A 55080-nucleotide genomic window follows, 5' to 3' on the forward strand; every position below is an offset into this window, starting at 1 on the left:
TGAGGCTCAGGTCTACGAAGGCCAATCCGCAGTCGATGTTGGCTTCGCTAACGAAGTCGTCAACGGTCTTGATGCGGTTCAGATCATGGCTGAACAGTTCAAGAAAAAACTAACCACTTTTGATATGGGAGCCGCTATGACGGTGCAAGCAGAACAACAACCAGTCGCAACGGGAGAGCAAGGTGGCCAGCAGCAAGCTGCTGCTCCAGCGACTCCACAAAACCAAGCTGAAGAACAGCAACCAACTCAAGAACACCCTCAAGCCAGTGCGCAAAGTGATGAGTCCACGGACCCAGCAACGAAAGAACGTGAGCGCTGCATGGGCATCATTGGCCTAGAAGAAGCGAAAGGGCGAGAAGCCTTAGCGCATCAGCTTGCCAGCAACCCAAAAATTAGCGTCGATGAAGCCAAAGCCATGCTTGCTTCAGTCCCTGTTAGTGCCGCTGCAACCAATGATTCGGCATTGATGGCTCTGGCAGAAGAACATGGTGACCCGCTTGGTGATGATGTCGGTTCCGGTGATGTCACCGAAGAACAAAAGAACATCAAAGCGCTAGCTTCTTCATTCACACGTACCTAACAAGGAAACGAGCATGTTTGAACAAACAGAATACACACCCGATGAGCTATTGATTAGCGCACCGGTAACGGCGCGAGCCACCATCAAAACGGGCGTATCTTTTCCAGCCCGAACGCCATTAATGGTGGATGCAACCGACACGGCCACATTAGTGGCGTGGGACGGTACCGCTGGCAAAGCCATCGCCATTTCGGCTCGTGATGTTGCCAACACAGGCAGTGACCAAGAATCGACGGTTTACCTGCAAGGTGGCTTCCGCATCGGTTTTGTTCTCTGGCCAGAGACCGTGACAACCAACAAGCAAAAACGCGCTGCTTTCCTTGGCAGTCCTATTTTCGTAGACGACGAATACTAATTCGTCGTTTTCTTTGAATTCAGTAAAAAGAGCTTCTTATGTCTGATAATTACACCACTCGCGAACTGCTTGGAGCCATTCAAGAAGCAGGGATTCGCCGCGATAACTTCTTCATGCGCTTCTTCTTCCGTGAGATGTACACCTTCGCCACGGAAAAAGTCGACCTAGACATGATCCCGAATAAAACCAAGATTGCCGCTTTCTGCTCACCGATGATTGGTGCAGCCGTGGATCGCAACCAAGGTTTTAAAACCTCAAGCTTCAAACCTGCATACGTGAAGTCCAAGCATGCAGTTACCGCTAACCAAAGCGTAAAACGTCGCCCAGGTGAGCCAATCACAGGCGCGATGTCTGCAGGCGAACGTCAAAACGCGATTGTGATGCAAAACCTGGACATCGAAGAGCAAGCGGTTCGTGATCGTGAAGAACTGATGTGTGCTGAGATGATCTACGACGGTAAAACCGTGATCGACAGCCCTTACATTGAAACGCCTTACGAAATTGATGCAGGCCGAAATGCGGACAACATGGTCACACTTCTCTCGGCAGCTCAGTGGGCGAATCAAGACTTCGACACTTACGACATTGTTGGTGACATTGAGACGTGGTCGGCGCTTTCTGAAGGTCTGACTAACGCCATTATTACCGACCCTAAAACGTGGGCGTTGATGCGCAAGTTCAAGAAGTTCAATGATGCGCTGGAAACACGTCGTGGTTCTAACTCTCAGCTTGAAACGGCACTAAAAGATCTAGGTAAAACGGTCAGCGTCAAAGGCAACCTGGGTGATGTCACCATCATCGTGGTGGATGAAGAGTACATCGACCGTGACGGTACAACCAAGAAAGTCCAACGCGACTTCACGTTGATTCTGGCTCATACCGAACTGCGCGGTGCGCGTCTGTACGGTCAGATTCAAGATCTATCCGCTCAGCGTGAAGGATTTGATGAAGCAGAGCGTTACGTCAAAGACTGGACCGAAAATGGTGACCCAGAAATTCGCTACACCAAAACCGAAGCTGCACCTGCTATGTATCTCATCGACGTCAACAAAGTGGTTGTCGTTAAAGTCGGTTAATCCTGATCATCACTAACTAAAAGCAAAATGGGTCCACGGACCCATTTTTACTTTGGAGCCAATCATGAGCAAGAAAGAGAACCTGCAAAAGCAAATTGATGACCTATGTAAAGAACTGGGCATCACTGAGTCTCATTACACCAGTAAAACCACGGAAGCTCAGTTAAACAACATCATTGATGAACTCGAAGCCAAGCTTCCTGGTGGGGATGAATCTGAAGATGAAGAACTGTCGCAAACGCAAGGAAATGACACTGACGATACTGCCGGTGATCAAATCGCAAAAGCCTCGATTCAAACTGCCGAAAAATCGGAAGTGCTTGTCGGTGCCGCCATTGAGCTGCCAGACGGTGCCACTGTCCTAGAAGATGGTGAGCCGCCAGAAGTTATCTCGGATGAAAAAGACAATGTACAAGTTTTTGTTCACAAGCCGTTTCAGTGTGTGCAAGGCAACAAGACCGTACTTCTAAAAAAAGGCGAGAAACCGTTTTTAGATGAAGAAACCGCGATGGAAGCGGTAGATGCAGGTCTGGCTCACTTCATCGCAACGATGTAAGGCCATTTATGTTTGATAACGAATTCGACCAGTTAATGGAAGAGGTTGATAACACGGTTTCTGAAGCGTTTGGTGTCTGGGTGAAAGTCAATGGTGGAGAACCTATCAAAGCCATTTATGACGAATCCCTAAACCAGTTTGACGCTATGGCAGGCATCGCTCGCAAGCTGACATTTAAGAAAGCAGATAATGTCAGACCGAAGAAGGGAACGACAATCGAGTTCGTTTCCTCGGGTAGAACGCTTACTGTCACCAGTGGCCCCTATCCAGAAGACGGAAATATTGTGGTGATTCTATGAGTAATCTTGATCGGGAGTTAGCGCAGGCAGTAAAGAACCTTTCTGCGCTACAAACCAGTGCCGTCCCCAAAGCCAGTGCCATGGCCATCAACCGCGTTGCGACTCGTGCTGTCTCTCGGTCAGTCAAAGACACCGCGAAAGCTGTTCGAATCAAGCAGAAAGTTATTCGCCCTCGTGCGTCGGTAAAAAAAGCCACCGGAAAAATGCCAGTGGCGTATGTTCGAGTTCGCCGATTTGATGTGCCTGCAATCTCAATCGACACGGCTAGAACCCAAATTCGGCGTAAGCGAGGGCAACTCCAAATCAGTCGAGTCAACCGAGGCCGTAATGGGCGCTACCAAAAGCGAGAGATTGCAGGAAACACAGCCATCGTCGTGGGTAGACATCGCTTTGACAACGCCTTCTTGCAGAAGTTGAAGAATGGTCGCTGGCACATCATGCAGCGAACCTCCGACGCGAGATACCCAATCAAGGTGTGCAAAGTGCCGATAGTGAACGAAATCACTAAGGCATTCAAAAAGCACAGTGATGAGTTGATCAGAACCGATATGAAAAAGGAACTGGCTAGCGCGATGCAGCAGCAAGTGCGATTAGTTATACGCAGAGAGGTTGGTCGTGGAAATTAACAACATCATTAGAGAGCAAATCTGCTCTGATCTAAAAGCAGGCTTAGTTGATGAAGCTGGTGGCCCAATGGTCGCCACTTTTTTTAATGGCCAGCCAACGTTTATCAGCGTCCCTGAATTTGAAAATGATGAATCTGATATCCCCGCTGTTTCTGTCTCTGTTTCTGAAGGCCAAAGCGTTGATGAAGATTTCGAAGAGATTACATGGCGCTCCATCCTGACCATCAGAATCTACCTGGTTGCAGATAACAACACCGATAAAGAGCTTGATGCACTAGGCGAAAAGGTTCTTTCGGTCATCACCAAACACTACACCGCCAACGGACTTCTTGACCTTTGTAATCGTCACTCGTTTGAGTATGCGCGAGACGAAGAGCAGCCATGGGGAACGCTGGATTTAGCATTTAACATTGAATACACCGAAGAGGTTTAATCATGTCAGACCCAACTTTACCAATCAAAGGAGCTGGTACCTCGTTCTGGCGTTTGAAAGACACGGCTGAACTCCTGACTTCAGCCGATTATCTTGACGACACCAAATGGGACAAGATAGGCGGCATCCGAGAAATTCAACCGGGTGAAATCACCGTCGAAGATGAAGAAGACAATTACCTGGACGATCCTGATGCAGATTGGGCGAAAACATCGCCTGGTCAAAAATCAGCGGGTGAAACCAATGTGACTTTGGTTTGGAAGCCAGGTGAAACTGGTCAGCAACAACTTGTTGATGATGTGGAAAACGGCACGATTACCGAGTACCGCACCAAGTTCCCTAATGGCACAGTCGATGCCTATTCTGGTTACATCAACTCACTGGGTAAAGCGGTGACGATTAAAGAGAAGATCACTCGCACCGTTAAAATCAAAAATGTTGGCAAGCCGAAACTAGCCGAAATGATTTTGGCTGAGCAAGCAGGAGCTTAATGATGACACTGAGTTTTTTGAAAACGAAAGATGTTCCAATTGACGATTTAAATGTCACCATCACGCAACTGTCTGGCTTAGAACGGCTGGATTTTATGGACTACTGCTCAGAAATTCCTGAACCAGACCGACCAGCGAAACCTGAAGAAACTGCCAGCGAGACTGAGCAAGAAAACTACCTGATTGAGTTGAACAAGTACACGCAGAAGTGGTTCCGCATTAACTTTCTTGTTCAAGCCCGTTTGGTGGCGTATGGCTATCGCGAAGGTGTTCAAGACATCGACGAGCGACATAACCAGATCATGTCTATGATGACGCCAGCACAGGTAGAAACGCTTCATCATGCCATTGCATCGTTCTCAGGCCTGCCAGTACCAGAACCAGAGCAGGACGAAACTACAACGGAAGGCTCTGATACTTCGACCACTTCTACCGAAGACACCACCACTCAGGAACCGGTTGACCCAAAAGTTTAATTCGGGCTGAGATTGAGTTTGCCATGGACCTTGCCCGAGAGTTCGGGCAAGTCTGTTGGCGAACCCTGCTGGCTTCCATTAGTGGCCAAGCAGTCGTGGAGTGGCGTAAATATTTCTCTAAACATGGATTTAAGCACCAGATGGACAATTGGCGCTTTGCCGTGTCCTGTTCATCAAACTGGAATGTCACGGCCATGGCCGCAGGGTGTAAGGACGAGAGTATTTACAAAAGCTACCAAGACTTCATGCCAACCTCAAAACCACCCGAAGAATCCAAAGAATACACCGACGAAGAGCTGATGGCGTTAAGCGAATCGGCAGGAGGAGTTCGCCTTGAGTGCCCAGATAGCTGATTTTAATATTCGCTTCAATACTGAAACCGCCAAGTTTCAGAAAGATGTGGATTACGCCAAAAAAATGCTGCGCGGCTACACCAAAGAAGCCAAAGCGGCCAATGATTCAAACGTTTCCTTAGGACGCTCACTTGAACAAACGGCAGACCGCGCTAAAAGTGCAGGGCGTGTCGTACTGGATGCAGCCGGTTACGTGTCTGCGGGTATTGGTGCCGTCACAGGTGCCACCGCTTATCTCATTACCCAGCAAGCGCAGCAAGCGCGTGAAATTGAGAAGATGGCCACCGTTGCTCAGGTATCGGTCCAGCAAATACAAGCCTTGGCGTATGCCTCTGAGCAATACAATATCAGCGGCGAAAGCATGGCTGATATTCTCAAGGATGTGAACGATAAGCTCGGTGACTTTACTGAAAATGAAGGCGGAGAATTTGCCGACTTCATGACGAACATTGCTCCGACTGTCGGCCTAACCATCGATCAACTGCAGAAGCTTTCTGGTCCTGAAGCGTTAGTCGCGGTAAAAGCGGCAATGGACGAAGCTAACGTTCCAATGAAGAGCCAGATATTCTATCTGGAGAGTATTGCCAACGATGCCTCGGCATTAATGCCTCTGCTGGATAACCAAGGCAAAAAGCTCTACGAGTTAACCAAAAAGTACGACGATTTGAACGTCTCCATGTCGGAATACGACATCGAGAAATTCAAAGAGATGGACCAGAAGCTCACAGATGTTGGCCTTAAGATCCAACGCTCTTTTGCAAACGGCGTACTAGGTGCCAGTGAGCAAATTGATTGGGTTACTAAAAAGTTAACCATAGCTATCGACTTTTGGAGTACCAAATTAGATAGCATGAGTGACGACCCAAAAACCGCTAGTGGTATTCTTAAGAAAAAGCATGATGCTCAGGATGATGCACGAACTGTAAGAATTGAGTTAGAAAGAGCACAAAAAGCTTTAGAGAACTTGCAGGCAACAGAAAAGAGCGCCGAGGGAAACATAGAAGTTAAAGCTCATTTGGCTAACTCGCGATTTAGCGAAAAAGTAGAAAAAGCTGAAACTAAAGTAAAAAGACTTAAGCAAGAATATGCGGCGTTATTGGAAACGGTAGATAAATACCATCGCCAATATGAAGATGACGTTCTAGGTTTCAATAGAGATGGTAAAAGTGACAAGCCAAAATACCCAGAACAACCTCCAATTCGACCGTTAAAAGACGATCCTAGCGTCGGCAAAGCGCAAGACTCTGGTGCTGCTCGCCTTGCATCGCTCGATATGCAGTATGCCGATGAACGAGGAAAACTCCTACTGGCGCATCAGCAACGCTTGGTTGACATCGAAGAAATGCAGGTATCCGAACAAGAACTGCAGCGTCGTGGCTTTGATACTTTAGAGGCGTTAAAAACAGAGTACCGCGAGCGAGAAAAAGAGTTTTATAAAACGGCTGAAATAGAGCGTAAAACTCAAGAAGATGACGCTTTAGAGGCTTCAATCGAGTCGTTTGCTCGCAGTGAAGAAGCGAAGACTGAAAAAGCAAAAATAGAAGCGGAGAAACGCGCTTACCGTGAAGAGCGTTTGATGCAAGAGCGTGTCAGAGGCGTCAGCAATTTCATGGGGCAAATTTCTCAGTTGCAAAACAGTGAGAACAAAAATGCGGCTCGAATCGGTAAAACCGCTGCCCGTTTCCAAATCATGCTTAACGCATACGAATCCGCATCATCGGCCTATAAAGCATTAGTTGGTATCCCTTATGTTGGTCCGGGTCTTGCCGCTGCCGCTGCAGGCACGGCTATGGGTTTTGGTATTTCTATGGCCAGCAAGGTCGATTCAATGTCGAACATGGCGCACAACGGTATCTCCGAAGTGCCAATGCTGGGTGGTCGAACGGAATCTGATTGGACGCTAAAAGCAGGTGAGCGTGTTTATACCAATCAGTCCGCGAATCAAATTGACCAAATGTATAACGCCATTATGGCCATGCATCAACAACCTTTTGCCGCTAATGACCCAAGTCGTGCTATCTCGAAAGCCGCCATGGTTGGTGGTGGTCGCAACATCGTAAACATTTACGGTGCGCCAGAAGGTACCAAGGTACAAGAGCGACAAGGTGAAAACGGCGAAAACTTCACGGATGTCTTTTTGGAAGATCTCGATTCAGACGGGCCAATGTCTCAGGGCATTACTCAATACTTTGATGCAAAACGAGTGGGGGTGTAACGGGTTATGATGATGTATCCAAGTAATCTGCCTTACCCTCAGTTTCCAGAGCAGGGCATTAAGCAACAGCCGAACCGCATCTCAAGTGAAATGTCCACCGGACGGACTCGTGACCGAAGGCGGCATATCACCGTCCCTGCCGAAGAAACGCTGGTATTTCGGATGCCAAAGGACAAAGCCGCCGCCTTTTTAGGCTGGGTAGAACATGCTCTGAATGGCGGTATTCGCTGGTTTCAATTAAACCAGAGAACCGAGCTGGGCGTGGTCCCCATCCAAATAAAAATGAAGTCCCACCCATTAGAAAACGCCAAATCCAAAGGAGGGCGTTTTTTTTATTCCGTCAAATGTGAAATTCGCCAGTACCCAATTCAGAGCGAAGCAATCACCGTCGGCCAAATGTTAGCCCCACATACCCTTGTGGAGTTCGTGGAAGGTGCTGACATGAGCCGCTATTACACAGAGAGCTGGAAGCAATGACAGAGAGCAATAACTTTTTTGAGCTGATTGAATGGCTGCAGAAGAACATCGATTGGTTGAACCTCGTTCTCATTGGTGGTGAAGCCGACAGTGCCCTAATTGATGGGGTAGAAAAGCCATCGATAGACAAGCGATTTGCTGACCGATTTGCGGCTTTGCAGGCCATGGTTCAAGGACGAAGCGCTTTTGAAACAAGATCGGCTTTAGATGCGTCTGGAGCACCACCACCGGAAAAGCCACTGGCAGAGGTTTGGAACGACCCGTCCGTTACCAATAACGGTTTGTATGGCTATACAGGTGGCGTTTGGATAAAAAGTCCTTACGATTCACTGACTGCCATTACCCAAGCGTTATCTGCTGTGGAAGGTTTTTTGGATGGTCATATTTCACGCTGGGAATATATCGATGCTGAGACCGTAAAAATATTCCTAGATGAACCCGTATATTTTAAAGTTAAGGGCTCCAAAACAGGTCGATTACCTTACCCGTTGGCATTTGAATTACCTCGCCTGTCAGTCGCCTATGTGGACGATAATATTCGTGACCCAGACACCAATTATTTATTGTTGCAGATTGTCAGTCATGCTGATTGGGCCGCGCTTACGCCGTCAGTGACACGCCGAGTGGTCGCTTCCAATGAATACAATGGCGTGTGGAGCTCTGAGCTTAATATAAGCACATTTGACGAGGCGATGAGCGAAGCGATTCAAATGGGTATCAACCTAACTGACGTAAAGCTAGCCAGTGGCGGTGCCTTGGATTTTTATTTCGGTGATGGAAAAACGGACATCGATTTTGCTGCATTCAAAGGCGCGCAGGGAACTACCGCAAACATCCCTGCCTTTACCACAAATGGTAAATACACGCTTGAACCTAATTACGGCTTATATTTTGACTTTGGGAAAGCGATAGGAACCGACTCGTTTACCATAGAAAAAACACAGAATGTCATATACAGCGGTATCAATGGACCTCGTGCATTTGTTCGCGGCACGAAGGTGCTTTTGCTTGCAGGTACCACCGTTGAAAATGGAACTGTTCCGAGGTTTTACGGCAAGCTGGCCGATCAAGCGTATGCAATTTGGGCATCAAAGGCGAAGATTAATCCTATCAAATCGCATGCATTAACCGCTGAATTGCCTTTAACGGCAGGCATTAAAACAAAATTTATCGGTCCACATGATGTTGAATTTACGGTACCTGCTTTTTGTTATGCTAGTTTCCCTGTAAACCCAGATGACCCAGAATCTGGACATTCTGTATCTCGAACCAACCAGGAACACAAGGTAACCGCAGGTGAAAACCAAATTGTCTTCTTTGACTCTCGCCAAAAGGATGCTGAAACCAATACGTATTTAGTGCCGCAGGTCATGGCCGCTTCGGATTATTCAAGACAACCCGATGAAATGGTTTATCGAAAAGTGTTGGGTTGGACGCGATCTAGTGGCTGGCATGGTGTCACAGGCAACATGACCGAAGACTTAGAAAAGAAAATTTGTTTATCTCATGATGTATCACTGGCAGATGTAAAAACAGGCACATCTCGTGATGGTTTAACAACTTACGCCCTTTTTATTCAACCTTCTCCAGGTAGTCTTTGGCATGCTTACACTGGCTATTCGATGGAATACGTTGAGTGGTCGGATACCATCAAGGCAGAAATCGCGTCTGCAGGATATATTGAACTTAAAGAAAACCAAGGCATTATTTGTGATTTTGCAAATAAAAATGCCTCTGGTCGCGTCGTTGCTTATAAGGTTGATGAATTTTCAACAGGATCTTTAGGCCGTAATGATGGTGGCTGGTTGTTGCTTGGTTATCGCCGAACCAACAGTCGAGATGTGTTTTACGGACAACTGAAAGATACGCCGCGTCAATTTTTAAATGAAAACGTTCGTCCCTACTATGCGCAAATGGATCGCGTGGCATTCTCTCAGGGGAACACTCTGCCAACGTGGAACAAAGACGCACTGGAGTTAACATGGCCAGACCCTTTGTTGCTCCTGTCGCCGTGGCGTGATGAAACAGGGTATCGACGCCATCGCGTTAGAATTGCTCCTGGTACGATTTCGTTTCCTTCAGACAACTATTATGTTGCCTGGATTAATAAAGAGGATTTAACGGCTGCCGACGATCCAGAAGGCGCGCCAGCTTCAAAGATTAAAATCGGCCGTTACTACGAAGCGGACGGATGGCAAGGCGCAGCGAACGTGGTTGTTCTGGGTTATTGTTCCTATGGCAATTTTACCCGAGTCGCTTTCCCGCCGACATTGGGCACGTTGGAGTATCCAGAGCTCGGTGGCAGTGCGTCAAACACGCTGCCAGACGTAGTCATTGATGTTCAAGAGCCAACCAGCGACTTAAAGCGTGTGCTTGTTAATATTCGTGATGATGCGAGTGATAAGGGACGTTATGTCTGCTGGCGCTTCGAGCGTCTGACGAGTATTGACGCTGAAGCAGGCCATAACTCTGATGTGTGGCATATACAACGCGCTTATGTTGTTGGTGCTGATTTATCCACGACAATCAAAGAGGTCATCACAGGCGGTGAAAATGAAACGGCCATTAAAGAATCGGGCAAGGCCGATTTTGTTGGCGGTACCGCACATGGCGATGAAATTGCACAATGGATAAACATGCAGCTCGATGGTACCGAAATTGACCCAACGGTTGCGGGGCGACACATCGGAAAAGTGTTCCGTGTTCAGCAGCATTCTCAAGGTTATGAAGAAGGTACGCAGGCGCAAACGGAATGGTTTAAGGCTTGGAAAACTTGGGAGTTTTCCATTGATGGCGTTGAAATCACTCAGCATCTTGAATTCCAGCGTGATGCGATTGTGTCAGACTGGTACAACTGTTTTTTGTGTATCGCTCGCAATGAGGATGAAAACGATCTGGCGACCACGGCACAATTTGGTGCTGTCGAACCTTACTACCAAAAAGAGGACTTAAGGTCACGAACTAGGGCGCGTGTGGAATACCCAAGCCCACGAAAGGCCATTTCATATGGTGGTGGCGTGAGTTTTTCCGTTGAATTTTTGGAAGGGTACGGGCCGCAAGACCCTGACAACATCACGTTCGACCCAACGGAAAATTACATGTTTTTCCAAGTAGGCGGCGGGAACTATAACAAAATGTATTTCAAGCAGGGTTTTACCAATGTATTAACGGGAGCCAAAACATTCACCCGTTACCGCTATAAAGTGAACTCGGATTTATAATTATGGAATCAATAGAGGTCTACTATGCCTCTGCTCCTGTCGATAAAATCCCCATCCACACCATCGAACTCAAAAATGAAGACGCATATCAAAGAGGCGAGCCGGATTCGGTGATTCGTCTGGCTGATGGTTTCTATCAACTTGAAGTCAACGGTGTCGAGGGGATTTACCTTGGACTCGAAGATGGAGCAGAAACCTTTTTCCGCGCTTCGGCGTTTGGTGTGTCGTTGCCGGGTAAAAGCGTCAAAGGGAAACAGAACCTGCAATTCCAAATTGATAATGTGACGGGTGAGGCCCGTCACTTTATTGATAAAGCATTGGAAGATGGCAGCAAAGTTACCATCACTTACCGTTTCTACCTTCACCCACACCTGTCCGCACCTGCTGAACCACCACTTACGCTGACCGCCGTCAGTGAGAAAGACAACATCCAAACCGTGGGTGTGGTGGCGTCGTTTCATGATTTGGTCAACCGAGCGTGGCCAAAACGTCGCTATACACCAAGCATCACCAAAGGACTCAAATATCAGGGAAGCTAATGATACTCAATGACTTAATGAACGTGCCATACCTTGACTATGGCCGAGATGAGAACGGTGCGGATTGTTGGGGCTGGCTGCGTTTGGTCCGACACCATCACCATGGTTTACCGCTTCTTAAAAGTTTTGGGACCGTGGACCCAGACGATAAAGCTGGCATGACCAACGCCTATCATCAGCTGCTCGATAACTATGTGGAAACCAAACCGATGGATGGCGCGATTGCCTGTCATTTGATTGGCGACACGCTGGTTCATGTGGGCGTGGTGGTTAATGAAGGTGGTTTAAAAGTCGCTCAGACAGGACGAAAGGCAGGGAGGCCATGGCTCTCTCGGCTGTCTGATTTTGAACGTATGTCGCTAATAACGAGGTATTACATCGAACATGAGTATGTTAGTGGTTTACCCCAACAAGCTAGATCGCAGTAAGCGTGAATTCACTCCGGTCCCATCTGGAAAAACGCTTAATGACTGGATGTCGGAGCACATCAAAGGTTACTACGTATCGAACACGCCACCCTTTTCCTACTTTGTGAACGGCGAGCAGAAAACACCGTCAGACTGGTTTAGTTATGCCTGGCAAGACGGTGACTATGTAGAACTGGTGGCAGAGCCTAAAGACCCGATTAATATTGGTTTGGCTATTATTGCAGTGGTGGCTGCTGGCGCTGCTGTTTATGCGATGAGCCAAATTCCAGACAACCTGCAGAATACGACGCCTGAAGGCAGCCCGATCTATGATGCGAATGCGCAGGGAAACCGAGCCCGTTTGATGGGGATCATCCCTGAACTGTTTGGCCGTCACAAAACGTTTCCTGACATCATTAGTGAGCAGCACTGGTATTACTCGGAAGATGAAGAATACCTGTTGATGATGACTTCTCTTGGGAATGGTGAATATGACTTTACTGCTAATGAAGTTTTCATCAGTGATACGCCTGTCTCGAAATACGCAGGTGATATCAGTTTTGAAGCTTTCCCACCAGGTGCCGATGTTACTGGCCATCCCGCGCATGAAAATATTTACACCTCACGTGAGGTTGGGGCGACGTCTTCAACATCTGGCATCGAGCTTGAGGGCGCGGTTAACTCCATCACGCCAGTTCAGGTTAACGTAGAAAACGATACGTTAGGCGTTGTGACGGATGTGGATGGGCTGCTGACTGAGTATTGGCCTGTGGAGTGGGAGAAGGACGACATCATCAATATCACCGGCTCATTGGGTGCAAGAGAGGTAACGCATGTTGGCTTCTATGGTGGCTGGCGTAATGAAAACGGCGTAGACAAACTTCAATTCTGGTCAACGGACGCGGATATTCACAATTGTAAGACCGGTGATTATATTGAGTATCCGATTTCTTACTACGAACCTTCTTCGGGTGGTGACCCCATCGTTGAATATGACGTTGGAATGATTTATTTAAAGTACACGTTTGAAGAGAGCGGGGAGACGTACTATGCGCTGACCATCATCGACAAGTTAGGCGCAGTGGTACCCGTTAGTTCTGTACCCTTAGAAGCCCGTAGTTATCCGATTAAGTTTCACGGAGCGGATGATGGGCGCTACATCATTTTGGATGTCACCGATACAAAGGCTCAAGTCGAACGTCTATATCCAGGGAATGATTTTGTGCAGACATGGTGGTCGGCTTTTACGCATCAAGATGTCAACGAGAACTGGACGCTTGAAGCGGAAATGTCACTTCCCGGCAAGCCAGCTGGTCCTCACTTTGCTTGTCCTGCCTCTGAAGTCACAGACAAAATCTTTATCGATTTAAAACTGCCCGATGGCCTTGGTTACGTCAACAAGAAGGGTGGCATTGACCAACGCACTATCCAAGTCATGATCGAATGGCGTGGTGATGGGGAAACTGAATGGAATCAAGTCCCTTACGAACGAACAGGCAGAACCCGAGATCAGTTAGCGGATACGATCCCCATTGAACTGGGCAGAATGGTAAGGCCAGAGGTTCGGGTCTATCGTATTACCGAGGATAAAAAGGACTTTAAGTACCTGGATAGAATCGAGTATCGAAGACTCAAATGCCGACTGGAAAGCAACGCCAGTTATGAGGGGATGACAACCGTCGCGTTTAAAATTCGCGGCAGTAACGCCTTATCGCGCAGTTCGGAAAACAAGCTGGGTGTTATTCCAACGCGCAAACTGCAGATCCCTGATGGTTTTGGAGGCTGGACCGAAGAGCTTTACCCTACTCGGGACATTGCGCCAGCGGTGAGGCACATCATCTTAGATAGTGGATTAACCGACGTTCAGATAGGCCACTATGAGCTGCTTCGCTTACACGAGGTATGGAAAGCTCGGGGTGATACGTTTGATGCGGTATTGACGGAAAGCAGCACTTTGTTTGAAGTGCTCAAGAAAGTGCTCGCTATCGGCTATTCAGAGCCAACATTGTACTACGGTCAAATCGTACCTGTGCGAGATGAGCCGAGAACCACGTTTGATTTTCAGTACCAGCCAGACAACATGCTCGGTAAGGGCTTGGAACGCTCAGGCAGCTTTATCCGTGAGGAAGAACCCGACGGTGTTGAAGTGGAGTACTTCTCGACGAAAACATGGAAGCCAGAAACCTTGCTTTGTTTGCTGCCAGGTGATCTTGGTCTTAAGCCAGAAAAGGTTCGTGCGCTTGGCATCACCGACCCGAAAAAAGCGTGGCAGTTTGGCATACGGGTTCGACGTAAAAAGCGTTACCGCCGCTTTCAGTACACCTTCCGAACCGAAATGGATGCCTTCAATTCTAACTATCTCGATTATGTAGCGCTGGCCGACGATGTACCTGGCTATGCGCAAAGTGGACGGTTAGAAGGGTTTAACATTAAAAATGGCAACACGCATCTGTGGTTAGACTTGCCATTGGAATGGGGCGAAGGGGTTCACCACATCGCACTGCGGAAGCCGGATGGAAGAACATCGGGGCCGCACATTGCCACCAAAGGTGGTTCCCCTTATGAGGTGGTCATTACCACTGGCTTAGGCTTTAAGCCGTCTTTGGATGGTGAGATGGAGCCACCGCTTTGGTTATTTGGTGAAGCGGATAACTGGTGCTATCCAGCACTCATTAGCGATGTGACACCGCAAGGAACGGAGAAGTGCAGCGTTAAGGCATTTAACTATGACGTGCGAGTGTACGAAGACGATGACAACGAACCCGATGAAAACGGGTACCCGAAAGTGGCTTAGGTGAAAACCTAAGCTTTTTTATATCTATAAAAGGAAATGATATGAAGCGAATTTGGTCGCTGTTCATGCGCTTTCTGTTGGCGCTGAACATGTTTGTGCTGCACTTGCTGACTGGTCGGCCTGATCTTACGATTAGCGGATGGAGCTACATTCGTGCGCAGCAAGGCAAGCGCTCGCCCATTAAGTTTATTGATTGGCTGTTCTTAAAGCTTAACAAGCAGGAGGACCATTGCCGCAAGGCGTTTGAATGGGAACTCAGCGAATCACGCAAGTTTTACTATGAACACCGACCCTACCTATAGCCTTGTATGGGCCGCTATGTGTCCATGGACCCAAAGCCATTAGGTAGCAACAATACGAACAAAGAAGGGCCACTGCATTGCGCAGTGGCCCTTTTTTTATTTCCTCTCCAATCACTTATCCCCAACACCACTCACCGCTTATAAATAATCCCGATCACTCAGAACTGTAGTCCTCTTTGGGGAACCGCTTTGTTGTAGGATGTCGAGCCATGCTAATCGCTCAAGGATTATGCAATCAAATCAAGTTATTACATACAATATTAGAACCATATGCAATAATGCGCGCTCATAATTAATAACAATAAGGTTTAATATGAAAAAGGTACTATTGTCTATTGCAATTGCAGGTTCTTTGCTATCTACGGGCTGTGCGCAGCGTGTTGCCGATTTTACATTAGCTTCGACAAAGAACGTCGATCTGAATGGTGGTAATTTTGTTAAAGGGCCTCGCGTAAGTGGTGAAGACTCAAAGCCAGTAGTTATATTTCCTCTAGGGGTTCCTAGTGTGAAAGAAGCTGCTGATAATGCTATCGAGCACGATAAGTGCGCTGTTGGCTTGACTGATGTTACAGCTGATTCAAAGGTTTTCTCGTTCCTGTTTGGGTTTATCGCTTATGAGGTCGAAGGTGACTTAATTATCGATAAGTCTAAACCTGGCTGTGAAAGCTGGCACGGATAATAAGTTGATGGATGGGGAGTATCGAAATGGTACTCCTTGTCTGGACTTATTTAAATTAGTTAGAGCTTAATTCTTTTGATCCAAAGCTACGATTCTATTAAATCTTACAGGTTACTCTAATCCAGTTTATGTCTAAAAATGTGTCGCGAAGATCATTTGAGCTTCTGTCGCTCCACCACACCCGATCTGACTCTTTCTTGTTGCAATAAATGGGGCAGATTTGGGGCAATCATGGGGCAAATTAAGCATGCAATTTTGAAGATTTAGGGGTTGCTGTGATCATTCAAGAATTGAAGGTGAGTAATTAGATGTGATGCGTTATGCTTTAACTTTTTGATTTTAAATTGTTTATTATAATTCCACCAATTGCGGTACACTTTTGTGGTTGACATGGTGAACTGAAGTATAGATTTGCGTGGTTTTTACATCGGTGTGACCAAGCTGCTCTTGTACTGTTCTAATGTCAGCACCAGACTCCAATAAATGTGTGGCAAAGCTGTGCCTGAGTGTATGGCATGTTACTGTTTTCTCGATACACGCATCCGTTGCAGCGCGCTTTACCGCTCTTTGTATTGCACTTTCATTGATATGATGCCTTCTGAGCTCTCCGGTGTCCCGATCTGTACTTAACTTTGTTGATGGGAATAAAAAGTGCCAGTTAAAATCTAGCTCCGCTTTTGGGTATTTACGTCGTAAACCTTCAGAGATGTATACACCCGCATAACCAGGCATGTGTCTATCTTTAAAATAGTAATCTCTTGCTAAATTAACCTGAGCTTTAAGCGGCTCATGTAGCTCTTTTGCTAACGTTACGGTACGATTTTTACCTCCTTTTCCTTGCCAAACACGAACTGCGCCATAATCATAATCGATGTCCTGAACTCTTAAGCGCAAACACTCCATGACTCGAAGCCCTGAGCCATAAAGCAACTGAATATGGAGTTTATACCTCGGGTCGATATGTTGAACGAATCGTCGGATCTCCTCCCTAGTTAATACAACGGGAAGTTTCTTTTCGGTCAGGGATTTCTGAAATCTCATATCAAGTGATAGTGGAGTTTTGAAATAATCACGATATAAAAATGATATTGAGTTTAGTGCCAAAGCTTGCGTTTTTACCGCAACTTTTTCTTTTACCGCTAAGTAACTCAGGAACTGAACGACATCATCTTCTGCTAGTGTCGAAGGGTGGGCAAGCTGGTGGAAAGTGATAAAGCGTTTTATCCAAAATAGATAACTTTCGATGGTTTTATTCGCATAATGACGAGTAAGCATGTGCTCTTTTACACTAAGTAAAAACTGACTTTTCATGATAAAAAATGACCTGTTTATTTATACAGCTCCCTTAATCTATCACCTCTTTTGTAATTAGCGTGTATTGCGCCGTCTAATTGCGCGCGCGACCACACATATTCATACTGTTTTTCTATTTGTTTCATGCATATAGGTGCTACGATTCATAGCGCTTTTGATCAGAAAGAAGGCGGTAGCCTGCTAGAAAGGAGGCAAATTGCCGTATAGAAAGCGTTATGTTTACTTGTATTTCAATGGCTTAAAGGTCTTAGGCTTTAGTTCTTTGTCCCTCTGGCGATTCGTCCCTAGTAGACTCAGCAAATCCACATTTTCGGTCTAAGTTCTTGAATTTCTCAGCCCGTAAAGCATGCCAATGTTCGCGGGTTGCTTCATTGTCAGGTCGAGCAGGCTAGCTTCTAGTTTCTCTGGCTTAAAGCTGCTTTGAGGCTCTTTCCCAAGTAACATCCTACTTTGGCAGTAGTCTCGGCAACTAACCATTGTTTGGCGCTGTTGTGAGAAGAGACTAGGGTGTTTGTTGGTGCTTTGTCGGGTTGCCTCATTGGGCAGGGAAGTGTTCATACTTGTTTTGGGTTGGTCGCCTTTGGTAGCCGAGCTGGTTCTTACCTTGTGGTTTGGTTCAGGAAAATGGTCTTAATCATCAGTTCTTTCTCAAGTAAGTCAGTAACTTGTGGTAAAACATAACAAACAATTTAAGAGTGATTCAGCACGCTCGGCAATTTTGGTTTGGGTCGGGTTTCGTGTTTACGGTGTTCCAGTTGAGTGTCGTGGTAGCGTGCTTCACACCTTAATTGGGCGTTAGGCGAAAAGAGGTATTAAATTGGATCACGAGAAATTTCAAAGCCTAGTTAAAGGCTTGTACCAGACTGTATCAGAACTAGAAAATATGTTTCCTGGTAGACACTTTACTCCTGACGGTCACATGGTTGGTAGTCTGGGAGAATGTCTGGTAGCTGACGCTTATAGGCTTGAACTATTGACTGCTTCTAATAAAGGTTTTGACGCACTCAGTCCATCAGGAGCTAAGGTTGAAATCAAGGCAACTCAATCTACTCGTGTCGCTTTTAGAAGTTGTCCAGAGCATGCAATAGTAATTAAGATCCTCCCAGACGGGACATTTGAAGAATTCTATAACGGCAGTGGCTCACGTATTTGGGAGATGTTTTCAGGCAAACCTCTACCCAGCAACGGGCAATATCAAATTGCATTGTCGAAGTTGGCTACCTTGAACAAACAAGTGCCAGAATCCGAAAAACTTGAGCAATTCGCCTAACAAACAATTTAAGAGGGATTCCCAACGCTTGGCACTTTTGCTTCTACTTCAATTTTAGTGTTTACGGTACAATGCTTTAGGTTGGGTGGTAGCGTTGCTCACCCCTTAATTGGGCGTTATGCAACAGAGGGCTTCATGGAATTTTTAGATAGACCTGTAGGCGCAAATCAGGAAGAAATACACAAGTTAGAAACTATATTTCAAATAACTCTTCCTGAAAGTATGTTGAATTGGTGGATTGTTAGCGATGGCCCTATAGTCTATTTTGGGTTCAAAGAGTTACAGTTCTTTTCTTTGTCGGAGATATACGGCGAAGATATTTATTGGGTAAAGCACGATATGCCTGGTGCAATGCCAATTTGCTTAGATGGTAATGGAAATATTTGCGTGGCCAGAATTGAAGGTGGTGTTATATCTGGCTTTTATGTCGTTGATTCTAGTGATTTAGGTTGGGAACAAGCGAAAATTATAAGCTGTGAATTCTTAAAGTTTGTGAACGATAGCTTTTCACCTGAAGAACGACTAAATGCATAACAAAGCATTTAAGAGTGATTCTCAACGCTTGACACCTTCAGTTCAAGGTTAGGTTATGTGTTTACGGTGCAATGGCTTGGGTTAGGTGGTAGCGTTGCTCACACCTTAATGCGGCGTTATGCGATATGAGGAAGTTGATAGTATGGAAAGCAATGTAGTTAAAGAAATAATTGAAGCAGAGGAGAAGTTAAAAATTTCAATGCTCAATTCAGATATGATTGCCTTGCAAGACTTATTGTCTGATGACTTGGTGTTTGTTAATCACCTTGGTCATCGAACTTCCAAACAAGACGATATAGCACTGCATGGCTCTGGCTTACTAGCTATTAAGTCAATTCAATTCCATGATCTTCACGTAGTACCTCAGAAGAATGTCGTTTTGGTTTACGTAAACGCGGAAATCAAAGGCAGTTATAATGGGGCTGTAGCAAACGGTGAGTTTGCATTTTCTCGTGTTTGGACAAAGCAAAAGGGTAACTGGCAGGTTATCTCTGCGCACTCAACAGTTATCGCATAACAAACTGTTCAAGAGGGATTCGCAACGCGTGGCATTTTCACTATGCGTTGATTTTAGTGATTAAGGTGGTTTGTGGCTGCTTTTGTATTGCGTTGCTCACCCCTTAACAGGGCGTTATGTGTCAATGGGTTTTTAAACAGAGTGAGAAAGATAAAAATGCAGTTTATTTGGGAAGTCTCGGACGTAGAAATAGATACCTTGTTACCTCAGTGGAAATGGTTGCTTAATCCTACAGGGAAACCTTTGTATCTAACCATCATGGGTGACTGGCTATTTGGTGAAGTGGATGGCTCAATTTCATTGTTATCGGTTTTAGATGGTACCTATGAAACAATTGCTTCGGACTTTCATGAGTACAATAAAATGAATAAATCACAAGATTGGTGTGATAATGTCTTTTTAACTAGTTGGTACGACTTGGCGCTCGAACACGGGCTACAACCAAAACAAGACGAATGCTTAGGTTGGAATCTGCATCCAATTATTGGTGGTGAGTTTTGTATGGAAAATTTGCAAGTATTTACTATGAAAGTATATCAATCACTAATGTCTCAGTTGCATTTTCAACTTCAGCACGCAAACACATAACAAACTGTTTAAGAGTGATTCGCAACGCGTGGCATTTTTGCTATGCGTTGCGTCTAGTGTTTAAGGTGGCATGCGGGAGCATCGGTATTGCGTTGCTCACACCTTAACAGGGCGTTATAAGCTATCCGTAGTTGTAGGTTTGGAGAGTTAGGTGTACGAAACCCGTAAAGCTGAAAATAGTGACTATGAGTTCCTATTCGAACTTAAGAAATCAGCAGAATTTGAACCAATCAAAGCTGTATTTGGTTGGGACGAAAGTGTTCAAAGAGAAATCCATCAGAATGAATGGGACGAAGAAAAGCCCACCATAATTGAAGTTGACGGAGTCGCAGTTGGTAGTTATTTAGTACAGCCTCATTCTGAACATCTGTATTTTGGCCGTTTTTTCCTGTTACCAGAATATCAAGGTAAAGGAATTGGTAGCAAAGTATTGAAATCTGTCATCAAACTTGCTGAACAAAAGTCGTTACCAATCAAGCTTTGCTACTTACAAGGAAACCGAGTTGGGCAACTTTACAAGAGGTTAGGCTTTGAAGTTGTAGGACAGGACGAACAGTTCGTACACATGCTCAAACCACGCTTATAACAAGCAATTTAAGAGGGATTCACAACGCTTGGCACTTTTGCTTCTACTTCAAATTAAGTGTTTATGGCGCAATGCTTTAGGTTTGGGTGGAGGCGTCGTTCACCCCTTAATTGGGCGTTATTTTGCTTATTTTAATTATGGAGGATAAGGGTAAGTGATATTCCCACAAGCTTTAAAAGTTGGTGATAAAATTGGCTTTTTCTCACCCTCATCACCAGCAACGGCTTTTGCGCCAAATCGCTTCAGGCGAGCAAAATCTTGTCTGGAGTCTCAAGGCTTTGAGCTAGTGGAGGGTCATCTTACTGGCTGTTCTGACTCATATCGCTCAGGCTCAATTCTAGAACGTGCAGAAGAGTTTAACCGATTAATCCGTGATCCTAATGTACGGTGTATCATGTCTACAATTGGTGGTAGCAATAGTAATTCTCTATTGCCCTACATCGACTATGAAGCACTCAGAAACGATCCCAAGATTATCATTGGTTACTCTGATGTAACAGCTTTGCTACTGGGTATCTATGCTCAAACAGGGCTTATTACTTTTTATGGTCCTGCACTGGTTGCATCATTTGGTGAGTTTCCTCCCTTAGTTGAAGAAACACTTAAGTCCTTTCTGGAAATCTTATGCTCGGAGTCTGACTCATACCAGTACACAATGCCTTCGTCGTGGACAGATGTTAAGCACGACTGGGAAACTCAAGACTCTCCAAAAACTAGTTACGTAAATGAATGGCAATTTTTAGGTAATGGCCAAGTTAGTGGTCGTATAATTGGGGGCAATCTGAATACCATGGCAGGCATATGGGGTAGCCAATATATGCCTAAGATAGAGCCAGGCGATATCCTTCTGCTTGAAGACTCTCTCAAAGGTATAGAAACAGTCGAACGCTCTTTTGCCCATTTAATGGCTTGCGGTGTGTTTGAAAAGGTTGGTGCAATTGTATTAGGCAAGCATGAACTGTTTAATGACAAAGGGACGGGGCGCACGCCGCTTGACGTTTTGCTTGAAGTGTTAAATGGTAAAAACGTTCCTATACTTTACGGTTTCGATAGTTGTCATACGCATCCAATGCTGGTTACACCTCTGGGTGTTCATGCTTCAATTGATTTTGACAGCCACACTATTGGGCTTGAAAGCCAGTGGGTAACAGCAAAATAACAAAGCATTTAAGAGTGATTCGCAACGCTTGGCGTTTTCGCTTCGCTCAAAGTATAGCCAAGCGTTGCTCACACCTTAATGCGGCGTTAGGCGATGGGCAGGAAAGTTCTTTGTTCTCATCTTCTTAGTTTTCTTTGAGCATTCGTTTTTCTAAGTCGGCAATTTAGAATTGTCGGCTCAACTTCTTGAATCTCTCCAACCGTAAAACATGCCAAAATTCGTGGGTTGCCTCATTGGTTTTCAGTGTTGGATAGTGGTGAGTTTGACTTGCTCAAAATGTGACAAGGGCAAGTCAATTGAGGCTTTCGATTTCGCTGCTAGTTTGTCGCTTTGGCATTTTCGGGTTCAAAACCTGCATTGTTGTTGAAGGTCAGCATTTCGTGGTTGTCGAAATTTCGGCTGAAACATAGTGGCTTTTCTGGTTCTTGAATCACAAAAAGTCAGTGGGTGTTTGGTTGCTTATTTGGTTTCGGGTAATTTGCTTTCAAAACCACTTAAACATTGGTGGGAAACTTCGCCTAACAAGGCGTTTAAGGCGGATTCACAACGCGTGGCGATTTCAGTTCAAGTTAGCTTAAGTGTTTAAGGCACAATGGTTTAGGTTTGGTGGTTGGCGTTGTTCACCACTTAACGCGGCGTTATTTCCGCAACGGATCTCTCAGGCTGAATGTACGTGATTGTAGCCTAAGAGTGAAAGTGGCGGGGTAATAGGGTGGAAAAGCGGCGAAAAGGGCGAATATTGGTCATTTCCATGCTAGCCTTAAAGCGCTTTAAGCGCACCTTAATATGGCGCAGCAATTAAAGAGTGACGCTAAAGCGATTTAAGGTAGTGAGCTGCCAAATACTTCGGCTTCGACTTTTGCCTGCATACCGAAAATTTCTCGTCATATCAAAAGATTAGGCGTAAACATAGCCGACTTTAGTTGCGGAATAACAAGACGTTCAAGGCGATTCGAAACGCATTGGGGTTTTAGTGCCCAAATAGGCACGGATTTATCAGAGTTTATTTTAGGTTAGGGTGCATGTGCGTCTCTCACACCTTAACTGCGCGTTAGGCACCTAATTATAGTGTACCGCTAAAGAGAGGCGTACATGGCACCTCTCCTGAATTTAGTAATTATTTTGCTGCTGCATAATATTTGAGAAGTGCGTTCGCAAGTATTACGCCTGCCATTATTAATGCACCAGCTGCCCTAGTCTTATGTTCAGCTTCATATTGTGCAATAAGGTTTTCCACGAACTCATCAGTAATTATTACTGGAACTGGTAGTGTCATAACCAGTTGTAGCCAACTGTCAGTAAGTTCTGAGCGTACAACATCATTAGATTCTTGATATTTGTCACGTAGCAAAGCAAGGCTTGCTATAAGTTCTTTAGTGGTGAAATCGACTTTAGTTGTAGTTGTCATATATCCTCCTTTGAAACATTATTACGCGTCCTTGTTAATGTTAGCTTGGTGAGCGTAAAACGAGTTTTTATATGCAATGTTGTTGATACGTGTCAATTATTGAGTGATTTGGTAGTTGGATCCAAGATGCCTAACAAACTGTTCAAGAGGGATTCGCAACGCGTGGCATTTTCACTATGCGTTGGTTTTAGTGTTTAAGGTGGTATGCGGCGGCTTTGGTATTGCGTTGCTCACCCCTTAACAGGGCGTTAGGCGCTTGGTTTACAACGTCAGATCAAGCTCTTGGAAGTTATGTCTTAAATCATTGATAATGTGTCCAAACTATCTAGTAACTGAGTTTGTATATGGAAACCTCAAAAAAAGAACTTCTAGCCTTATTAACTAAAGAGTGCGAATTGTACTCGTCTATTCCTGCAAGTGAGCAACAGCAAAAGCAGGATAAAAAGCACTTTATAAATGGTTTGATGACTGCTTGCCGAGTTGTCGGTATCAGTTTTGAAGAACTGAACGCGATAATAGAATTGATGCCTCAACAGCCAAAGTTCAAAGATATAGATGAGCAGTTGTCTATCCCTACATATGTACGGAACAAAGTTGAGATTCAGTTATAAAACGTGGCTACGCGCCTAACAAACTGTTCAAGAGGGATTCGCAACGCGTGGCATTTTTACTATGCGTTGGTTTAAGTGATTAAGGTGGTGTGCGGTGACTTCGGTATTGCGTTGCTCACCCCTTAACAGGGCGTTATATTTTCACAACACTTATCAAATTCATTAATGTTTATTTAATAATCAAATTAATAAGGAGAACTTCATGGCTTTAGCTATCGACACCAATATTCTGAATAGTTTCTATGAATCAGTTTTGAACCGAGTTGCAACTAAACTAAAAATTCAAGATGCAGAGTGGAAGTCGCCACATGAACTCTATAACGAAATAGCTCAAGTAGATGGCTCTATGTATAAGCTTCTGGTTGATTTCTTTGCAGCTTACAATGCTTGGCATAGTGTCCATCAGATTATCGACAATGCAGGCACTCAAGGTCAGTTAACAAACCAACAACAAACAGACTTGGACAAAGCTTGTAATAACAGAGATGTTGCACGTAAAGCTTTGATGAACGCTTACCATCAATTGTAGTAAGCAATACTCAGCGACCTGACTAAGTTTTGTAATTACAAATATAACAATCTGTTTAAGAGTGATTCGCAACGCTTGGCATTTTTGCTATGCGTTGCGTTTTGTGTTTATGGTGGTCTGCGGGAACTTCGGTATTGCGTTGCTCACACCTTAACAGGGCGTTATGTTTACTTGTATTTCAATGGATTAAAAGTCTTAGTCTCTAGTTCTTTGTCCCTAGTAGGCTCAGCAAATTAGTATTGTCGGCCTAAGTTCTTGAATCTCTCAGCCCGTAAAACATGCCAAGATTCGTGGGTTGCTTCATTGTCAGGTCGAGCTGGCTAGGTTTCAGTTACTCTGGTTTAAAGTCGCTTTGAGGTTCTTTCCCACGCAGCATCCTACCTTGGCAGTTGTCTCGGCAACTAACCATTGTTTGGCGCTGTTGTGAGAAGAGACTAGGGTACTTGTTGAATGTTTGTCGTGTTGCCTCATTGGGCAGGGAAGTGTTCATACTTGTTGTTGGTTGGTCGCCTTTGGTGGCCAAGCGTGTATCTGCCTTGTGGTTTAGTTCAGAAAAACAGTCTGAATCATCAGTTCTTTCTCAAGTAAGTCAGTAACTTGTGGTAAAACATAACAAACAATTTAAGAGTGATTCAGCACGCTCGGCAATTTTGGTTTGGGTCGGGTTTCGTGTTTACAGTGTTCCAATTGAGTGTCGTGGCTGCGTGCTTCACACCTTAATTGGGCGTTAGGTGCTTGGAGAAAATCATGAACTCAAAGGAAGTCGTCCTAGCTTTTTGGGATGCGATGAAAACAAATGACTTTGCCAAAGCAAGCGAGTGGCTTAGCCCAGACTTTGAGGGTTTCTGGCCGCAGTCTGGTGAACTTATTATTGGCCGAGATAACTTTACGGCTATCAATTCCTATTACCCAGCGAATGGTGTTTGGGAGTTTACAATTCACTCTGTAGTTTGCGATGGTGAAACAGTTGTCACTGATGTATCAATTACAGATAGTGTCCAAAAAGCACGAGCTATAACTTTCATACCGTTGAAAATGGCTTAATAAGTAAGCAAAAAGAGTTCTGGCCAGACCCAATGGAAGCACAGGCATGGCGGGCAAAATGGGTCAGATTAGTGCAAGATTAAGCTACGCACCTAACAAACAATTTAAGAGTGATTCGGCACGCGCGGCATTTTTCGTATGCATTGGCTTTAGTGGTTAAGGTGGTATGCGACAACATCGGTATTGCGTGCCTCACACCTTAATTGGGCGTTAGCCGTCATGGAGCTTGCTATACTTAAAGTGATAGAATAGTATCACTTTAGTATTCCTTTGGAGCAGCTTTCATGAAAGTAGAACTAGTTACATCACTTAAACGTCAAGCAACCAAGATCCTCGCTGATCTCCACGACACTAAAGAACCAGTATTAATTACTGAGCATGGTAAGCCATCAGCGTATCTAGTTGATGTTGATGATTACGAGTTTATGCAAAATCGTTTGGTTATTCTGGAGGGCATTGCACGAGGCGAGCGTGCACTAGCTGACGGTAAAGTGGTAAGTCATGATGAAGCCAAGGAAAAAATGTCAAAATGGCTGAAATAATCTGGACTGAGCCAGCGCTATCTGACCTCAACGATATCGCTGAATACATAGCACTTGAAAATATCGTAGCTGCAAAGCAGTTGGTACAAACGATCTTCTCTAAAGTTGAACGCCTAGAAACTTTCCCAGAATCAGGTCGTATTCCGCCCGAACTAGAACATTTAAGTTATCGTGAAGTTGTCGTTAATCCGTGCCGTGTTTTCTATAAACAAGACGGTGACAAGGTCTTTATTCTGTTTGTTATGCGAGCTGAAAGAGATTTGCGTAAGTTCCTGTTGAGTAAGCAATAACCTTTGGGAATGAACGGCTAACAAACGCTTCAAGACGGATTCGCAACGCGTGGCATTTTTACTATGCGTTGATTTTAGTGATTAAGGTGGTATGCGGAAACACCGTATTGCGTTGCTCACCACTTAAGCGGGCGTTAGCAATATAAGGAAATATCACACATGTCGGGAATTACAGATTTAGATGAACTCCTGAGCTCCATGAGTCCAAAGTTGGTTGACGCTGAGTTCGTTTTTTGTACGGTTTCAGGCTCGCTCAGAGATTACATTGAGTCAAACCCAGTCGCTACGTTCATCGAATCCGAAGGTTTAACCTTAGTTATCGAAAAAGCAGTTGCAGAGAAGGCTGGTTTATCGTTTGAAGGTTCGTATAGCCAAATTACGTTAACAGTTCATTCTAGTTTGGAAGCTGTTGGTCTTACGGCAGCAGTGGCTAACAAGTTGGCTTCAAAGGATATTAGCGCAAATGTGATTGCAGCTTATTATCACGATCATATCTTTGTTCAAACAAGTGAAGCAGAAGCAGCAGTGTCAGCGTTAAAAGAGTTCAGCGCATGACGTTGGGTCATATTGCTAACAAACAATTTAAGAGTGATTCGGCACGCGTGGCATTTTTAGTATGCGTTGGTTTTAGTGGTTAAGGTGGCATGCGGAAGCATTTGTATTGCGTGCCTCACACCTTAATTGGGCGTTAGTTGCCAACGAGGAAAACGCAGCTAAAGTAGAATGTTTAGGGCTAATGTTCGTGCATTTTTGGCTCGGTTTTGTATTCCAAATTTAGTCTTTTAGGTTTGAGCAAATCAGGCTTTGGTTTTTTGTGGTCGGACTTTCTGTTTCAGAAGCCGATTCGCTTGTTGAGAGTCAGCTCTGTGATATTTTCTTTTCAAATGAGCGTTTTGGTGTTGTTAGGCTGTATTCTACGGCGCTGTTTGTTCCAAGTGGTTTCAGTGACAGGCGCTTTGAAACTGCGCCTGATTTAGGTTCTTTTGAACACGAAAAATGGGCGTTGGCAAAGTGGTAATAAACTTCAAGTCAAAGCTTTAGGTCTGGCAACTAACAAAGCATTCAAGAGGGATTCACAACGCTTGGCAGTTTTGGTTTGAATTGGCTTAAGTGTTTACGGCACAATAGGTTAAGTTCGGTGGTGGCGTTGTTCACCCCTTAATGCGGCGTTATACCGCAATCAGTCATCTAACCTTTTCATGGCTTTACGGTAAACATCGCTACGTTCGCGCTTTCCAACTGCTAGGACGGTTACAATGATGACATCGTCTTCAACTTTGTAGACGAGACGGTAGCCCGATTGACGCAACTTAATTTTATACATGTTGTCAGCTCCAGATAGTTTTGAAGCCGGAACATGTGGGTTATCTAAGCGCTCGATTAGCTTTTTCTTAAATTGTTGTTGCAGAGTAGAACCAAGCTTTTTCCACTCTTTGAGGGCGCTCTTTTTAAAGTCGAGTTTATAGGTCATCAATATTTACCGAGATGCTCTCTTCAGATTCACGCTCTTTAGCGACAGCGAGTAGTTCAAGATCTTCGAGTCTGTCCATCATCATTTCGTACGCTTCGGCAGGTACGCAATAAAATGCCGGTTCATTTCGGTTTAATACAGCAACAGGTTCGCCGTAAGCACTAGTTGCAACTTTCATAGGGTTAGCTTTCAACTCAGTAATGCTTGCAGCGACATCAGCTAAAATTCTAGTGGTCATATAATCGGTCTCTTAAGTGGTCTTTATGTTGGTCATTTTAGCCTCAACCAAGCGGTATAACAAGTTGCTTAAGAGTGATTCGCAACGCGTGGCATTTTTACTATGCGTCGGCTTATGTGTTTAAGGTGGTATGCGGCGGCTTTTGTATTGCGTTGCTCACACCTTAGCAAGGCGTTAAATTACTTTCAGACTCCTACGAATAAGTAAGGCTATTATGCAAACTAGAAACGTATTCATAGACACTCAGTCATTTATGCAGCAGGGCTTTCGCTTTGATTCGGGTGTGCTGAAAAAACTATCGAAGCTAGGAGAGTACTCCTTAATTAATATCTATATCTCCGAGATAGTTAAAGGTGAAGTTGAAAGTAAGCTGAATGATAAAAGTGACCAGGTCATTAGTTCGAAAAATCGATTTACTAAGGATCTCGCATTTATTGAAAGCGGTGTACCAAATGAACTTATTGAAGCTCTGAAAGATTTCAATGAAAAGTCAATACAGGATCAAGTCCACGCCGGTTGGAACTCGTTTTTGTTTCAAAGTAACGTAACGGTACTGGATGCAGACCAATGCAGTGTAAAAGAGCTAGTTTCAAGGTACTTTGGCGCTAAGTTCCCATTTAGTGAAGGGAAGAAAAAAGATGAGTTCCCTGATGCAATATCGTTATTGAGCCTACAAGCTTGGCTTGATGCCAATGAGCAGCAGGTTTATGTCATCAGCGGTGATGGTGACTTGATCGGTTACTGCGAGACATCAGAACAGTGCCATAGCCTTAAAACTATCTCTGAGTTTCTCGAAATATACAACCAAGCAGAACAGCTATTAACTTCTGTAGTTCACGAGTGTATTGACAAAGACCTATCTTGGATAGAGGAGGTTGTTTCAGAAGAGTTCATGAACTCAGGTTTTGTTTTTGAAGGTAGAAATTATGCTGAAGTTACAGGAGTTGGATTAAATCGAATCAATATCGATGATATTCACGTCATAGAAGTCGATGAGCACAATGCATATGTTTCTCTTCAAGTATCGTTCAATATCTTGGCAGATATATCAGGAGAAGATTATGAGCATGCGATTTGGGATGGTATAGATAAAGAGTATGTTTATATTCCTACTTTCACTACAGAAATGACTTTTGATGAAACTTATAACACTTCTATTGCGTTTTCTTACGATAAAACCAAGAAGGCTATTATTGAATTCACCGAAGTCAGTATCGAAGATGGTAGTGATTTAACTCTATATGAAGCAGATGAATTTCCGTATAAGTAATTTAACAAACTGTTTAAGAGTGATTCGCAACGCGTGGCATTTTTACCATGCGTTGAGTTTAGTGTTTAAGGTGGTATGCAGCGGCATCGGTATTGCGTTGCTCACACCTTAACAGGGCGTTATACGAATAGAGGGAAATTATGTACAAAAGTACTGATTTTAACTTGGATTCAAAAGAGTTCAGGTTTAAGAAAGACTCATATCCTTTGTCTAAGATAAACAATGTTAGGGTTAAAAAGTTAAGTTTTCTTGATAATTTAGGTCAAGTTTTATTCTGGGTGTGTGTTTTTTCAGGGGCAGTTTGGTTAGTTATTCCAAGGTTGGAAGAGGTGCCACAATGGCTACTAGTTTTAGTTCTTAGTCTGACGGTTGTAGGTTTGGTTTTTGCTCTTTTTCGTTGTTCTAAATATGCACTTCAAGTCGAGTTTCGCCACATAGATGAAACGGGCGTTCAATGGGTTAATGTCGCTAAGTCATACTCAAAGTCAGATTGTGAGTTATTTGAACAGCAAGTGTTGGTACTGAAGAAATTCGTATAACAAATTGTTCAAGAGTGATTCGGCACGCGTGGCATTTTTACTATGCGTTGGTTTTAGTGGTTAAGGTGTTATGCGGAACCTTCGGTATTGCGTGCCTCACACCTTAACAAGGCGTTAAGTGTTTAGGAGAATATAGTGGCAAAAATAGATTCTGATGTACTGATTAAAGCCGAAAGTACTATACCAATTGAGTTAGTACAGTCGTCAAAAGACTTTATGGATATTGTGTTTTCTAATATTCCATTTTTGGTAACCATTTGCGTTGTAGTTTGTGCTGCGACAGTGACATACCGCAGCAATAGAAAATCTGTTGAATCTCAAAATAGGCTATCTCAAGCTACTTTAGAGAAGCAAACCATATTGGCAAATGAAGCTAAAGACGCTGAACATCAAAACAAAATATCAGAGTTCCGTCATCAGTGGATTCAAGAAGTTAGAGGCACCAGTTCTGAACTATCTAAAGTACTCCATCAATGCAAAGTGTATTACACGTTAAAGCAACGTGAGTTTGAACATTCCGTGCAGATGTCTGGTACACCATCAGGCAATCAGAATCATTTAGATGCGTGCGATAAGTATGAGTCAAAATATATAGAATCCCGAGCAGAGTTTTATCAACTGTATTCGAAAATAGTATTATTGTTTAAACCAAGCGACTCCCAGACTGAGAATCTCTTGATATTGCTAAATCAAATGCGATTAGCGTTATACAATAATCCTTCACAAGTTACAGATGAGTCGATTGATGAAATATTGACTGAACTGCAGAACATTCTAAAGACCGAATGGGAAGTAACTAAATCAAGAACATGGGTACAAAACACTTAACAAACAATTTAAGAGTGATTCCCCACGCTTGGCATTTTTGGTTTGGGTTAAGTTTGGTGTTTACGGTGTCCAATTTGAGTGCAGTGGTAGCGTGGCTCACACCTTAATTGGGCGTTATAAGGTATTTGATGGTAGAGCTTACAGATAAGGTCATTGGTCCCAATTACAGAATTCTTAATCCAATTCTTGAGTTGCTCTTGGAAAGCGGGAATGAAGTCTTTACTGACTATACGTGGAGCTCTAATCCTACTGGTTATCTTTGTATTTTAAAAAAGCCAATAGACTTTGATTTAATTGAAAGCCGATTTGTATTGCCAAAAAGCATTCATTTAAATAAGCGACTTGGTGAAGTGGATTATGGGTTAGGTACAGTAATCATTCGCTGTGAGTAACCTTATAACAAATTGTTTAAGAGTGATTCGGCACGCGTGGCATTTTTACTATGCGTTGGTTTTAGTGGTTAAGGTGGTATGCGGAAGCTTGGGTATTGCGTGCCTCACACCTTAACAAGGCGTTATGTGAATGCGCCAAATGGAGAAATAAATGGAACTAGATAAATTTGTATCAAAAACACTAAGTATGATCTCAAAAGGCGTTTCAGAGGCGCAAGTTGAGTGTGAAGAATATGGAGCTGTAATCAATGATGCACCTAGCCGAATGCACCGAGAAACAGGCGTGTACGGAAGCAATGCGTCAATTATGCAAAACGTAGAGTTCGATGTTGCTATCATGACTGAAGATACCTCTAATGGAGAGGGCAAAATTTCGGTTATGGGTATCGGTGTAGGTGGTGGGACTCAGTCTAAAGATACTTATACATCTCGTGTTAAATTCAATGTTCCAGTTTCATTTGCTCGTCGGAAGTAATTCACATAACAAAATGTTCAAGAGGGATTCGCAACGCGTGGCATTTTTACTATGCGTTGGTTTTAGTGTTTAAGGCGGTATGCGGCGACTTCGGTATTGCGTTGCTCACCCCTTAACAGGGCGTTAGTTGTCTATTCAAATATCAAGGAAAAATAATGAGAATTAAAAATGTTAGTTTGGCTATATTGGGTTTAATTACGCTCGGTGGCTGTGCGCAGATGCCGCCAGACACAGACGAGCGTTTAGGGCAGTTTACAGCGGCTTCATCGTTTAACGTTCGAAATCTAGAGTATCAAAAAAGCAACAACACATCGTCATATACAAAAGGTAAATCATGTTATGAAGTAAACCTCTATACGTTGGCGTACATTTCAGGACCTAAAGATAACTTGTTGCAGCGTGCAATGGACGATGCAATCCGAAATGGTCAGGCGCAAGGCATTGACGGCGATCTTTTAGTAAATGCGCGAATTGAACGTAAAACGGAATACCAAGAGTCAGGTCAAATATTTGTATTAAAGAAAAGGCTTGAGTGCGTAGTTGTGGAAGGTGACTTGGTGAAAATTGAAAGCAACAACTAACAAAGCATTCAAGAGGGATTCACAACGCTTGGCAGTTTTGGTTTGAATTGGCTTAAGTGTTTACGGCACAATGGTTTAGGTTTGGTGGTGGCGTTGTTCACCCCTTAATGCGGCGTTAGCTAATCAAGGAGGAAAAATGAATTTAATTAAATGTGGATTGTGTGGTTTCGAGTTTGAGCGAGGAGCGAAAATATGTAGAGGTTGCCATGGACATATCAAGTATGGAGCAGGTGGCCTTAAGTGGCTCTTTGGGACTTTATATGGGGGAGTTATTTGGTATTTGTTAACTTACATTAATGATAACTGGTATGGAATAAAAGATAGTGTGGGCGGTACTATAATTTTAGTTTTCTTCATCCTAGGTTGTATCCATGCTGCTTACATGTTTAGGAAGAAAGTTAATACAGTTAAAGCAATCGACGACTGAATTAATAATTAGCTAACAAATTGTTCAAGAGTGATTCGGCACGCGTGGCATTTTTATTATGCGTCAAATTTAGCGATTAAGGTGGTATGCGGAAGCTTCAGTATTGCGTGCCTCACACCTTAACAAGGCGTTAGTCGCCAGATAAAGCTAGCAATCAAAATCATGTTTCTGAGCTCAAAATTTGGCAGCTGTTTGTTTGGTATACAGATTCATCGTCGATGGTCAAAACTCAGTTTCAGCTGTTTAAAGTCCAAAGTTTTGCAAGTGTCCTCGCGGTTGTTTTGTTCTTTGGTGGTGACATAGCAGGGCAATCGAGAATTTGTTTTTGGTTGCAACTTTGCTCGGTGAGTTTGGTGGTTCAAAAGCTGATTTATTCGCTGAAATGACGTTTTCTCTGGTGTGGTAAGTTCCAAGTGGTTTCATTGAGTAGCCGCTTCGAGACTACGCCTGACTTAAATGCATCAAAGCACATAAAGTTTGTTGTTCGCAAAGTTTAGTTCGGCTTAAAATTGTCGCTCGGTGCCTCGCGACTAACAAACTGCTCAAGAGGGATTCGCAACGCGTGGCATTTTTATCATGCGTTGGTTTTAGTGATTAAGGTGTTATGCGGCGGCTTTGGTATTGCGTTGCTCACCCCTTAGCAGGGCGTTAGCCGTCATGGAGCTTGCTATACTCAAGGTGATAGAATAGTATCACTTTAGTATTCCTTTGGAGCAGCTCTCATGAAAGTAGAACTAGTTACATCACTCAAACGTCAAGCAACTAAGATCCTCGCCGATCTACACGACACCAAAGAACCAGTGTTAATTACTGAGCATGGTAAGCCATCCGCGTATCTCGTTGATGTTGATGACTACGAGTTTATGCAAAATCGTTTAGCTATTCTTGAGGGGATTGCACGAGGTGAGCGTGCACTAGCTGACGGTAAAGTGGTAAGTCATGATGAAGCCAAGGACAAAATGTCAAAATGGCTGAAATAATCTGGACTGAGCCAGCGTTATCTGACCTCAACGATATCGCTGAATACATCGCACTTGAAAGTATCGTAGCTGCAAAGCAGTTAGTGCAAACGATCTTCTCCAAAGTCGAACGCCTACAAGCTTTCCCAGAGTCAGGTCGTATTCCACCCGAGCTAGAACATTTAAGTTATCGTGAAGTTGTCGTTAATCCATGTCGTGTTTTCTATAAACAAGACGGTGACAAAGTGTTTATTCTGTTTGTTATGCGTGCAGAGAGAGATTTGCGTAAGTTCCTGTTGAGTAAGCAGTAACCTTTGGGAATGAGCGGCTAACAAACTGTTTAAGAGTGATTCGCAACGCGTGGCATTTTTACTATGCGTTGATTTTAGTGTTTAAGGCGGTATGCGGCGGCATCAGTAATGCGTTGCTCACACCTTAACAGGGCGTTAAATGTACAATAAGTAGGAAGTAATATGAAAAAAGTTATTGTGCCAGAATTAAATTCTGAGCCGTTCAAAGGTTTTGTAAAAGAGTTAAATCTAGCTGTTAGTCGTTCAGAGCTTGCGGCTAATGAACGCTATGAAGATCATTTTGAACCTCAAAGTTTGCGATTTCTGAAGCAAGATGCGAAATATCCTGAGGGGAACTGTTGGCACAACTGCTATAGATACGTGTACTACAATAGTGGTCAAGTGGTATTTGGTTGGCTTATCTTTGAAATTGTTAATGATAGATTTGTTGCTCAAAACCATGCTGTTGTTAGAGGGGATGACGGAAATCTTTTCGATCCTACGCATTGTAGTGTTGTAAATACAAATGGTGTGTTTGTTCCTGATTTAAGAGCAAAAATTCAATATGAAAATTTACGCGCACCAGGCTCATTCGAACTTCTTGAAAGTGGTAGAAAAATTTGGACTGATGGCAAAGGTGAGAGTGAAAACCTTATGTATCGTAAATTTGAAGATAGCAAGCAACTTCAAGACCATATAGCAAAGTACGTCACTGACATTTAACAAACTGTTTAAGAGTGATTCGCAACGCGTGGCATTTTTACCATGCGTTGTTTTAAGTGATTAAGGTGGCATGCGGCAGCATCGGTATTGCGTTGCTCACACCTTAACAGGGCGTTATGGCGCAATCAGGCTTTGAAGTCAGTCGTAGCACTTCAATCATCATTTTCGATAAATTTTGATAAAGCCTTAGAATTCAAACTAGCGTAAATATAGTGAGGCGAAGATGGAAAAGGCAGAATTCATTCAAAAACACCTAATTGAGAAGGGTGTCCCAGCAGATTTAACTAAGCCAACAGTGTTTATTTGGTCTAGATATAAAGACCCTTCCCAAAAGCCTCTAGTTTTTCAATCTCCTGCCAAAATACTCATAACACATGGCTTATTTATGGGACTATTATGGGGAGCGTTGATGTGGGTATTTTTTTGGCATTCAGAGCCAAATAATTGGGTAACATATCTTGTCTCAGGATCTCTATTTGGTGTGTGTATGGGACTTATCAACGTATTTCGCACCATTAAGGCTCGAAAGCTTTTGGGCGAAACAAACTGGGAAACTTGGTGTCAGCAACACTATAAGTGAAGCGCCATAACAAAGCGTTTAAGACGGATTCCCAACGCTCGGCACTTTTGGTTTGCTTCAGTTTAAGTGTTTACGGCACAATACTTTAAGTGTTGTGGTCTGCGTTGCTCACCACTTAACGCGGCGTTATGTGCTTATGAGGAAAATTGACATGGAAGTGATAGAGGCCAACCTTGATTTGGCCCCATTATTAGCGAGTTATGCGAAAGAATGCCTAGAGTCGGGTATTCCAAAATATTCGGGTGTGGAGCAAGATCCGACAGCTTATTTGTCAGGTTTGGTCGAACGTTCAAAGGCAATCTCCGAGTTACCAAAGGGATATTTACCTAGCACAACTTACTACTGTGTATCGAACTCCGAAATTTTAGGTGCAATCCGAGTTCGCAAAGGTACTAATGCCAACGTAGAAAATGTCATTGGTCATATTGGCTACGAAACTAGACCGTCAGCTCGTGGTAAGGGTGTAGCCTCATTTCTGCTTGCTTGGGTGCGAGACCATGTTGTCACTGATTCAGTTATTGTTACTTGCTCAATTGACAATCCCGCATCTCAAAAGGTCATCGAAAACTGTGGTGGTGAATACCTCGGTAACTACACAGATGAGAGTGAGGGTACGGTAAGGCGCTACCGTTTAGCACGCACATAACAAAGCATTCAAGAGTGATTCGCAACGCTTGGCAGTTTCGCTTCGCTCAAGTATAGCCAAGCGCCGCTCACACCTTAATGCGGCGTTATAACTCATAGGAGTGATCGTGAGTAAAAATTTAAAGCAGTGGAAAAATACACTTAATGCAAGTGAAATTGCTGATGGGATGAATTTTGCTCAACAAAACGCTAACCGACTATTGAGTGACGCTGAAAAACTGTTTGAACTTGAAAACTATCCGACGGCTTATTCGATAGCTGTGTTAGCAATTGAAGAGGCAGGTAAAATTTCAATCTTGCGTGCGTTAGCAGTTGCAAGAAACGGCAATGATGTCAAAGACGCTTGGAAAGCCTATCGCACCCATACAAAAAAGAATGTGATGTACGTATTTCCTTACTTGGTTGCAAATGGCTGTACAAAACTGCGTGATTTCGGTGGTATTTACTCCGAGAAAAACGATTTTTCAGCGTTACTAGACGATCTAAAGCAAGTCGGGTTTTACACAGATTGCTTAGGTAATAAACATTGGTCAGTTCCTAGTCAAGTAGTCGACAAAGAGGCCGCTGAGGGTATTCTGAGAGTTGCTAGTATTTTGTGTAAGCACCAAACATATACACAAAAAGAGATTGAGCTTTGGGTTAAACACATCAAACCTGTGTGGAAATCTTCAATGCCAGAAATGCAAGTAGCTTTAAAAGCTTGGTTCAACGAAATGCTCGATGAAGGTTTAGCGAAAGAATCTGATATTCCCTTCGAAGAGTTTGTCGGCTAAATGAGTTATAACAAGCAATTTAAGAGGGATTCACAACGCTCGGCATTTTTGCTTTTATTTCAAATTTAGTGTTTATGGCACAATGCTTTAGGTTTGGGTGGAGGCGTTGTTCACCCCTTAATTGGGCGTTAGGCATAAGGAGAAAAATAGTGAATATTCAGGAACTATTTGATAGGGCAAATAGCCTCGAACATCAACTTTATATCAAGTACTCGCTAGTTACTCACCCTCAAATAAGTGACATTCAGAATTGGGTTAAACGAACTGAAGCCTACATGTCTGATGGTGAGTCATTGGAAGCAGCATCTTGTAAAGCTGCTTTGGAGGCTTTTGACGTTGACCCTCGTATTATCCGTAAGTCTCAAACAGATACAATCGAAGCACTATTAGCTATGGCAAAAGCCAAAGTGGATGAAGAGACAAAAAACAATGGATGATACCACTCTAAAGATAATTGTACCGATCATCACATTCATTTTGGGCTTTGCCGCTTCTCGGTTAACTATGTCCAAAAAAGAGCGTTTTGATAAACAAACAAAAACATTAGAAATTTCAAATCAACTGGACTCTGATATTACTGCCGCATTTCAGGAGTACCAAAAAGCACTGGGTAAATTCATTGATGCCGAGAGGCGGACATTAAGTGAGTTTCTTGAAGTAGAAAGCGCTGGTGTGACTTACTTCCAAGCTCTTAATAATGCAGCTTCTGCTGTTTTATCGGGCATTCTTGCACATGAGTCTTTTAAGCATACTCACTTGCCAAAGGTGAGAGATGGGTACTACAGAGCAATTCCTAAACATTATGAAACTCTAAAATACATAGCTGATCAGTGTGGGTTGGAGTATTCAGGAAAGTTTAAAGTAGAGAACTATCAGACAATACATAATGCGTTGGAAAAATATGCCTAACAATCTGTTTAAGAGTGATTCGCAACGCGTGGCATTTTTACTATGCGTTGCGTTCGATGATTAAGGTGGCATGCGGAAGCATCGGTATTGCGTTGCTCACACCTTAACAGGGCGTTATACGCCCGAGTTCCCCTCGTGCTGGATATAATAAAATATAAATTGAGTAGTAAATGACAACACAACAATACCCGCCAATCAACTACGCTGGCGCTCGGAAAGTATACAAAGATCAACCAGGAAATATTGCGGCTTTGACCGATGTGGTCACACGAAGGTTGGCGCAAAGTGAAGAGTGGAATTATGTCAACCCAGGAGATTTGGGGTTTGCGATTTACACTAGATCACTATATTTAAAACTTGCGGACATTGACAGTGCATTGCACGCCCTTGTCGCTTGGCAGTATTTTGACTCAAAAAGTATTGAATATGCCTTACTGGAGGATGGCGAAAAGATTACGATTTCGTTACCAAATAAAGAGGTGTCATTTGGTTTTCACTCTGACAGGGATCGCCGTGGGATTGAAGGCGCACACCTGGAGGTATCCACATGGCGCTCTTTGTTGTGCGAAGATTTTGATAGCGCAAGACGCTTCGTTAAAATCGTGGATCACCCGCAAGTTAAATGGCGGAGCGAATCTGGTGATACCTTCATTAGGTTGCTCGGGTGTGTTTTCAGCTTGAGTGATGGCGAGCCTATGGATTTGATTCGGGAGTACGTCAACCATAGTGCTTCTGAGCCGGTGAGTCACGGTAAGCCTGATAGTGTCACCTACCTCGATTTACCAGTGATCGATGTGATGATGAAAGTATTTGGTGGCGCTGATGAAAAAACCTACCAAAAGGCGATGTACTCTGCAGTTCAAAATCACCATGAATATTGGAGCCAGCCACGTCTGAATGATTCGGAACACGGCTATTTTTCCATGCAACTGACCACCCTGGCCAAAGTCGCCTTTGCAAGGTATGGTTACCGCATTGGTTTTGACACTGACTATGTACCAGAGGCGTTCTATACCCAACCGCTACCCACGTTGAGCTATGATTTTTTAAATAAATACACAGCACAAGAACACGACTAAACGGTATTGTCTCTTCTGGTTTGCGTATAACAAACTGTTTAAGAGTGATTCGCAACGCGTGGCATTTTTACTATGCGTTGCGTTTAGTGTTTAAGGTGGTATGCAGCGGCATCGGTATTGCGTTGCTCACCCCTTAACAGGGCGTTAGTTGCCAACGTGGAAAATGCAGATAAAGCAGAATGTTTAGGGCTAATGTCCGTGTGTTTTGGGGCTGGTTTTCATATTTTAATTTTTAGCCTTTTGGGTTTGTGAGAATCGAGCTTTGGTTTTTTGTGCGGTTTGGGTTTTCTGTTCCAGAAGCCGATTGGCTTGTTGCAAGTTAGTTCTGTGACCTTGTCTGTCCAAAGTACTTTTGGGTGTTGTTAGCCCGTTTTCTACGGCGCTGTTTGTTCCAAGTGGTTTCAGTGAGAGACGCTTTAAAACTACGCCTGATTTGAGTTTTTCAAAGCACGTAAAAATAGTGTAGGCAAAGCGGTAATAAACTCCAAAGCTAAGCCTTGGGTTTGGCAACTAACAAAGCATTCAAGAGGGATTCACAACGCTTGGCAGTTTTGGTTTGAATCGGCTTTAGTGTTTGCGGCACAATGGTTTAGGTTAGGTGGTGGCGTTGTTCACCCCTTAATGCGGCGTTAGGTGTTCCCATGTAACTGATTTATATGTCGTTTACATATTTGTGTGAATACACCTTAAACCATGAAAATTATAAGGTCTTATCTCTTGTGAAGTTCGAAGGGAATCTACATCTAGGGTAAGCACTCAATGTTGTGTGCGCTTAAATTAGGAAACCGTTATGTCTAAGTTCAAGAAATCCGACATGAAATATAACCATTATAGTTGGACTGCTATTTCCGGAGACGACCCCAAAATTACAGGTAAACCAGATAGCACTCTTTTTAGCAGAAAAGAAGGCTACGAAGTGCTCTATATGATCAATAAAGTATTAGAGCATAGAGGCTTGAGTAGTGTAACTTCTGGACAAAAAGCAGAAACACTCATTAAAGACAGCTTACCAAGCACTGTACGTAGTCAAGAGAACGTATTTAACTGGTTAAACAATAACTGGTAACAACGTGCAGGCTGAACACCTAACAATCTGTTTAAGAGTGATTCGCAACGCTTGGCATTTTTGCTATGCGTTGCGTTTTGTGTTTAAGGTGTTGTGCGGAAGCCTCGGTATTGCGTTGCTCACACCTTAACAGGGCGTTATACATAATAGGCATGTGATGAAGGTAATAAGTAAGTTTACAATTCAAGAGCATCAATGCGCTTATGAGAATCGCCCGCTCAAATCCGCGTTATTTTTCGATGGAGTGCAATTAAAATTCAAAACTCCAGGATATGTTATTGAAAAGCAGTTTGAGCTTAAAAATTACTATTTACTGTTTCTAAATTGGGACTGTTCGTTTGAGGAAGGTTGTGCGGTGCTACTAATCAATAAACAACTAGAATTAGTCGGAAGTTATGGCTTTAAACCATTTTATAATAGTTTCAATCTTAGTTCTGTATGTGAAGTAAAAAAGGATCATTATCGTATTGTTTTTGACTCAACAGAAAGTCATGAGTTAGTTGTTAATTATCCCAAGAAATGCTGGTTCAGTAGAGTCTTGGTTGTGAAAAAATATTATGTATAACAAATTGTTCAAGAGTGATTCGGCACGCGTGGCATTTTTACCATGCGTTAGGTTTAGTGGTTAAGGTGGTATGCGGAGGCTTAGGTATTGCGTGCCTCACACCTTAACAAGGCGTTAGTTGCCAACGAGGAAAACGCAGCTAAAGCAGAATGTTTAGGGCTAATGTTCGTGCATTTTGGGCTCGGTTTTGTATTTCAAATTTTAGTCTTTCAGGTTTGTGCAAATCAGGCTTTGGTTTTTTGTGGTCGGACTTTCTGTTTCATAAGCCAATTCACTTGTTGAGAGTCAGCTCTGTGATATTGTCTTTTCAAATGAGCTTTTTGGTGTTGTTAGGCTGTATTCAACGGCGCTGTTTGTTCCAAGTGGTTTCAGTAACAGACGCTTTGAAACTGCGCCTGATTTGAGTTTTACGATCGTGTTGGCAAAGCGGTAATTAACTTCAAATCAAAGCATTAAGTTTGACAACTAACAAAGCATTCAAGAGGGATTCACAACGCTTGGCAGTTTTGGTTTGAATTAGCTTAAGTGTTTACGGCACAATGGCTTAGGTTGGGTGGAATGCGTTGTTCACCCCTTAATGCGGCGTTAGTCGCCAGAAAAAGCTAGCAATCAAAATCATGTTTCTAAGCTCAAAATTTGGCTGCTGATTGTTCGGCTCACAGGTTCATCGTCGTTGGTCCAAACTCATTTTCAGCTGTTTTAAGTCCAAAGTTTTGCAAGTGTCCTCACGGTTGTTCTGTTCTTTGGTGCTGACATAACAGGGCAATCGAGAGTCTGTTTTTGGTTGCAACTTCGCTCGGTGAGTTTGTTGGTACAAAAGCAGATTTACTCGCTGAAATGACGTTTTCTCCGGTGTTGTAAGTTCCACGTGGTTTCAGCGGCTTTGTTGAAAGTCCGCACTTTGAGATTGGTTTTCCAAAAGCGCTTTTTGGTGTTGTAAGTCCGTTTTCTACTGCGCTGTTTGTTCCAAGTGGTTTCATTGAATAGCCGCTTTGAGACTACGCCTGACTTAAGTACATCAAAGCACATAAAGTTTGTTGTTCGCAAAGTTTAGTTCAGCTTAAAATTTTCGCTCGGTGCCTCGCGACTAACAAACTGCTCAAGAGGGATTCGCACCGCGTGGCATTTTTACTATGCGTTGGTTTAAGTGATTAAGGTGGTATGCGGCGGCTTCGGTATTGCGTTGCTCACCCCTTAGCAGGGCGTTATGAGGCGTCGCTATTTAGCTTAGAGATTTATGATGAAAAAAGGATTTATTTACCTATTGCCTCTGCTTCTCGTTGGCTGCTCAGCGAAAGTTGATAAGCTGAGTTACTTGAAAGTATGGGATGACAAATGGCAAGAGTGCGACAAAATTGGTAAACAAACGATATTAGATTTCCCCAAATCTGAATGGTTTGAAAGCTTGAGCCTTGACGATAAAAGAGAAGTATTCTTATACATTCACTTTCTTAAGGACTATGAGTGCACTCAAGTCGAGGCGAGCAATCTCAAGACTGTGTTAAATGAAGTAGATATCACTACTTTAAATGAAGTCTTAAAAGGTTTTATCTATTTTGAGAAGCCAAGTGATTCAAGAATTCAGCATTTAGACCAGCGACAAGTGGAGGTCTTGTCTGGCGAAATCAGTAGCCCTTTTAATGCCTTATCTACGGCTGAAACAATGGGGCTAGTTGAACACTAGTGAGAGCGCGCCTCACAACAAATTGTTCAAGAGTGATTCGGCACGCGTGGCATTTTTACTATGCGTTGGTTTTAGTGGTTAAGGTGTTATGCGGAAGCTTCGGTATTGCGTGCCTCACACCTTAACAAAGCGTTATAGCGCTAGGTTGATGAATACTTATCTGAAAATTTCTCACGTACTAAATGAAATATTCTGGATGAAAATTAATAATAATTTTGACACTACTTTCGTCTAGATCTGAGTTGGCGAAGGGATCTCGGCAATCAATTTCTATATAGATTGGTTCTGAGAAATTTATTCCGTTTAAGTAAAGATAATGGTTTTTCATATCATAATAGGTTGAGATTTTACTAATGCTGTTTTCGCTGTTTTTTAGATAAGTTGTTTTATTTTTGATTGTTACGTTATACATGTATATCCCCTTATTTTTGTTAGGTTAATATAGTACAGTAAGGTTATTTAAATAATCTGATGGTCTAAAAAAACCATACGAAATACTGCCACTAGCGCTATAACAAACAGTTCAAGAGGGATTCAGCACGCGTGGCATTTTTGGTATGCATTGGTTTTTGTGTTGAAGTGCCATGCAGCGGCTTGGTCATTGCGTGCTTCACCCCTTAACTGGGCGTTATGTTTCACTTTGATTTAGAAGAAATAAAAGGTTTCTGGCGTTTATTTCTTTGGTCTCTTTGGCAATTCGTTCGAGTTGTCTCAGCAATTCAATATTGTCTGTCCAAGTTCATGAATTTCGCAACCGCTTTTATGCTTCAAAGTTCGTGGGTTGCTTCAATTCGAATTCGCGTCTGCGCGTTGGTAATTGGGCTGGCTTAAAGTCGCTTTGGTTTAATTTCCCAATTAGCAAATCTGCAGCGGGGTTTTCGGCAATTTGAGTTTTGTCTTTCGCTGTTTTGAAAGGGATGCAATCGATCGCTAAAAGTTATCAAAGTTGCCTCAATCCAATTCCTGGGAATTACACGTTTTGTATTTATCGCTTTTGTCGGTTAATTCCACAACGTCGTGTGACGTGAGTTAAACAATTTCTTATGCAATTCAGTTCTTTGCCATGTGGGCGAGTCAGTTGTGGTAAAACATAACAAAGTGTTTAAGAGGGATTCGTCAACGCGTGGCGCTTTCACTTCAAATCAGTTTAAGTGATTAAGGCGGTCATATCGGCTTTGGCGGTAGCGTTGTCTCACCCCTTAACACGGCGTTATGTGCTTTCGGAAAAATGAGTGAATCTATGAACGAAAATTTAGATGTTTTGGCATTTCAGTTCTTTAAGCTGTTTTCCCAATACGAATTCTCTTTAAAAAAACACGGTTATTTTCAAGGAATTCGTAATGGCAGCTCAATAATCGTTGACTGGGATAAATTTGTTAATGAGCAGATAGGAGCTAACTTTCTTGAGCTTCTTGGTGAGAATAGAGCGTCTGCGGAGTACATTTTGGAAAATCCACCGAAAAGACAAATTGTCGACGAAAATAACACTATTGTTTGGGACCCTGTGCCTAACAATGAGAGAAACGTACAAGCATTGTTTACTCATATATCTAGAATGCGGAATAATATGTTTCATGGTGCTAAATTTAATGGCACTTGGTTTGACCCAGAGAGAAGTAATTTATTGTTGTCACATGGTTTAATTGTCTTAGAGCATTTTAAGTACTTAGTTGATTTTGAGTAACGCACATAACAAAGCGTTTAAGACAGATTCCCAACGCATGGCACTTTTCATTCCATCGTTGGGCTTCGTGTTTATGGTGGTATGGTTAGGTTTTGTGGTGGCGTTGCTCACTACTTAACGCGGCGTTAGGTGCTTGAAGGAAAAGGTAAGTATGGAAATTGCTTTTCAGCAGATAAACATGGATGATTTCGAATTGTGCGTTGCTGCGAGAAAAGATGCATACTTTTGTAGTTTTGGGCATTACGATGGTTTCGACGACTTCATCAGTGGTTATCGTGAACGCGTCTTAGACCGTTTAGCAACATCAGGATGGTTCTATATCCATATATTTGTGGATGGTCAGTTTGCAGGGCAGTTAGAGTTTCGTAGCTTTTCACCCGAGCCGGAGACTGGCTATGTGCATCTCATTTACTTAAAACCAAATTTTCGTGGTTCAGGACTCGCTGCAAAAGTGCAGGATTATATTGTAAGCACTTTGAGTAAAGCGGGTTGTTTGCGTGCTGTACTTTCAGTAAGCCGAACTAACCATCGAGCTCTCACATTCTATAAGCGCCATGGTTGGGAGTTCGTGCGCAAGAATCCCAAGCACGATGAAACAGACTTTTACCAACTTTGGCTACGCACCTAACAAACTGTTCAAGAGGGATTCGCAACGCGTGGCATTTTTACTATGCGTTGGTTTTAGTGTTTAAGGTGGTGTGCGGTAGCTTCGATATTGCGTTGCTCACCCCTTAACAGGGCGTTAGGGCTTATCGAAATAGGTAGCTTTTTATGGATGAAATAACATATTTAGAAGTTCCATTTGAGGATAAAGAGAAAGTAAAGTCTTTGGGCGCTCGTTGGCACTCAGAGAGAAAGAAGTGGTTTGTTCCAAAAGGTTTAGATACGGGACCATTTGAAAATTGGCTACCGATTTATGATGAACATGCATCGCAAAAAGCTATCTCTCCATTTTATCTGCTTCAATCGACAGAGCTTTGCTGGAAGTGCGACAAACCATCTGAAGTCATTACCTTTGCTAGTCATGGCACAATCGACATTGAAAGTGATGAGCGCTCTGAAGGTTTAACCAAGTATTTATACGTCAGCTTTCTCCCAGAGAGGCTGAGAGTATACTTGGATCTACACTTCAAAAGTTATTACTTGGATTATTCCGCAACGACCGATTCATTTTACTACATGAATCATTGTCAACATTGCAAAGCTCCACTAGGTGACTTTTTTATGCATTCTGAACCGGAGGGCGCTTTTTTCCCTATCAGTGCAGAAATGTCAGCCGATATTTCTATTACTAGGCTGAAAGAAAGTGGATTTGTAAAAATCTCAGCATCTGAATCATATGGGGTTATTGAGCATATATTGGAAAATGGGCAAGTGAAAGAGTTTCAGCCCTAACAAACAATTTAAGAGGGATTCACAACGCTTAGCATTTTTGCTTCTACTTCAATTTTAGTGGTTACGGTACAATGCCTTAGGTTGGGTGGAGGCGTTGCTCACCCCTTAATTGGGCGTTAAATTCTTGAGGGTTTATGAGAGCATTTCGAAATGTATCAAAAGGGGTGCAGGGTAGCCTCAAGTCACTTTATTCCGTTCTAGACAATAAAACGAACGAGAGCATTGAGGATTGGCAATGTGTTGCAATCACTGTGTTCGATCATTGGTTAACACGAGAAGAGTTTGAGCAATATTTTACTAATCGTTCGTTAGACCAACAAGCCGATATCGACCTACGTTGGCATTTGTTTCATCGTCTTCTAGCTGAGGATGTTTCGTGTTACCAGTACAAATATAGATCTGTTAGTCGGTTGATATTTAAGGAGCCAAGAAACAGCTCTTTGTTTGTCCGTCGTTTATCTAGGTTTTCAGTTGCGGATGCTGATGCTTTGCAGCTCGTAATTCCAGAATATCGGGCTGTTTTCGTACAAGGTTATGACGATACATGTTCTCTTTACTTTGAGTGTCGAGAGTCTGTAAAGCCTCTACGCCATGAAATTAGAAAGTTGGGCATGTATACGTTAGAACGAATTTAACAAACTGTTCAAGAGGGATTCGCAACGCGTGGCATTTTCACTATGCGTTGGTTTTAGTGTTTAAGGTGGTATGCGGCGGCATCGATATTGCGTTGCTCACCCCTTAACAGGGCGTTATGCATCAGGAGTATTATGAAGTCAGAGCTTGAAACTATGGAACTATCAGAGTTTCTTAGTGAGTTTAACAAAGAGAGTGATCGCGGTGCGGCTTTAAATGCTGCTGCTGTGTTAGATGATTGGCTAGGTAATATCCTCGGAGAATTTTTTGCCGATAATAAGTCAGGAAAAGATCTAATATCTGGTTTTAATGCGCCATTAGGCACTTTTGCCGCAAAGGTAACAGCAGCACATGCCCTTGGATTAATTCAAGATAATGAGTTTCGCGAAATAACACTTATCCGTAAAATTAGGAATGAGTTTGGTCATAGTTGGCGTGGTGTTAGTTTTGAATCGGATAAAGTGGCTCATTTAGTAAATCAATTACCTTGGTGTGGTCCTCCTGAGTTCGAAGCAAATTCAACTCCTAGAGCACGTTTCAACTCGGTCATCGCTATATTACTTGCTGATCTCATGTGGCGGGCGAGGCTGGTAAAAAAAGAGCGAAGAGTAGTCAAGTTGTGGTCTAACAAAATCCGTGGAAATGATGCATAACAAACTGTTTAAGAGTGATTCGCAACGCATGGCATTTTTACTATGCGTTGCGTTTAGTGTTTAAGGTGGCATGCAGCGGCATCGGTATTGCGTTGCTCACACCTTAACAGGGCGTTAGTTTGCAAGAGGAAAAACGCAGCTATATCGCAAGATCTAGAGTAAAGGCTCAAAGTTGAAATTGTCGTATTGGCGTTCAATTTCAGTGTTAATTAGCGTGGTAAAAATCTAAAATTGGCATCGTTTCAAGGGTAAATTTGTTCTTTGGTGTTGTGAGTTTTGGGGCATTGAGTCGAACTTTTTTGCTGAAACTCTGCTCTGTGAGTTTGTTGGTACAAAAGCCGATTTACTCGCTGAAATGGCGTTTTCTCTGGTGTGGTAAGTTCACTTGGTTTCAGTGACTTTGTTGAAAGTCCGCATTGTGAGATTGGTTTTCCAAAAGCGCTTTTTGGTGTTGTGAGTTCGTTTTCTACGGCGTTGTTTGTTCCACGTGGTTTCATTGACTAGCCGCTTTGAGACTACGCCTAGCTTAAGTGCATCAAAGTACATAAAGTTTGTTGTTTGAAAAGTTTAAAATAACGTAAAATCAACACTTTGGGTTTGCAAACTAACAAACTGCTCAAGAGGGATTCACAACGCGTGGCATTTTTACTATGCGTTGATTTTAGTGATTAAGGTGGTATGCAGCGGCTTCGGTATTGCGTTGTTCACCCCTTAGCAGGGCGTTATAAGCACTGGCACAGCTCTAAGAATTCAAACGTTCATTCTTTAATCAAACTCTTAATTGGTATATATGCACAATGATGCATCTCTATGTTAAGGAGGTGTATATGCCAAAAATTTATGAGTACTTAGGGATAGTTCTATTTTTTTACAGCAATGAGCATGAGCCGATTCACATCCATGGTAAGTTTCAAGGTAAAGAATCTAAGGCGGAAATTCACCTAAAGAATGGGCGTATAACAAGAGTTGTAGTCAAAGATAAGGGGACTGGGTTAGAGTCTAAGAAGAAGCGAGAGTTTCAAGACTTTGTTCACTGTTATGCGGAAGATATAGTGGATAAGTGGGTAGACTACTTTGTAAAGAAGAAACATGTAAGTCCAATGATAATTACGAAGAAGGTTAAAAATGTCAGAGTTATCGGTGGTTAGAGCAACGCATCTTACTGGTCACATATTAGAAATCGAGTTTAGTGATAGTCATATTTCAATCGTGGACTTCGCACCATTTATTTTTGGTAATGGTCACCCAGACTATGATGTGTATAAAGACGTTTCTCACTTTTTGAAGTTTGACCTACTTGATGGGAATCTAAACTGGGATGATTACACAATGATTTTTCCTATCGGTGATCTGTACCAAAACAAATTGTAATAGTGCTTCTAACAAACTGTTTAAGAGTGATTCGCAACGCGTGGCATTTTTACTATGCGTTAAGTTTAGTGTTTAAGGTGGTATGCGGTAGGTTCGGCATTGCGTTGCTCACACCTTAACAGGGCGTTATGTAGCTAGGTAAGAAATGGAGTATAAATGCTTGGTTTAGTTCGATTTGTATTGGTTGCGAATGTAATAGCAGCCGTAATAGTTGTTGGTCTAGAGATGTCTACAGGCTTCTTTGGACTTAAGTTTGTATCGGACTATGCATTTTTCATCGTAATGCTTATATGGGGAACGACAGCCTTATTTTTCATGTATCCACCTCTGGGTGGTATGGGGCAGTCTGACGACAAGGTTGATAGGATTACAGACTCAATGGTTGACCGTAGTGTTGCGGACGAAATCGATGATGAGCGGTTCTCAGAAAATACAGCCTTTTGTATCAAACTGCTCATAGCTGGCGTGCCTGCATTCTTGGTTTGTGTCCTTGCGAGCATCGCTACATAACAAACTGTTCAAGAGGGATTCACAACGCGTGGCATTTTCACTATGCGTTGGTTTAAGTGATTAAGGTGGTATGCGGCGGCTTAGGTATTGCGTTGCTCACCCCTTAACAGGGCGTTATGTGCTTTGGTGGAAATGGATATGGAAATCACAATCAGGCGTATCGAAACAGAAAGCATTGAGGACAAAGGTATATTCGAGACTTTGTTTATAGAGTACCTATCTGGATTCTCAGTTGAGCTAGATCTCTCAGTAATTGCTCAGTTATTTGCATTGCCTTATTTCCACTGATTTATCAGTTTTGTCGACAATAAGCCTGCTGGTTTTGCGGTTTGCTTTGAATCGTTCTCAACTTATCGTGCGCAAGGAGTGATGAATATTCATGACTTTATGGTGTTGGACAACTTTCGTGGTAAAGGTGTTGGCAAGGCACAACTGAATGGTATCGAACAGTATTGTCGTGATAATGATTACCTCAAAATCACATTAGAGGTCGGTGATGATAATGTTGCAGCTAAAAAGCTCTACAGCTCATTGGACTACGAAGATTACAGAGTAGTTTTGAAAGGGCAGCAACATTGGCAAAAGTACCTCAATTAGCACGCACATAACAAACTGTTCAAGAGGGATTCGCAACGCGTGGCATTTTTACTATGCGTTGGTTTAAGTGTTTAGGGTGGTATGCGGTGGCTTCAGTATTGCGTTACTCACCCCTTAACAGAGCGTTAGCAATATGGAGGTATTAGTGGACTCTGATTACATGTTACAAGTCGGGGATGAAATAGGTCTTGTCAAAGATAATCCGCGATTATTAGTTATCGTTTCTCATTCCTTTGTGGAGATGATCGTCAAAACACTATCAGATCACTATCTGCCAGAAGTGAAACTAAAAAATCACAATCAAAGGTTGGAAAAACTTAGGAAAGAACAAGTCATTGATGAGTTCCAATTTCAGGTTTACGATTGGTTTCGAGAGCTTAGAAACAAAGCTGCACATACACCAATCTTTAGGCTCAATGACAGCGACTTCGAAGCGTTAGTTGGTGTCGTGAAAAGGGAACAGCTTGGAGTTCAATCGTTTCATCTATTTTCTATTAAATTGATCTCTGAACTTTGGAACAAACATCTAGATATTCTTGGTCCAGCGTACCTTGGAAAATATTGCTAACAAAGCGTTTAAGACAGATTCGCAACGCTCGGCATTTTCAGTTTGCTTTAAATTTAGTGTTTACAGCACAATGGTTTAGGTTAGGTGGTCAGCGTTGCTCACTACTTAACGCGCGTTATGTGATTTAAGAGGAAACAATCAATGTTCTCAAAACGATACAAGTTTTCTGAATGGTCTAACTCTGGTATTCCTCAAGTCGCAGCTGGGGTTTATGCCATTTGGCGCGGTCAAGAATTAGTCTACTGTGGTATGTCTGGTCGTCAGATTGAAAAGAATCGCCATAAAACTAAATTTGGTTTGATAACTCGTATTCAAAGTCACGCATCCGGACGATTAAGCGGTGATCAGTTCTGTGTTTATGTTGCTAATCGTTTGGTTATTCCTAACCTGAAACAAGAAGATTTACCAAGATTTGCGTCTGGTGAGCTTAAGTTGGATGGTCTTACTAAGTCATACATCCATGAACATCTTGAGTATCAATACCTTGTAGTAGAGTCTAGTGATGAAGCCTATGACATTGAAAATCAAGCTAGGGCGGGTGAAACTTTTGGCGTATTGCCCCTGTTGAACCCAATCACATAACAAACTGTTTAAGAGTGATTCGCAACGCGTGGCATTTTCACTATGCGTTGGTTTAAGTGTTTAAGGTGGTATGCGGCGGCATCGGTATTTCGTTGCTCACACCTTAACAGGGCGTTATGTTTTTCTCGATATAAGCAGAGTATTGGAATGGATAAAAAAGTAGAGTTAGCTCTAGAAGCTATAAAAGCCTCTCGCGGTACGGAGTCGGGGGAATACGGGATCGATTTGTTTGTATCTCATCATTTAGATGAATTCCCAGCAGCAGTATGGCTAGAAATTTTAGGCAAAGAAAATCCAAGCTTTGATGACATTTTGTCTGCATTGGTAGTCGCTTACGTGGAAGACGACGTCTGTGATTTTACTTTGCCCAATGATGTCACAAATTACTTAATAAGCGTGTCATTTGATGAAAGTGGTCAAGTTGTTGATATTTCGATGGAAAGCTGAGAATGCAAACATAACAAACTGTTTAAGAGTGATTCGCAACGCGTGGCATTTTCACTATGAGTTGGTTTTGGTGTTTAAGGTGGTATGCGGCGGCATCGGTATTGCGTTGCTCACACCTTAACAGGGCGTTATATTAATCTGGAGATATCCAAATGTTTAGTAAGAAAGCGAGTAATCCTTACGATTTTCTGAGTGGATCTCCATCCCCGCAGACTATACGAAATCGTATAAGTGTTATCCGCAACCACTTCAATCATAGTGAAAAATTATATCTGTCCGAACGGCAAGAATTGGAAGTAAAAATCAATCAAGCTACCAATGACGGTGTTCGAGAAGACTGTGAAATCGAACTACACTTCCATGAGCACTTTTTCGAAAGAGTATATAGAGTTTCTACTTTGTTAATACTCTATTCGTTGCTTGAAAACTTGATGGCAAAAATTTGCAAATACAAAGCAGCTACTAAAAATATGACTTTCCAACCCGATAAGTACAGTATTTTTAGCTTTCAGTCATATCTCAAGAGAACTACTGATATCAGCTTTTCACAGCCAGAAATTGAAAAGCAGTGGGCAATTATTACTAAGCTTAACGCTTTGAGGAATGCTCTTGTTCATAGTGAGGGCGATTTGGAACAATATAGTCACCTTTCTCCTGAAAAGGCTAACAAGTTGAAACGTATCATTAATAGCACACCAGGCTTATCTATGTATTCCAATACTATCTTAATTTCAGGCGATTACGTCGAGCGTAGTTGTAGTGCTGTTGAAAAATTTCTACTACTCATTCAAGAAAATTAATATAACAAAGCATTTAAGAGTGATTCCCAACGCTTGGCATTTTTCATTCCATCGGTGGGTTTTGTGTTTACGGTGGTATAGTTGAGTTTCGTGGCAGCGTTGCTCACACCTTAATGCGGCGTTATGCATCAGAGGTACTTCATGGAATTTATAGATAGACCTACAGGCGCAAATCAGGACGAAATACACAAGTTAGAAACTATATTTCAAATAACTCTTCCTAAAAGTATGTTGAATTGGTGGAGTGTTAGCGATGGCCCTATAGTCTATTTTGGCTTCAAAGAGTTACAGTTCTTTTCTTTGTCGGAGATATACGGCGAAGATATTTATGGGGTAAAGCACGATATGCCTGACGCAATGCCAATTTGCTTCGATGGTAATGGAAATATTTGCGTGGCCAGAATTGAAGGTGGTGTTATATCTGGCTTTTATGTCGTTGATTCTGGTGATTTGGGTTGGGAACAAGCGAAAGTTATAAGCTGTGAATTCTTAAAGTTTGTGAACGATAGCTTTTCACCTGAAGAACGACTAAATGCATAACAAAGCATTTAAGAGTTATTCCCAACGCTTGGCACCTTTAGTTCAAGGTTAGGTTTTGTGTTTACGGTGCAATGGTTTGGGTTAGGTGGTAGCGTTGCTCACACCTTAATGCGGCGTTAGCTTACAGTCTGAAAAAGCAAACTCATATAGCTAATGTTAGGTAGGGCATATCGTCAAAATGAGCAATCTGATTGGCAAATGTTTTGGCTGTATTAGCGGTAGTAAGTAACATTTTTTAAGCGGTCATTTTTACCGTGTGCGGTCGTAACGTTACTTGGCCTTGGTTAGTTGGTGGCAATTTTAGCTCCGCCTCAGCTTCATTCATGGCAAAGTTTTGTACTTGAAAGTAGCAAATCCAATACGAGCCTTGGTGGGTGAAGTTCCGTGAGTCTCCACGCTTGGCGGTTTTGTCAAAGCTCAAGTTAATACTAAGTTCATCACCTGAAGTTCTCGGCTATGTTTATAATCTCGACTTTACGTTTAATGTCAAAATAAGTTGTTGTTTTAGTTTGGAATGCTCGGAAAGTAATAAGCTAACAAAGCGTTAAAGACGGATTCGCAACGCGTGGCATTTTTCGTTTGCTTTGGCTTTAGTGTGTACGGCACAATGTTTTAGGTCGGTGGTCTGCGTTGCTCACCACTTAACGCGGCGTTATAAATTTAAGGAGTATCGATGGGAAATCAAACCTCAGAAGAAAAATTAATGGAAGTTGTCGCTATTCAAGAAATATTAGATAAAACTTTAACAATCAAAAAAAGTAAATTTTATTTTTTGTTATTGTTATCCTCTGCCTTAACGGCAGTTATTTCAACAGTTTCTTCTGTATATCTAACTGAAAAGATTAGTAGCTTTGTGGTGAAAGAAGAGTTTTCCGATAGCTTATCGAGACTAGAAATGACTGTTCAAAGAACTGAAGAGATCCAGCAAGAAATAAAAAGTCAGTTTTCTGATGATTTAGAGTCAAATAAAATACTGAGAGTGAAGTACGAGGAGCTCTATCTCAGTACAATCGAGCTTGTAGATCTCCTTGGGTTGCAAACAAAAACCGCTATTAATCGTGAATTTCCGATAATTCATGATAAACCAATACAAAAAATACTAATGCTTCAGTCTTTGTATTTTCCTTTAATTGAACGTGATTTTTTTGCAGTACATAATGCATACTTGGACTATCAAAAATATTTAGTAGAACTATCTGAAAGTCCCGAACGTAGATTTTATGAACCTAATTTGTCAAAGGAGGTAGTAGCAGAAAGAAATAAAGTTAAAGAAGAAATCGACAAGTATAGAGCACTATTGGTCAGGAAGTACGCGAAAAAAATAAATTTATAACAAACTGTTTAAGAGTGATTCGCAACGCGTGGCATTTTCATCATGCGTTGGTTTAGGTGTGTAAGGTGTTATGCGGCGGCATCGGTATAGCGTTGCTCACACCTTAACAGGGCGTTATGAGTCTCTCTAGTTCACAATAAATGATATGCATCAGTGTTATAAACTGTTGTTTGTGACAGTATAACGTTCCTTACATCAATTTAGCTTTATGGTGATAGCAATATGCATGAAATGCAGTTCAAAATTGACGGCAAAAAATTAGAAGATGGTGTCCCTCTTCATACAGCAATCGCTGCACTGGATAACTTCCAAAAGATCGTAGACAAATCTTATATGGGAATTACAGGTGTAAAGAAGCTGAGCCAGAAAGAACGCGAAAAGTATTTCATCAAAACCACCGAGATTAAGCATGGTTCGCTGCTGACTAACTTTGATATTGTCTTACAAGGTGTACAGCTTGGTTTACCTTTGTTTTCAACTTATGGTCCTCAAAATGTATGGGACGCAACAAAAGACACGTTCAATTTTCTAAAAACAGTGTGTGGTGCAGTACAACGAGGCGATACTCCGACATATCAGTTCGACAATGAGGGGGATGCTACAGTTCATATTGGCGATGAGATTCATCATTACCATGGAACTGTAATCAAAATTGGCAAAGCAGCTCTTCCTAACTTTCAAGACTTAGCTCATATGGCTGGTACAAACAAGCTAACTGAAATCTCAGCTGGTAAGGCTAGTTCACCTGAAAAAGACCTATTTATAGGCGCTGAAGACGCAAAAATGTTTGATGTGCCAACTAAGTTAGAACAGGAAATTCGTATGGTGAAATGTGAGGTATTTGACTTTAACAAGTTCAAAAATGCCGGAAAACTAGCTGTATCAGAGGTAGGTCAATATATACCAACAGGAGAGTTCAACTTCTCTATTTTTGGTAATCAGAGCAATGTTGATTATATTTATTCCATGCTAAAGCCAGAAGTTGAACTCAATTGTTTGATCGAGGTTGAATTGAGTCCATTTGGTGGGGAAGAAATACATAAGTTGCATATCACGGGCATAAAAGACTCATAACAAAGCATTTAAGAGTGATTCGCAACGCTTGGCGCTTTCGCTTCGCTCAAGTATAGCCAAGCGTCGCTCACACCTTAATGCGGCGTTAACTGGATTGATGACGAGGTAAGTCCGATGAAAAGAATTGCGGTCATTGGTTCCGGCGGTTCGGGTAAATCCACATTTTCGGCACTATTAGGTAAAGAGTTGAATTTGCCTGTTCATCATCTCGATCAGCTATATTGGAAACCAAATTGGGTTAAAACTCCAAAAGATGACTGGCTCAAAATTCAAAAAAGTCTTTGTGAAAGCGAGTGTTGGATTATCGATGGTAATTATCAGAGCACCCTTGATATAAGGTTTGAAGCTTGTGATACCATGACAGGTTAGTGTAGGAAAAACATCTTACACACATAAATAAATCTGGAAAATAATTACGCACTGACCATACTGTATGTATGGTCAGTGGTTTTCTAGGTAAATTTATGTATCTCATCCAATCAAACAATGTCTACAAACAGACAGAGTTATCAGTCAGTGATAACAACTGTCAATGTTCTCCTGTTGAGGGGAATATTGGCTCACTGCCTACACTGTTTAATCAAGATGGTTCGTTCAACCACGAAGCAAATAGTTACCTCTTCTACCAAAAAACCATCAAAGCAGCTAAAGACCTATCCCCCTGCGCTCAAGCGTTACATGCTTACTACCAATTCCTTGAAGACAAACAATTAGCATGGGATAAATTCCCTCCCGTCAAAAGACTAAAACCAACTTATCTTTTCCGTTCTCACCTGTTAAAACAAATCAAGAATGGTGAATTAGCTCACAGCACAGCAAGCGTCCGAATGAATCAAATTGTTAACTACTACAAGTGGTTAATGCATGATGGTTGCTTGAAAATCAAGAACGAGAAAGAGGCTCCTTTTAAGATGGAGTTTGTATCCGTTCAAAGCACTGGGATGCTAGCGCACATATCGCCAACATTTACCGTTGAAACGAGTGACTTGCGAATAAAAGTACCAAAGGATGCAAGCAGTAAAAACATTCGACCTTTATCCCCACTCTCTCAAGAGTCACTGAATATTCTGACTCAGCACCTTCCTAACGCATCCGATGAATTACGCTTGCAGGTGTTAATCTCCATAG

The 55080-nt window shown here is 42.7% G+C and carries 69 protein-coding genes and 3 pseudogenes (2 of these 72 only partly in view); 67 read left to right on the plus strand and 5 right to left on the minus strand.

Going from position 1 to position 55080, the window contains the following annotated elements; all coding sequences use genetic code 11:
• From ACZ5ZC_RS23615 to ACZ5ZC_RS23700, 18 genes are all read left to right on the plus strand, one after another.
• Window positions 1-580, plus strand: partial view of a S49 family peptidase gene (locus tag ACZ5ZC_RS23615; protein WP_464932361.1) — the end only. It extends 773 nt beyond the left edge of the window; the window shows 580 of its 1353 coding nt (coding positions 774-1353); the start codon falls outside the window, past its left edge; its stop codon occupies window positions 578-580.
• A 13-nt stretch (window positions 581-593) separates the two neighbouring features.
• A complete protein-coding gene (locus ACZ5ZC_RS23620; protein ID WP_054867972.1) occupies window positions 594-935 on the plus strand; it encodes a head decoration protein in 342 nt (113 codons plus the stop codon).
• A gap of 38 nt (window positions 936-973) precedes the next feature.
• On the plus strand, window positions 974-2011 hold the full coding sequence (locus tag ACZ5ZC_RS23625; protein WP_054867973.1) for a major capsid protein: 1038 nt from the start codon (window positions 974-976) through the stop codon (window positions 2009-2011).
• A gap of 64 nt (window positions 2012-2075) precedes the next feature.
• Window positions 2076-2567, plus strand: coding sequence for a hypothetical protein (locus tag ACZ5ZC_RS23630; RefSeq protein ID WP_464932362.1), 492 nt, complete (start codon window positions 2076-2078; stop codon window positions 2565-2567).
• A gap of 8 nt (window positions 2568-2575) precedes the next feature.
• Entirely contained in the window at window positions 2576-2866 is a 291-nt protein-coding gene (locus tag ACZ5ZC_RS23635) for a head-tail joining protein (protein WP_054867975.1), read from the plus strand.
• The gene (locus ACZ5ZC_RS23640; RefSeq protein ID WP_422831641.1) at window positions 2863-3492 is read left to right on the plus strand and encodes a phage tail protein; all 630 of its coding nucleotides are present in this window, start codon (window positions 2863-2865) and stop codon (window positions 3490-3492) included. Before ACZ5ZC_RS23635 ends, ACZ5ZC_RS23640 begins: the two co-directional genes overlap by 4 nt.
• Window positions 3482-3925, plus strand: a complete 444-nt coding sequence (gpU, locus tag ACZ5ZC_RS23645) for a phage tail terminator protein (protein ID WP_054867977.1) — start codon at window positions 3482-3484, stop codon at window positions 3923-3925. Before ACZ5ZC_RS23640 ends, gpU begins: the two co-directional genes overlap by 11 nt.
• Before the next feature lie 2 nt (window positions 3926-3927).
• Window positions 3928-4416, plus strand: coding sequence for a phage tail tube protein (locus ACZ5ZC_RS23650; protein WP_054867978.1), 489 nt, complete (start codon window positions 3928-3930; stop codon window positions 4414-4416).
• Window positions 4416-4892, plus strand: a complete 477-nt coding sequence (locus ACZ5ZC_RS23655; protein ID WP_464932363.1) for a hypothetical protein — start codon at window positions 4416-4418, stop codon at window positions 4890-4892. Before ACZ5ZC_RS23650 ends, ACZ5ZC_RS23655 begins: the two co-directional genes overlap by 1 nt.
• 23 nt (window positions 4893-4915) lie before the next feature.
• Window positions 4916-5245: a phage tail assembly protein T gene (locus ACZ5ZC_RS23660; protein WP_054867979.1), complete on the plus strand. Its 330-nt coding sequence runs from the start codon at window positions 4916-4918 to the stop codon at window positions 5243-5245.
• Complete coding sequence (locus ACZ5ZC_RS23665) at window positions 5226-7460, plus strand: hypothetical protein (protein WP_464932364.1); 2235 nt, start codon at window positions 5226-5228, stop codon at window positions 7458-7460. The genes ACZ5ZC_RS23660 and ACZ5ZC_RS23665 overlap by 20 nt, the downstream gene beginning before the upstream one ends.
• A gap of 6 nt (window positions 7461-7466) precedes the next feature.
• A complete protein-coding gene (locus ACZ5ZC_RS23670; protein WP_464932365.1) occupies window positions 7467-7937 on the plus strand; it encodes a hypothetical protein in 471 nt (156 codons plus the stop codon).
• Window positions 7934-11158: a hypothetical protein gene (locus ACZ5ZC_RS23675; RefSeq protein WP_464932366.1), complete on the plus strand. Its 3225-nt coding sequence runs from the start codon at window positions 7934-7936 to the stop codon at window positions 11156-11158. The genes ACZ5ZC_RS23670 and ACZ5ZC_RS23675 overlap by 4 nt, the downstream gene beginning before the upstream one ends.
• 2 nt (window positions 11159-11160) lie before the next feature.
• Complete coding sequence (locus ACZ5ZC_RS23680; protein WP_464932367.1) at window positions 11161-11697, plus strand: DUF1833 family protein; 537 nt, start codon at window positions 11161-11163, stop codon at window positions 11695-11697.
• Window positions 11697-12125 (plus strand): phage tail protein, encoded by a 429-nt coding sequence (locus tag ACZ5ZC_RS23685; RefSeq protein WP_464932368.1) that lies wholly within the window; start codon window positions 11697-11699, stop codon window positions 12123-12125. Before ACZ5ZC_RS23680 ends, ACZ5ZC_RS23685 begins: the two co-directional genes overlap by 1 nt.
• Window positions 12082-14898, plus strand: coding sequence for a host specificity factor TipJ family phage tail protein (locus ACZ5ZC_RS23690; RefSeq protein ID WP_464932369.1), 2817 nt, complete (start codon window positions 12082-12084; stop codon window positions 14896-14898). Before ACZ5ZC_RS23685 ends, ACZ5ZC_RS23690 begins: the two co-directional genes overlap by 44 nt.
• Window positions 14899-14939: 41 nt before the next feature.
• Entirely contained in the window at window positions 14940-15200 is a 261-nt protein-coding gene (locus tag ACZ5ZC_RS23695; RefSeq protein WP_054867985.1) for a hypothetical protein, read from the plus strand.
• Window positions 15201-15513: 313 nt separating this feature from the next.
• On the plus strand, window positions 15514-15879 hold the full coding sequence (locus tag ACZ5ZC_RS23700) for a hypothetical protein (RefSeq protein WP_054867986.1): 366 nt from the start codon (window positions 15514-15516) through the stop codon (window positions 15877-15879).
• A 351-nt stretch (window positions 15880-16230) separates the two neighbouring features.
• On the opposite strand, the gene ACZ5ZC_RS23705 is transcribed toward ACZ5ZC_RS23700, so the two are convergent.
• Window positions 16231-17190 (minus strand): integron integrase, encoded by a 960-nt coding sequence (locus ACZ5ZC_RS23705; protein ID WP_464932370.1) that lies wholly within the window; start codon window positions 17188-17190, stop codon window positions 16231-16233.
• A gap of 820 nt (window positions 17191-18010) precedes the next feature.
• Here ACZ5ZC_RS23705 and ACZ5ZC_RS23710 point away from each other — a divergent pair.
• The 6 genes from ACZ5ZC_RS23710 (at window position 18011) to ACZ5ZC_RS23735 (ending at window position 21847) form a co-directional block, all read left to right on the plus strand.
• A complete protein-coding gene (locus tag ACZ5ZC_RS23710; protein WP_464932371.1) occupies window positions 18011-18463 on the plus strand; it encodes a DUF6998 domain-containing protein in 453 nt (150 codons plus the stop codon).
• Window positions 18464-18598: 135 nt separating this feature from the next.
• On the plus strand, window positions 18599-18997 hold the full coding sequence (locus tag ACZ5ZC_RS23715; protein WP_054867988.1) for an SMI1/KNR4 family protein: 399 nt from the start codon (window positions 18599-18601) through the stop codon (window positions 18995-18997).
• A gap of 142 nt (window positions 18998-19139) precedes the next feature.
• Window positions 19140-19514 carry a nuclear transport factor 2 family protein gene (locus tag ACZ5ZC_RS23720; RefSeq protein WP_054867989.1) on the plus strand — a complete coding sequence of 125 codons (375 nt, stop codon included), beginning with the start codon at window positions 19140-19142 and terminating at the stop codon, window positions 19512-19514.
• Window positions 19515-19670: 156 nt separating this feature from the next.
• Window positions 19671-20102: a T6SS immunity protein Tdi1 domain-containing protein gene (locus ACZ5ZC_RS23725; protein WP_005386969.1), complete on the plus strand. Its 432-nt coding sequence runs from the start codon at window positions 19671-19673 to the stop codon at window positions 20100-20102.
• Window positions 20103-20253: 151 nt separating this feature from the next.
• Complete coding sequence (locus ACZ5ZC_RS23730; protein WP_054867990.1) at window positions 20254-20688, plus strand: GNAT family N-acetyltransferase; 435 nt, start codon at window positions 20254-20256, stop codon at window positions 20686-20688.
• Window positions 20689-20842: 154 nt separating this feature from the next.
• Window positions 20843-21847 (plus strand): S66 family peptidase, encoded by a 1005-nt coding sequence (locus ACZ5ZC_RS23735; protein ID WP_065971083.1) that lies wholly within the window; start codon window positions 20843-20845, stop codon window positions 21845-21847.
• 1117 nt (window positions 21848-22964) lie between these two features.
• Here the strand turns inward: ACZ5ZC_RS23735 and ACZ5ZC_RS23740 are convergent.
• Entirely contained in the window at window positions 22965-23255 is a 291-nt protein-coding gene (locus ACZ5ZC_RS23740) for a hypothetical protein (RefSeq protein WP_054868499.1), read from the minus strand.
• A gap of 344 nt (window positions 23256-23599) precedes the next feature.
• Between ACZ5ZC_RS23740 and ACZ5ZC_RS23745 the strand changes: the two genes are divergently transcribed.
• The 7 genes and pseudogenes from ACZ5ZC_RS23745 to ACZ5ZC_RS23775 all read left to right on the plus strand — a co-directional run bounded on the left by ACZ5ZC_RS23745 (window position 23600) and on the right by ACZ5ZC_RS23775 (window position 27289).
• Complete coding sequence (locus tag ACZ5ZC_RS23745) at window positions 23600-23866, plus strand: hypothetical protein (RefSeq protein ID WP_017188766.1); 267 nt, start codon at window positions 23600-23602, stop codon at window positions 23864-23866.
• 202 nt (window positions 23867-24068) lie between these two features.
• A complete protein-coding gene (locus ACZ5ZC_RS23750; RefSeq protein ID WP_054868484.1) occupies window positions 24069-24395 on the plus strand; it encodes a hypothetical protein in 327 nt (108 codons plus the stop codon).
• 747 nt (window positions 24396-25142) lie between these two features.
• Window positions 25143-25522, plus strand: a pseudogene (locus tag ACZ5ZC_RS23755) (nuclear transport factor 2 family protein).
• A 201-nt stretch (window positions 25523-25723) separates the two neighbouring features.
• Complete coding sequence (locus tag ACZ5ZC_RS23760) at window positions 25724-25981, plus strand: type II toxin-antitoxin system Phd/YefM family antitoxin (protein ID WP_054868483.1); 258 nt, start codon at window positions 25724-25726, stop codon at window positions 25979-25981.
• Window positions 25969-26271 carry a type II toxin-antitoxin system RelE/ParE family toxin gene (locus tag ACZ5ZC_RS23765; RefSeq protein ID WP_054868482.1) on the plus strand — a complete coding sequence of 101 codons (303 nt, stop codon included), beginning with the start codon at window positions 25969-25971 and terminating at the stop codon, window positions 26269-26271. Before ACZ5ZC_RS23760 ends, ACZ5ZC_RS23765 begins: the two co-directional genes overlap by 13 nt.
• A gap of 159 nt (window positions 26272-26430) precedes the next feature.
• A complete protein-coding gene (locus tag ACZ5ZC_RS23770; RefSeq protein ID WP_054868481.1) occupies window positions 26431-26826 on the plus strand; it encodes an ACT domain-containing protein in 396 nt (131 codons plus the stop codon).
• A 259-nt stretch (window positions 26827-27085) separates the two neighbouring features.
• Window positions 27086-27289: a hypothetical protein gene (locus ACZ5ZC_RS23775; protein WP_054868480.1), complete on the plus strand. Its 204-nt coding sequence runs from the start codon at window positions 27086-27088 to the stop codon at window positions 27287-27289.
• Between the two features lie 162 nt (window positions 27290-27451).
• Here the strand turns inward: ACZ5ZC_RS23775 and ACZ5ZC_RS23780 are convergent, their stop codons facing one another.
• Together ACZ5ZC_RS23780 and ACZ5ZC_RS23785 are read right to left on the minus strand one after the other, a co-directional pair.
• On the minus strand, window positions 27452-27742 hold the full coding sequence (locus ACZ5ZC_RS23780) for a type II toxin-antitoxin system RelE family toxin (protein WP_005377002.1): 291 nt from the start codon (window positions 27740-27742) through the stop codon (window positions 27452-27454).
• Complete coding sequence (locus ACZ5ZC_RS23785) at window positions 27732-27980, minus strand: type II toxin-antitoxin system Phd/YefM family antitoxin (RefSeq protein ID WP_054868479.1); 249 nt, start codon at window positions 27978-27980, stop codon at window positions 27732-27734. Before ACZ5ZC_RS23785 ends, ACZ5ZC_RS23780 begins: the two co-directional genes overlap by 11 nt.
• A 214-nt stretch (window positions 27981-28194) precedes the next feature.
• On the opposite strand from ACZ5ZC_RS23785, the gene ACZ5ZC_RS23790 reads away from it, so the two are divergent.
• The 17 genes from ACZ5ZC_RS23790 (at window position 28195) to ACZ5ZC_RS23870 (ending at window position 39516) form a co-directional block, all read left to right on the plus strand.
• Window positions 28195-29250 (plus strand): PIN domain-containing protein, encoded by a 1056-nt coding sequence (locus ACZ5ZC_RS23790; protein WP_464932372.1) that lies wholly within the window; start codon window positions 28195-28197, stop codon window positions 29248-29250.
• 140 nt (window positions 29251-29390) lie between these two features.
• On the plus strand, window positions 29391-29789 hold the full coding sequence (locus tag ACZ5ZC_RS23795; RefSeq protein WP_464932373.1) for a hypothetical protein: 399 nt from the start codon (window positions 29391-29393) through the stop codon (window positions 29787-29789).
• A 135-nt stretch (window positions 29790-29924) separates the two neighbouring features.
• On the plus strand, window positions 29925-30617 hold the full coding sequence (locus tag ACZ5ZC_RS23800) for a hypothetical protein (protein WP_054868426.1): 693 nt from the start codon (window positions 29925-29927) through the stop codon (window positions 30615-30617).
• A 128-nt stretch (window positions 30618-30745) separates the two neighbouring features.
• The gene (locus ACZ5ZC_RS23805; protein WP_054868425.1) at window positions 30746-31009 is read left to right on the plus strand and encodes a hypothetical protein; all 264 of its coding nucleotides are present in this window, start codon (window positions 30746-30748) and stop codon (window positions 31007-31009) included.
• Between the two features lie 151 nt (window positions 31010-31160).
• Window positions 31161-31484: a hypothetical protein gene (locus ACZ5ZC_RS23810; protein ID WP_029852231.1), complete on the plus strand. Its 324-nt coding sequence runs from the start codon at window positions 31161-31163 to the stop codon at window positions 31482-31484.
• A gap of 155 nt (window positions 31485-31639) precedes the next feature.
• A complete protein-coding gene (locus ACZ5ZC_RS23815) occupies window positions 31640-32065 on the plus strand; it encodes a hypothetical protein (RefSeq protein ID WP_054868424.1) in 426 nt (141 codons plus the stop codon).
• A gap of 136 nt (window positions 32066-32201) precedes the next feature.
• The gene (locus ACZ5ZC_RS23820; RefSeq protein WP_137282137.1) at window positions 32202-32492 is read left to right on the plus strand and encodes a hypothetical protein; all 291 of its coding nucleotides are present in this window, start codon (window positions 32202-32204) and stop codon (window positions 32490-32492) included.
• A 722-nt stretch (window positions 32493-33214) separates the two neighbouring features.
• Entirely contained in the window at window positions 33215-33472 is a 258-nt protein-coding gene (locus ACZ5ZC_RS23825) for a type II toxin-antitoxin system Phd/YefM family antitoxin (protein WP_005448240.1), read from the plus strand.
• A complete protein-coding gene (locus ACZ5ZC_RS23830) occupies window positions 33460-33762 on the plus strand; it encodes a type II toxin-antitoxin system RelE/ParE family toxin (protein WP_054868422.1) in 303 nt (100 codons plus the stop codon). The genes ACZ5ZC_RS23825 and ACZ5ZC_RS23830 overlap by 13 nt, the downstream gene beginning before the upstream one ends.
• 162 nt (window positions 33763-33924) lie before the next feature.
• Window positions 33925-34464 carry a hypothetical protein gene (locus ACZ5ZC_RS23835; protein WP_054868421.1) on the plus strand — a complete coding sequence of 180 codons (540 nt, stop codon included), beginning with the start codon at window positions 33925-33927 and terminating at the stop codon, window positions 34462-34464.
• 223 nt (window positions 34465-34687) lie between these two features.
• A complete protein-coding gene (locus ACZ5ZC_RS23840) occupies window positions 34688-35044 on the plus strand; it encodes a DUF6404 family protein (protein WP_409584914.1) in 357 nt (118 codons plus the stop codon).
• Between the two features lie 151 nt (window positions 35045-35195).
• The gene (locus ACZ5ZC_RS23845; protein WP_054868420.1) at window positions 35196-35690 is read left to right on the plus strand and encodes a GNAT family N-acetyltransferase; all 495 of its coding nucleotides are present in this window, start codon (window positions 35196-35198) and stop codon (window positions 35688-35690) included.
• A 106-nt stretch (window positions 35691-35796) separates the two neighbouring features.
• Entirely contained in the window at window positions 35797-36462 is a 666-nt protein-coding gene (locus ACZ5ZC_RS23850) for an AbiV family abortive infection protein (protein WP_054868419.1), read from the plus strand.
• 149 nt (window positions 36463-36611) lie between these two features.
• A complete protein-coding gene (locus ACZ5ZC_RS23855; protein ID WP_129830247.1) occupies window positions 36612-36899 on the plus strand; it encodes a hypothetical protein in 288 nt (95 codons plus the stop codon).
• The gene (locus tag ACZ5ZC_RS23860; protein WP_025793327.1) at window positions 36892-37371 is read left to right on the plus strand and encodes a hypothetical protein; all 480 of its coding nucleotides are present in this window, start codon (window positions 36892-36894) and stop codon (window positions 37369-37371) included. The genes ACZ5ZC_RS23855 and ACZ5ZC_RS23860 overlap by 8 nt, the downstream gene beginning before the upstream one ends.
• A 170-nt stretch (window positions 37372-37541) precedes the next feature.
• Window positions 37542-38450 (plus strand): Imm49 family immunity protein, encoded by a 909-nt coding sequence (locus ACZ5ZC_RS23865; RefSeq protein WP_054868418.1) that lies wholly within the window; start codon window positions 37542-37544, stop codon window positions 38448-38450.
• A 790-nt stretch (window positions 38451-39240) separates the two neighbouring features.
• On the plus strand, window positions 39241-39516 hold the full coding sequence (locus ACZ5ZC_RS23870; protein WP_045621755.1) for a hypothetical protein: 276 nt from the start codon (window positions 39241-39243) through the stop codon (window positions 39514-39516).
• Window positions 39517-40809: 1293 nt separating this feature from the next.
• Here the strand turns inward: ACZ5ZC_RS23870 and ACZ5ZC_RS23875 are convergent.
• A pseudogene (locus ACZ5ZC_RS23875) lies at window positions 40810-41061 on the minus strand (hypothetical protein); the annotation flags it as partial.
• 257 nt (window positions 41062-41318) lie between these two features.
• Between ACZ5ZC_RS23875 and ACZ5ZC_RS23880 the strand changes: the two are divergent.
• The 19 genes and pseudogenes from ACZ5ZC_RS23880 to ACZ5ZC_RS23970 form a co-directional block, all read left to right on the plus strand.
• The gene (locus ACZ5ZC_RS23880; RefSeq protein ID WP_395222080.1) at window positions 41319-41765 is read left to right on the plus strand and encodes a hypothetical protein; all 447 of its coding nucleotides are present in this window, start codon (window positions 41319-41321) and stop codon (window positions 41763-41765) included.
• A gap of 1240 nt (window positions 41766-43005) precedes the next feature.
• Window positions 43006-43449: a hypothetical protein gene (locus ACZ5ZC_RS23885; protein ID WP_054868415.1), complete on the plus strand. Its 444-nt coding sequence runs from the start codon at window positions 43006-43008 to the stop codon at window positions 43447-43449.
• A gap of 151 nt (window positions 43450-43600) precedes the next feature.
• Entirely contained in the window at window positions 43601-44077 is a 477-nt protein-coding gene (locus tag ACZ5ZC_RS23890; protein WP_054868414.1) for a GNAT family N-acetyltransferase, read from the plus strand.
• A gap of 143 nt (window positions 44078-44220) precedes the next feature.
• Window positions 44221-44844 (plus strand): DUF5710 domain-containing protein, encoded by a 624-nt coding sequence (locus ACZ5ZC_RS23895; protein ID WP_069534215.1) that lies wholly within the window; start codon window positions 44221-44223, stop codon window positions 44842-44844.
• 134 nt (window positions 44845-44978) lie between these two features.
• Complete coding sequence (locus tag ACZ5ZC_RS23900; RefSeq protein WP_464932375.1) at window positions 44979-45479, plus strand: hypothetical protein; 501 nt, start codon at window positions 44979-44981, stop codon at window positions 45477-45479.
• 132 nt (window positions 45480-45611) lie between these two features.
• Window positions 45612-46130 carry a transcriptional regulator gene (locus tag ACZ5ZC_RS23905; RefSeq protein WP_054868411.1) on the plus strand — a complete coding sequence of 173 codons (519 nt, stop codon included), beginning with the start codon at window positions 45612-45614 and terminating at the stop codon, window positions 46128-46130.
• An 827-nt stretch (window positions 46131-46957) separates the two neighbouring features.
• Window positions 46958-47278 (plus strand): DUF4160 domain-containing protein, encoded by a 321-nt coding sequence (locus tag ACZ5ZC_RS23910; RefSeq protein WP_025523864.1) that lies wholly within the window; start codon window positions 46958-46960, stop codon window positions 47276-47278.
• The gene (locus ACZ5ZC_RS23915; RefSeq protein WP_025523863.1) at window positions 47256-47501 is read left to right on the plus strand and encodes a DUF2442 domain-containing protein; all 246 of its coding nucleotides are present in this window, start codon (window positions 47256-47258) and stop codon (window positions 47499-47501) included. Before ACZ5ZC_RS23910 ends, ACZ5ZC_RS23915 begins: the two co-directional genes overlap by 23 nt.
• Window positions 47502-47657: 156 nt before the next feature.
• Window positions 47658-48011: a hypothetical protein gene (locus ACZ5ZC_RS23920; RefSeq protein ID WP_041852923.1), complete on the plus strand. Its 354-nt coding sequence runs from the start codon at window positions 47658-47660 to the stop codon at window positions 48009-48011.
• Between the two features lie 138 nt (window positions 48012-48149).
• Window positions 48150-48608, plus strand: a pseudogene (locus ACZ5ZC_RS23925) (N-acetyltransferase family protein).
• Between the two features lie 145 nt (window positions 48609-48753).
• Window positions 48754-49176, plus strand: coding sequence for a DUF4145 domain-containing protein (locus ACZ5ZC_RS23930; RefSeq protein WP_269043848.1), 423 nt, complete (start codon window positions 48754-48756; stop codon window positions 49174-49176).
• 141 nt (window positions 49177-49317) lie between these two features.
• Window positions 49318-49758, plus strand: coding sequence for a hypothetical protein (locus ACZ5ZC_RS23935; protein ID WP_054868409.1), 441 nt, complete (start codon window positions 49318-49320; stop codon window positions 49756-49758).
• A gap of 147 nt (window positions 49759-49905) precedes the next feature.
• Window positions 49906-50205 (plus strand): DUF2004 domain-containing protein, encoded by a 300-nt coding sequence (locus ACZ5ZC_RS23940; RefSeq protein ID WP_317388681.1) that lies wholly within the window; start codon window positions 49906-49908, stop codon window positions 50203-50205.
• A 152-nt stretch (window positions 50206-50357) separates the two neighbouring features.
• Entirely contained in the window at window positions 50358-51005 is a 648-nt protein-coding gene (locus ACZ5ZC_RS23945) for a hypothetical protein (protein WP_464932376.1), read from the plus strand.
• 141 nt (window positions 51006-51146) lie between these two features.
• The gene (locus tag ACZ5ZC_RS23950) at window positions 51147-51545 is read left to right on the plus strand and encodes an SMI1/KNR4 family protein (RefSeq protein ID WP_464932377.1); all 399 of its coding nucleotides are present in this window, start codon (window positions 51147-51149) and stop codon (window positions 51543-51545) included.
• 673 nt (window positions 51546-52218) lie between these two features.
• Entirely contained in the window at window positions 52219-52878 is a 660-nt protein-coding gene (locus tag ACZ5ZC_RS23955) for a hypothetical protein (protein WP_464932378.1), read from the plus strand.
• 222 nt (window positions 52879-53100) lie between these two features.
• Window positions 53101-53952: a fructose 1,6-bisphosphatase gene (locus tag ACZ5ZC_RS23960; protein WP_464932379.1), complete on the plus strand. Its 852-nt coding sequence runs from the start codon at window positions 53101-53103 to the stop codon at window positions 53950-53952.
• A 114-nt stretch (window positions 53953-54066) separates the two neighbouring features.
• On the plus strand, window positions 54067-54321 hold the full coding sequence (locus ACZ5ZC_RS23965) for a P-loop NTPase family protein (RefSeq protein WP_464932380.1): 255 nt from the start codon (window positions 54067-54069) through the stop codon (window positions 54319-54321).
• A gap of 95 nt (window positions 54322-54416) precedes the next feature.
• Window positions 54417-55080, plus strand: partial view of a tyrosine-type recombinase/integrase gene (locus ACZ5ZC_RS23970; RefSeq protein WP_464931823.1) — the 5' portion only. Its footprint extends 656 nt past the window's final position; the window shows 664 of its 1320 coding nt (coding positions 1-664); its start codon is at window positions 54417-54419; its stop codon lies beyond the right edge, outside the window.

This window comes from Vibrio sp. JCM 18905 (genome assembly GCF_055393305.1).

Excerpts from the sequence above, each read along its gene's own strand:
- ACZ5ZC_RS23955 (WP_464932378.1), top strand. The coding sequence starts at position 52,219 with ATGGGAAATCAAACCTCAGAAGAAAAATTAATGGAAGTTGTCGCTATT.
- ACZ5ZC_RS23750 (WP_054868484.1), top strand. The coding sequence starts at position 24,069 with ATGGCTTTAGCTATCGACACCAATATTCTGAATAGTTTCTATGAATCA.
- ACZ5ZC_RS23795 (WP_464932373.1), top strand. The coding sequence starts at position 29,391 with ATGTACAAAAGTACTGATTTTAACTTGGATTCAAAAGAGTTCAGGTTT.
- ACZ5ZC_RS23765 (WP_054868482.1), top strand. The coding sequence starts at position 25,969 with ATGGCTGAAATAATCTGGACTGAGCCAGCGCTATCTGACCTCAACGAT.
- ACZ5ZC_RS23780 (WP_005377002.1), bottom strand. The coding sequence starts at position 27,742 with ATGACCTATAAACTCGACTTTAAAAAGAGCGCCCTCAAAGAGTGGAAA.
- ACZ5ZC_RS23910 (WP_025523864.1), top strand. The coding sequence starts at position 46,958 with ATGCCAAAAATTTATGAGTACTTAGGGATAGTTCTATTTTTTTACAGC.
- ACZ5ZC_RS23820 (WP_137282137.1), top strand. The coding sequence starts at position 32,202 with ATGAATTTAATTAAATGTGGATTGTGTGGTTTCGAGTTTGAGCGAGGA.
- ACZ5ZC_RS23760 (WP_054868483.1), top strand. The coding sequence starts at position 25,724 with ATGAAAGTAGAACTAGTTACATCACTTAAACGTCAAGCAACCAAGATC.
- ACZ5ZC_RS23815 (WP_054868424.1), top strand. The coding sequence starts at position 31,640 with ATGAGAATTAAAAATGTTAGTTTGGCTATATTGGGTTTAATTACGCTC.
- ACZ5ZC_RS23705 (WP_464932370.1), bottom strand. The coding sequence starts at position 17,190 with ATGAAAAGTCAGTTTTTACTTAGTGTAAAAGAGCACATGCTTACTCGT.
- ACZ5ZC_RS23830 (WP_054868422.1), top strand. The coding sequence starts at position 33,460 with ATGGCTGAAATAATCTGGACTGAGCCAGCGTTATCTGACCTCAACGAT.
- ACZ5ZC_RS23915 (WP_025523863.1), top strand. The coding sequence starts at position 47,256 with ATGTCAGAGTTATCGGTGGTTAGAGCAACGCATCTTACTGGTCACATA.
- ACZ5ZC_RS23805 (WP_054868425.1), top strand. The coding sequence starts at position 30,746 with ATGGTAGAGCTTACAGATAAGGTCATTGGTCCCAATTACAGAATTCTT.
- ACZ5ZC_RS23935 (WP_054868409.1), top strand. The coding sequence starts at position 49,318 with ATGTTCTCAAAACGATACAAGTTTTCTGAATGGTCTAACTCTGGTATT.
- ACZ5ZC_RS23885 (WP_054868415.1), top strand. The coding sequence starts at position 43,006 with ATGAACGAAAATTTAGATGTTTTGGCATTTCAGTTCTTTAAGCTGTTT.
- ACZ5ZC_RS23725 (WP_005386969.1), top strand. The coding sequence starts at position 19,671 with ATGCAGTTTATTTGGGAAGTCTCGGACGTAGAAATAGATACCTTGTTA.
- ACZ5ZC_RS23660 (WP_054867979.1), top strand. The coding sequence starts at position 4,916 with ATGGACCTTGCCCGAGAGTTCGGGCAAGTCTGTTGGCGAACCCTGCTG.
- ACZ5ZC_RS23785 (WP_054868479.1), bottom strand. The coding sequence starts at position 27,980 with ATGACCACTAGAATTTTAGCTGATGTCGCTGCAAGCATTACTGAGTTG.
- ACZ5ZC_RS23720 (WP_054867989.1), top strand. The coding sequence starts at position 19,140 with ATGGAAAGCAATGTAGTTAAAGAAATAATTGAAGCAGAGGAGAAGTTA.
- ACZ5ZC_RS23620 (WP_054867972.1), top strand. The coding sequence starts at position 594 with ATGTTTGAACAAACAGAATACACACCCGATGAGCTATTGATTAGCGCA.
- ACZ5ZC_RS23810 (WP_029852231.1), top strand. The coding sequence starts at position 31,161 with ATGGAACTAGATAAATTTGTATCAAAAACACTAAGTATGATCTCAAAA.
- ACZ5ZC_RS23845 (WP_054868420.1), top strand. The coding sequence starts at position 35,196 with ATGGAAGTGATAGAGGCCAACCTTGATTTGGCCCCATTATTAGCGAGT.
- ACZ5ZC_RS23695 (WP_054867985.1), top strand. The coding sequence starts at position 14,940 with ATGAAGCGAATTTGGTCGCTGTTCATGCGCTTTCTGTTGGCGCTGAAC.
- ACZ5ZC_RS23650 (WP_054867978.1), top strand. The coding sequence starts at position 3,928 with ATGTCAGACCCAACTTTACCAATCAAAGGAGCTGGTACCTCGTTCTGG.
- ACZ5ZC_RS23895 (WP_069534215.1), top strand. The coding sequence starts at position 44,221 with ATGGATGAAATAACATATTTAGAAGTTCCATTTGAGGATAAAGAGAAA.
- ACZ5ZC_RS23690 (WP_464932369.1), top strand. The coding sequence starts at position 12,082 with ATGAGTATGTTAGTGGTTTACCCCAACAAGCTAGATCGCAGTAAGCGT.
- ACZ5ZC_RS23835 (WP_054868421.1), top strand. The coding sequence starts at position 33,925 with ATGAAAAAAGTTATTGTGCCAGAATTAAATTCTGAGCCGTTCAAAGGT.
- ACZ5ZC_RS23905 (WP_054868411.1), top strand. The coding sequence starts at position 45,612 with ATGAAGTCAGAGCTTGAAACTATGGAACTATCAGAGTTTCTTAGTGAG.
- ACZ5ZC_RS23900 (WP_464932375.1), top strand. The coding sequence starts at position 44,979 with ATGAGAGCATTTCGAAATGTATCAAAAGGGGTGCAGGGTAGCCTCAAG.
- ACZ5ZC_RS23715 (WP_054867988.1), top strand. The coding sequence starts at position 18,599 with ATGGAATTTTTAGATAGACCTGTAGGCGCAAATCAGGAAGAAATACAC.
- ACZ5ZC_RS23655 (WP_464932363.1), top strand. The coding sequence starts at position 4,416 with ATGATGACACTGAGTTTTTTGAAAACGAAAGATGTTCCAATTGACGAT.
- ACZ5ZC_RS23680 (WP_464932367.1), top strand. The coding sequence starts at position 11,161 with ATGGAATCAATAGAGGTCTACTATGCCTCTGCTCCTGTCGATAAAATC.
- ACZ5ZC_RS23745 (WP_017188766.1), top strand. The coding sequence starts at position 23,600 with ATGGAAACCTCAAAAAAAGAACTTCTAGCCTTATTAACTAAAGAGTGC.
- ACZ5ZC_RS23825 (WP_005448240.1), top strand. The coding sequence starts at position 33,215 with ATGAAAGTAGAACTAGTTACATCACTCAAACGTCAAGCAACTAAGATC.
- ACZ5ZC_RS23640 (WP_422831641.1), top strand. The coding sequence starts at position 2,863 with ATGAGTAATCTTGATCGGGAGTTAGCGCAGGCAGTAAAGAACCTTTCT.
- ACZ5ZC_RS23740 (WP_054868499.1), bottom strand. The coding sequence starts at position 23,255 with ATGACAACTACAACTAAAGTCGATTTCACCACTAAAGAACTTATAGCA.
- ACZ5ZC_RS23870 (WP_045621755.1), top strand. The coding sequence starts at position 39,241 with ATGTCTAAGTTCAAGAAATCCGACATGAAATATAACCATTATAGTTGG.
- ACZ5ZC_RS23945 (WP_464932376.1), top strand. The coding sequence starts at position 50,358 with ATGTTTAGTAAGAAAGCGAGTAATCCTTACGATTTTCTGAGTGGATCT.
- ACZ5ZC_RS23920 (WP_041852923.1), top strand. The coding sequence starts at position 47,658 with ATGCTTGGTTTAGTTCGATTTGTATTGGTTGCGAATGTAATAGCAGCC.
- ACZ5ZC_RS23770 (WP_054868481.1), top strand. The coding sequence starts at position 26,431 with ATGTCGGGAATTACAGATTTAGATGAACTCCTGAGCTCCATGAGTCCA.
- ACZ5ZC_RS23630 (WP_464932362.1), top strand. The coding sequence starts at position 2,076 with ATGAGCAAGAAAGAGAACCTGCAAAAGCAAATTGATGACCTATGTAAA.
- ACZ5ZC_RS23880 (WP_395222080.1), top strand. The coding sequence starts at position 41,319 with ATGATGAAAAAAGGATTTATTTACCTATTGCCTCTGCTTCTCGTTGGC.
- ACZ5ZC_RS23790 (WP_464932372.1), top strand. The coding sequence starts at position 28,195 with ATGCAAACTAGAAACGTATTCATAGACACTCAGTCATTTATGCAGCAG.
- ACZ5ZC_RS23700 (WP_054867986.1), top strand. The coding sequence starts at position 15,514 with ATGAAAAAGGTACTATTGTCTATTGCAATTGCAGGTTCTTTGCTATCT.
- ACZ5ZC_RS23940 (WP_317388681.1), top strand. The coding sequence starts at position 49,906 with ATGGATAAAAAAGTAGAGTTAGCTCTAGAAGCTATAAAAGCCTCTCGC.
- ACZ5ZC_RS23840 (WP_409584914.1), top strand. The coding sequence starts at position 34,688 with ATGGAAAAGGCAGAATTCATTCAAAAACACCTAATTGAGAAGGGTGTC.
- ACZ5ZC_RS23635 (WP_054867975.1), top strand. The coding sequence starts at position 2,576 with ATGTTTGATAACGAATTCGACCAGTTAATGGAAGAGGTTGATAACACG.
- ACZ5ZC_RS23960 (WP_464932379.1), top strand. The coding sequence starts at position 53,101 with ATGCATGAAATGCAGTTCAAAATTGACGGCAAAAAATTAGAAGATGGT.
- ACZ5ZC_RS23685 (WP_464932368.1), top strand. The coding sequence starts at position 11,697 with ATGATACTCAATGACTTAATGAACGTGCCATACCTTGACTATGGCCGA.
- ACZ5ZC_RS23860 (WP_025793327.1), top strand. The coding sequence starts at position 36,892 with ATGGATGATACCACTCTAAAGATAATTGTACCGATCATCACATTCATT.
- ACZ5ZC_RS23965 (WP_464932380.1), top strand. The coding sequence starts at position 54,067 with ATGAAAAGAATTGCGGTCATTGGTTCCGGCGGTTCGGGTAAATCCACA.
- ACZ5ZC_RS23890 (WP_054868414.1), top strand. The coding sequence starts at position 43,601 with ATGGAAATTGCTTTTCAGCAGATAAACATGGATGATTTCGAATTGTGC.
- ACZ5ZC_RS23865 (WP_054868418.1), top strand. The coding sequence starts at position 37,542 with ATGACAACACAACAATACCCGCCAATCAACTACGCTGGCGCTCGGAAA.
- ACZ5ZC_RS23625 (WP_054867973.1), top strand. The coding sequence starts at position 974 with ATGTCTGATAATTACACCACTCGCGAACTGCTTGGAGCCATTCAAGAA.
- ACZ5ZC_RS23950 (WP_464932377.1), top strand. The coding sequence starts at position 51,147 with ATGGAATTTATAGATAGACCTACAGGCGCAAATCAGGACGAAATACAC.
- ACZ5ZC_RS23670 (WP_464932365.1), top strand. The coding sequence starts at position 7,467 with ATGATGATGTATCCAAGTAATCTGCCTTACCCTCAGTTTCCAGAGCAG.
- ACZ5ZC_RS23675 (WP_464932366.1), top strand. The coding sequence starts at position 7,934 with ATGACAGAGAGCAATAACTTTTTTGAGCTGATTGAATGGCTGCAGAAG.